Source organism: Curtobacterium sp. GC_Cur_3, from assembly GCF_026544205.1.
GTDB lineage: Bacteria > Actinomycetota > Actinomycetes > Actinomycetales > Microbacteriaceae > Curtobacterium.
On sequence record NZ_JALNUI010000026.1, the window covers coordinates 1 to 57085 of the forward strand.

General features: G+C 72.1%; 52 protein-coding genes, 1 tRNA gene and 1 pseudogene (1 of these 54 cut by a window edge). 33 read left to right on the forward strand and 21 right to left on the reverse strand.

Annotation, left to right across the window (positions count from 1 at the left end; translation table 11 throughout):
• Positions 1–681, reverse strand: a 681-nt coding sequence (locus tag OXR63_RS13795) for an SDR family oxidoreductase (protein ID WP_267424171.1), incomplete at its 3' end; no start/stop codon positions are given.
• A gap of 93 nt (positions 682–774) precedes the next feature.
• Between OXR63_RS13795 and OXR63_RS13800 the strand changes: the two genes are divergently transcribed.
• Complete coding sequence (locus tag OXR63_RS13800; RefSeq protein WP_267424172.1) at positions 775–1362, forward strand: TetR/AcrR family transcriptional regulator; 588 nt, start codon at positions 775–777, stop codon at positions 1360–1362.
• A gap of 200 nt (positions 1363–1562) precedes the next feature.
• Here the strand turns inward: OXR63_RS13800 and OXR63_RS13805 are convergent, their stop codons facing one another.
• The 8 genes from OXR63_RS13805 to OXR63_RS13840 all read right to left on the reverse strand — a co-directional run bounded on the left by OXR63_RS13805 (position 1563) and on the right by OXR63_RS13840 (position 10428).
• Entirely contained in the window at positions 1563–2927 is a 1365-nt protein-coding gene (locus OXR63_RS13805) for an NtaA/DmoA family FMN-dependent monooxygenase (protein WP_267424173.1), read from the reverse strand.
• A gap of 68 nt (positions 2928–2995) precedes the next feature.
• Positions 2996–3508, reverse strand: a complete 513-nt coding sequence (locus OXR63_RS13810; protein WP_267424174.1) for a hypothetical protein — start codon at positions 3506–3508, stop codon at positions 2996–2998.
• Between the two features lie 54 nt (positions 3509–3562).
• A complete protein-coding gene (locus OXR63_RS13815) occupies positions 3563–4306 on the reverse strand; it encodes an ABC transporter ATP-binding protein (protein ID WP_308202165.1) in 744 nt (247 codons plus the stop codon).
• The gene (locus OXR63_RS13820) at positions 4303–5169 is read right to left on the reverse strand and encodes an ABC transporter ATP-binding protein (RefSeq protein WP_267424175.1); all 867 of its coding nucleotides are present in this window, start codon (positions 5167–5169) and stop codon (positions 4303–4305) included. The genes OXR63_RS13815 and OXR63_RS13820 overlap by 4 nt, the downstream gene beginning before the upstream one ends.
• A complete protein-coding gene (locus tag OXR63_RS13825; protein ID WP_267424176.1) occupies positions 5166–8312 on the reverse strand; it encodes an FtsX-like permease family protein in 3147 nt (1048 codons plus the stop codon). The genes OXR63_RS13820 and OXR63_RS13825 overlap by 4 nt, the downstream gene beginning before the upstream one ends.
• A 219-nt stretch (positions 8313–8531) precedes the next feature.
• Positions 8532–9455 carry a phosphotransferase gene (locus OXR63_RS13830; RefSeq protein WP_267424178.1) on the reverse strand — a complete coding sequence of 308 codons (924 nt, stop codon included), beginning with the start codon at positions 9453–9455 and terminating at the stop codon, positions 8532–8534.
• Between the two features lie 284 nt (positions 9456–9739).
• A complete protein-coding gene (locus OXR63_RS13835; RefSeq protein ID WP_194663423.1) occupies positions 9740–10015 on the reverse strand; it encodes a GlsB/YeaQ/YmgE family stress response membrane protein in 276 nt (91 codons plus the stop codon).
• 149 nt (positions 10016–10164) lie between these two features.
• Positions 10165–10428: a glutaredoxin family protein gene (locus OXR63_RS13840; RefSeq protein ID WP_267424179.1), complete on the reverse strand. Its 264-nt coding sequence runs from the start codon at positions 10426–10428 to the stop codon at positions 10165–10167.
• A gap of 72 nt (positions 10429–10500) precedes the next feature.
• Between OXR63_RS13840 and OXR63_RS13845 the strand changes: the two genes are divergently transcribed.
• The 7 genes from OXR63_RS13845 (at position 10501) to OXR63_RS13875 (ending at position 17570) form a co-directional block, all read left to right on the forward strand.
• Positions 10501–11463: a PrsW family glutamic-type intramembrane protease gene (locus OXR63_RS13845; RefSeq protein ID WP_267424180.1), complete on the forward strand. Its 963-nt coding sequence runs from the start codon at positions 10501–10503 to the stop codon at positions 11461–11463.
• 69 nt (positions 11464–11532) lie between these two features.
• Positions 11533–13221 (forward strand): adenosylhomocysteinase, encoded by a 1689-nt coding sequence (locus tag OXR63_RS13850; protein ID WP_267424182.1) that lies wholly within the window; start codon positions 11533–11535, stop codon positions 13219–13221.
• A complete protein-coding gene (locus tag OXR63_RS13855) occupies positions 13218–14549 on the forward strand; it encodes an amidohydrolase family protein (protein ID WP_267424184.1) in 1332 nt (443 codons plus the stop codon). The genes OXR63_RS13850 and OXR63_RS13855 overlap by 4 nt, the downstream gene beginning before the upstream one ends.
• Positions 14546–15025, forward strand: a complete 480-nt coding sequence (locus OXR63_RS13860; protein WP_228506047.1) for a cupin domain-containing protein — start codon at positions 14546–14548, stop codon at positions 15023–15025. The genes OXR63_RS13855 and OXR63_RS13860 overlap by 4 nt, the downstream gene beginning before the upstream one ends.
• 86 nt (positions 15026–15111) lie before the next feature.
• Positions 15112–15933, forward strand: coding sequence for an ABC transporter substrate-binding protein (locus OXR63_RS13865; RefSeq protein ID WP_267424187.1), 822 nt, complete (start codon positions 15112–15114; stop codon positions 15931–15933).
• 3 nt (positions 15934–15936) lie between these two features.
• Positions 15937–16833: an amino acid ABC transporter permease gene (locus tag OXR63_RS13870; protein ID WP_267424189.1), complete on the forward strand. Its 897-nt coding sequence runs from the start codon at positions 15937–15939 to the stop codon at positions 16831–16833.
• Positions 16830–17570 (forward strand): amino acid ABC transporter ATP-binding protein, encoded by a 741-nt coding sequence (locus tag OXR63_RS13875; protein WP_267424190.1) that lies wholly within the window; start codon positions 16830–16832, stop codon positions 17568–17570. The genes OXR63_RS13870 and OXR63_RS13875 overlap by 4 nt, the downstream gene beginning before the upstream one ends.
• Positions 17571–17646: 76 nt before the next feature.
• Here OXR63_RS13875 and OXR63_RS13880 read toward each other — a convergent pair whose 3' ends face one another.
• Positions 17647–18624, reverse strand: a complete 978-nt coding sequence (locus OXR63_RS13880) for an NAD(P)H-quinone oxidoreductase (protein ID WP_267424192.1) — start codon at positions 18622–18624, stop codon at positions 17647–17649.
• Positions 18625–18772: 148 nt separating this feature from the next.
• Here OXR63_RS13880 and OXR63_RS13885 point away from each other — a divergent pair, with 148 nt between their 5' ends.
• On the forward strand, positions 18773–19210 hold the full coding sequence (locus tag OXR63_RS13885; RefSeq protein ID WP_267424194.1) for a hypothetical protein: 438 nt from the start codon (positions 18773–18775) through the stop codon (positions 19208–19210).
• Positions 19211–19311: 101 nt separating this feature from the next.
• Here the strand turns inward: OXR63_RS13885 and OXR63_RS13890 are convergent, their stop codons facing one another.
• The 3 genes and pseudogenes from OXR63_RS13890 to OXR63_RS13900 all read right to left on the reverse strand — a co-directional run bounded on the left by OXR63_RS13890 (position 19312) and on the right by OXR63_RS13900 (position 21955).
• The gene (locus OXR63_RS13890) at positions 19312–20187 is read right to left on the reverse strand and encodes an aldo/keto reductase (RefSeq protein ID WP_267424196.1); all 876 of its coding nucleotides are present in this window, start codon (positions 20185–20187) and stop codon (positions 19312–19314) included.
• A gap of 432 nt (positions 20188–20619) precedes the next feature.
• Positions 20620–21108, reverse strand: a pseudogene (locus OXR63_RS13895) (DUF6264 family protein); the annotation flags it as partial.
• Positions 21083–21955: an HpcH/HpaI aldolase/citrate lyase family protein gene (locus OXR63_RS13900; protein WP_267424198.1), complete on the reverse strand. Its 873-nt coding sequence runs from the start codon at positions 21953–21955 to the stop codon at positions 21083–21085. The pseudogene OXR63_RS13895 and the gene OXR63_RS13900, both read right to left, overlap by 26 nt.
• Before the next feature lie 114 nt (positions 21956–22069).
• On the opposite strand from OXR63_RS13900, the gene OXR63_RS13905 reads away from it, so the two are divergent.
• Entirely contained in the window at positions 22070–25954 is a 3885-nt protein-coding gene (locus tag OXR63_RS13905; protein ID WP_267424199.1) for an AAA family ATPase, read from the forward strand.
• A 373-nt stretch (positions 25955–26327) separates the two neighbouring features.
• The gene (locus OXR63_RS13910; protein ID WP_267424201.1) at positions 26328–26918 is read left to right on the forward strand and encodes a CDP-alcohol phosphatidyltransferase family protein; all 591 of its coding nucleotides are present in this window, start codon (positions 26328–26330) and stop codon (positions 26916–26918) included.
• A 106-nt stretch (positions 26919–27024) separates the two neighbouring features.
• Here OXR63_RS13910 and mscL read toward each other — a convergent pair whose 3' ends face one another.
• From mscL to OXR63_RS13925, 3 genes are all read right to left on the reverse strand, one after another.
• Positions 27025–27525 (reverse strand): large conductance mechanosensitive channel protein MscL, encoded by a 501-nt coding sequence (gene mscL / locus OXR63_RS13915; protein ID WP_267424203.1) that lies wholly within the window; start codon positions 27523–27525, stop codon positions 27025–27027.
• 73 nt (positions 27526–27598) lie between these two features.
• Positions 27599–27949, reverse strand: a complete 351-nt coding sequence (locus tag OXR63_RS13920; protein ID WP_267424205.1) for an FmdB family zinc ribbon protein — start codon at positions 27947–27949, stop codon at positions 27599–27601.
• Between the two features lie 2 nt (positions 27950–27951).
• Entirely contained in the window at positions 27952–28536 is a 585-nt protein-coding gene (locus OXR63_RS13925) for a 5-formyltetrahydrofolate cyclo-ligase (protein ID WP_267424206.1), read from the reverse strand.
• A 198-nt stretch (positions 28537–28734) separates the two neighbouring features.
• Between OXR63_RS13925 and galU the strand changes: the two genes are divergently transcribed.
• The 6 genes from galU to OXR63_RS13955 all read left to right on the forward strand — a co-directional run bounded on the left by galU (position 28735) and on the right by OXR63_RS13955 (position 33452).
• Positions 28735–29625 carry a UTP--glucose-1-phosphate uridylyltransferase GalU gene (gene galU, locus OXR63_RS13930; RefSeq protein ID WP_194663325.1) on the forward strand — a complete coding sequence of 297 codons (891 nt, stop codon included), beginning with the start codon at positions 28735–28737 and terminating at the stop codon, positions 29623–29625.
• 88 nt (positions 29626–29713) lie between these two features.
• Complete coding sequence (locus OXR63_RS13935) at positions 29714–30376, forward strand: GNAT family N-acetyltransferase (RefSeq protein WP_267424210.1); 663 nt, start codon at positions 29714–29716, stop codon at positions 30374–30376.
• 127 nt (positions 30377–30503) lie between these two features.
• Positions 30504–31571 (forward strand): hypothetical protein, encoded by a 1068-nt coding sequence (locus OXR63_RS13940; protein WP_267424212.1) that lies wholly within the window; start codon positions 30504–30506, stop codon positions 31569–31571.
• A 73-nt stretch (positions 31572–31644) separates the two neighbouring features.
• Positions 31645–31720, forward strand: a tRNA-Ala gene (locus OXR63_RS13945).
• Positions 31721–31878: 158 nt separating this feature from the next.
• The gene (locus OXR63_RS13950; RefSeq protein WP_267424214.1) at positions 31879–32325 is read left to right on the forward strand and encodes a VOC family protein; all 447 of its coding nucleotides are present in this window, start codon (positions 31879–31881) and stop codon (positions 32323–32325) included.
• A gap of 53 nt (positions 32326–32378) precedes the next feature.
• Complete coding sequence (locus tag OXR63_RS13955; RefSeq protein WP_267424216.1) at positions 32379–33452, forward strand: amidase domain-containing protein; 1074 nt, start codon at positions 32379–32381, stop codon at positions 33450–33452.
• Positions 33453–33470: 18 nt separating this feature from the next.
• Here OXR63_RS13955 and OXR63_RS13960 read toward each other — a convergent pair whose 3' ends face one another.
• From OXR63_RS13960 to OXR63_RS13975, 4 genes are all read right to left on the reverse strand, one after another.
• Positions 33471–34700 carry a hypothetical protein gene (locus OXR63_RS13960; RefSeq protein ID WP_267424217.1) on the reverse strand — a complete coding sequence of 410 codons (1230 nt, stop codon included), beginning with the start codon at positions 34698–34700 and terminating at the stop codon, positions 33471–33473.
• A gap of 139 nt (positions 34701–34839) precedes the next feature.
• Complete coding sequence (locus tag OXR63_RS13965) at positions 34840–36696, reverse strand: glycoside hydrolase family 2 protein (RefSeq protein WP_267424219.1); 1857 nt, start codon at positions 36694–36696, stop codon at positions 34840–34842.
• Between the two features lie 85 nt (positions 36697–36781).
• Positions 36782–37237 carry a MaoC/PaaZ C-terminal domain-containing protein gene (locus OXR63_RS13970; RefSeq protein ID WP_267424221.1) on the reverse strand — a complete coding sequence of 152 codons (456 nt, stop codon included), beginning with the start codon at positions 37235–37237 and terminating at the stop codon, positions 36782–36784.
• Positions 37238–37241: 4 nt separating this feature from the next.
• Entirely contained in the window at positions 37242–38831 is a 1590-nt protein-coding gene (locus OXR63_RS13975) for a CHAD domain-containing protein (protein ID WP_267424223.1), read from the reverse strand.
• Positions 38832–38960: 129 nt separating this feature from the next.
• Between OXR63_RS13975 and OXR63_RS13980 the strand changes: the two genes are divergently transcribed.
• On the forward strand, positions 38961–40244 hold the full coding sequence (locus tag OXR63_RS13980) for a maltokinase N-terminal cap-like domain-containing protein (RefSeq protein ID WP_267424225.1): 1284 nt from the start codon (positions 38961–38963) through the stop codon (positions 40242–40244).
• 209 nt (positions 40245–40453) lie between these two features.
• Here OXR63_RS13980 and OXR63_RS13985 read toward each other — a convergent pair whose 3' ends face one another.
• Positions 40454–40825: a DUF1844 domain-containing protein gene (locus OXR63_RS13985; RefSeq protein WP_194663307.1), complete on the reverse strand. Its 372-nt coding sequence runs from the start codon at positions 40823–40825 to the stop codon at positions 40454–40456.
• Positions 40826–41099: 274 nt separating this feature from the next.
• Between OXR63_RS13985 and infC the strand changes: the two genes are divergently transcribed.
• From infC to tyrS, 15 genes are all read left to right on the forward strand, one after another.
• On the forward strand, positions 41100–41795 hold the full coding sequence (gene infC, locus OXR63_RS13990) for a translation initiation factor IF-3 (protein ID WP_267424227.1): 696 nt from the start codon (positions 41100–41102) through the stop codon (positions 41793–41795).
• A 66-nt stretch (positions 41796–41861) separates the two neighbouring features.
• Positions 41862–42056 carry a 50S ribosomal protein L35 gene (gene rpmI / locus OXR63_RS13995; RefSeq protein WP_071273122.1) on the forward strand — a complete coding sequence of 65 codons (195 nt, stop codon included), beginning with the start codon at positions 41862–41864 and terminating at the stop codon, positions 42054–42056.
• A 29-nt stretch (positions 42057–42085) separates the two neighbouring features.
• Positions 42086–42472, forward strand: coding sequence for a 50S ribosomal protein L20 (gene rplT, locus OXR63_RS14000; RefSeq protein WP_071273119.1), 387 nt, complete (start codon positions 42086–42088; stop codon positions 42470–42472).
• A 130-nt stretch (positions 42473–42602) separates the two neighbouring features.
• Entirely contained in the window at positions 42603–43445 is an 843-nt protein-coding gene (locus OXR63_RS14005; protein WP_267424234.1) for a TrmH family RNA methyltransferase, read from the forward strand.
• Positions 43446–43535: 90 nt separating this feature from the next.
• Positions 43536–44576, forward strand: coding sequence for a phenylalanine--tRNA ligase subunit alpha (gene pheS / locus OXR63_RS14010; RefSeq protein ID WP_267424236.1), 1041 nt, complete (start codon positions 43536–43538; stop codon positions 44574–44576).
• Positions 44576–47068 (forward strand): phenylalanine--tRNA ligase subunit beta, encoded by a 2493-nt coding sequence (pheT, locus tag OXR63_RS14015; RefSeq protein WP_267424238.1) that lies wholly within the window; start codon positions 44576–44578, stop codon positions 47066–47068. The genes pheS and pheT overlap by 1 nt, the downstream gene beginning before the upstream one ends.
• Positions 47069–47143: 75 nt before the next feature.
• A complete protein-coding gene (locus OXR63_RS14020; RefSeq protein ID WP_267424240.1) occupies positions 47144–48241 on the forward strand; it encodes an N-acetyl-gamma-glutamyl-phosphate reductase in 1098 nt (365 codons plus the stop codon).
• 107 nt (positions 48242–48348) lie between these two features.
• On the forward strand, positions 48349–49455 hold the full coding sequence (argJ, locus tag OXR63_RS14025) for a bifunctional glutamate N-acetyltransferase/amino-acid acetyltransferase ArgJ (RefSeq protein WP_374116139.1): 1107 nt from the start codon (positions 48349–48351) through the stop codon (positions 49453–49455).
• A complete protein-coding gene (argB, locus tag OXR63_RS14030; RefSeq protein ID WP_267424244.1) occupies positions 49455–50465 on the forward strand; it encodes an acetylglutamate kinase in 1011 nt (336 codons plus the stop codon). The genes argJ and argB overlap by 1 nt, the downstream gene beginning before the upstream one ends.
• Positions 50462–51688, forward strand: a complete 1227-nt coding sequence (locus tag OXR63_RS14035; RefSeq protein ID WP_267424246.1) for an acetylornithine transaminase — start codon at positions 50462–50464, stop codon at positions 51686–51688. The genes argB and OXR63_RS14035 overlap by 4 nt, the downstream gene beginning before the upstream one ends.
• A complete protein-coding gene (gene argF, locus OXR63_RS14040; protein WP_267424248.1) occupies positions 51685–52665 on the forward strand; it encodes an ornithine carbamoyltransferase in 981 nt (326 codons plus the stop codon). Before OXR63_RS14035 ends, argF begins: the two co-directional genes overlap by 4 nt.
• 27 nt (positions 52666–52692) lie before the next feature.
• Positions 52693–53889 carry an argininosuccinate synthase gene (locus OXR63_RS14045; RefSeq protein ID WP_267424250.1) on the forward strand — a complete coding sequence of 399 codons (1197 nt, stop codon included), beginning with the start codon at positions 52693–52695 and terminating at the stop codon, positions 53887–53889.
• A gap of 99 nt (positions 53890–53988) precedes the next feature.
• Positions 53989–55458 carry an argininosuccinate lyase gene (argH, locus tag OXR63_RS14050; protein WP_267424252.1) on the forward strand — a complete coding sequence of 490 codons (1470 nt, stop codon included), beginning with the start codon at positions 53989–53991 and terminating at the stop codon, positions 55456–55458.
• On the forward strand, positions 55455–56117 hold the full coding sequence (locus OXR63_RS14055) for a DNA-3-methyladenine glycosylase (RefSeq protein ID WP_267424254.1): 663 nt from the start codon (positions 55455–55457) through the stop codon (positions 56115–56117). Before argH ends, OXR63_RS14055 begins: the two co-directional genes overlap by 4 nt.
• Positions 56118–56192: 75 nt before the next feature.
• Positions 56193–57085, forward strand: the 5' portion of a protein-coding gene (gene tyrS / locus OXR63_RS14060) for a tyrosine--tRNA ligase (protein WP_267424256.1). The gene runs 424 nt beyond the window's last position; 893 of the gene's 1317 nt are visible here — the first part of the coding sequence; it begins with the start codon at positions 56193–56195; its stop codon lies beyond the right edge, outside the window.

The following is a 57085-nucleotide window of genomic DNA, read 5'->3' on the forward strand; positions in this document are numbered from 1 at the left end:
GTAGCGTTCGGCGACCGATGCGCCGAGCGAGGCGCGGACGCTCCGGGTCAGCTCGTCCGCGAGGACCTCGTGCTCGCCGTGCTCGACGCCGTCCCAGACCGCGGCGACGACGGCCTCTGGCGTGTTCTTCGGGGCGTCGACGCCGCTCGCCATGGCCGTGTCGGTGTACCCGAGGTAGGCACCGACGACCTGGACGCCGTCACTCGCCAGCTCGAGCCGGATCGAGTCCGTGGCAGACCACAGCCCCGCCTTCGAGACGCCGTACGCGCCGCTGCCGCCGAGCCAGCTGAGGACCGAGGCGACGTTGACGACGGCTCCGTGCGCCGCGCGGAGTGCCGGGGCGAAGGCGCGGGTGACGAGCAGTGGTCCGACCAGGTTCGTCTCGATCTGCGTGCGGATGTCGCCGAGGTCGCCGTCGACGAGCCCGCCCGGGCGCAGCAGTCCGGCGTTGTTGACGACGACGGTGACGTCCGGTGCCTCGGCGGCTGCGCGGGCGACCGAGGCGGCGTCGCTGGCGTCGAGGACGAGCGGCACGATGCGGGCGTCGTCCCAGTCCTGCGGGCGTCGGGCGGCGGCGTAGACCTTCGTGGCGCCACGCTCGAGGGCCTGGCGCACGAACTCGGTGCCGAGTCCGCCGTTCGCGCCGGTGACGAGCACGGTCTGTCCGGTGAGTCCGGTCATGGTGGGTTCCTTCCGTCGGGCACCGGGCGGTGCCGTGTCCTCTCGACAGCAATATGACCGGTCGTCTCATTCCCGCGGTGAGAGGATCGGTGCATGCCGAAAGCCAGCCTCCGCGATGCGATCGTCGATGCCGCCCTCGTCGAGTTCCACCAGCACGGGTACGCCGCCACCGGTGTCGCCGCGATCACCGGGTCCGCGGGGGCACCGAAGGGGTCGTTCTACAACCACTTCCGGTCCAAGGCGGACCTGGCGATGGAGGTCGCTGACCGCTTCGCCGCTGCGTCGCCGATCGGGGTGCTCGAGGACACGTCGGTGCCGCGCGCGGTCGACCGGATCACGGGGTACTTCGACGTCATGCTCGAGCAGTTGGCCGGCATCGACTTCCGGTACGGCTGTCTGCTCGGCAACCTGGCGGTCGACACCGCGACCGACGAACCCACGGTGGCCGCGCACGTCGACGCGGTGTTCGACGCGTGGATCGCACGACTGGCCACGGCGGTGCGGGCTGCGCAGGACCAGGGCGACGTGGCCGACGCACGCGACGCGGACCTCGTCGCGGCCCAGCTCGTCGACCTGTGGGAGGGCGCTGCGCTCCGGGCCAAGGCCCGCCGTGACGGCGCGCTCACCCGCCGCGTGGTGACGGACGGGGTGCGCCGACTGCTCGGGGTGCCCGTGGTCTGAGCGCGGGTCGTCTCGCGCGTTGCGGGTCGTTCCCCGCCCCCCTCTCCCTCCACAGGAGGTCGTTCCGCGCGTCGGGGGTCACTTCTTCCGACCTCCCACGCGCGATCCGACTTGCCATCGCGAGCGGTGCGGGCGGGAAGAGGCGGACGGGAGGCTCCCCACCGGACCGGTGGGGAGCCTCCAGTCCGTTTCTTGTGGACTCAGGCGGGGACGCCGGTGCGGCGGTGCGCGGCTGCCGGGTGCGACGCCGGGAGCCGGGCGGCGCCTCCGGTGACCCGCTCGCGGAGGGTCTCGCCGGGCGTGTAGCGCTCGGGCAGGCGACCGCGCTCCTGCAGCAGCGGCGTGACGTACCGGCCGAAGTCGCGGACGGTGTCGAACGAGTGGTACTGGCGCAGGTTGATGCCGTCGATCCCGTCGTCGTCGAGCCAGCCCTCGATCTGCTCCGTGACCGCCTCGGGGACGCCCGCGGCCCAGAACGCGCCGTGCCAGGCCTCGTTCACCCGGTCGAGCAGCTCGCCCACGGTGGCGTCGAGCGCGACCCGGCCGACCAGGCGTTCGCCGCCCTCGACCCCCTCGGCCTCGAGGGCGTCGCGCACCGTGCGACTGCGCGGGTGGGAGAGCGCGTCGAAGGGCACGCTGCCGTGCACGAGTGGGCCCTCCTCGCTCGCGAAGGCGCGGTACTGCGCGACCTTGTCGTCGACCTCGCGCTGGGTCGGCGCGGTGATCACGGCGGCCTGTGTGACGAACCGCACGTCGCCGCGGTTCCGGCCGGCCGCCTGTGCTGCGTCGCGGACGGCGTCGGCGGTGCGCTGGACGCCGTGTCCGCCGGTGAAGACGACCTCGGCGTGCTGACCGGCGCGGGCGATGCCGGCGGGGGAGCCGGTCGCCAGGAACAGCGCCGGGGTGCGCTGCAGCGACGGCTCGGACAGGTGCGGGCCCGCGACGCGGAAGTGCTCGCCGACGTGGTCGATCGGGTGCACCTTGTCGGGGTCGGTGTAGATGCCGCGCTCCGCGTCGCGGAGGACGGCGTCGTCCTCCCACGAGCCCTCCCACAGCTGGTAGAGCACGTCGAGGTACTCGTCGGCGATCTCGTAGCGGGTGTCGTGCGGGATCTCCGTCGCCAGGCCGAAGTTCCGCGCCGCGTTCGGCAGGTAGCTCGTGACGACGTTCCAGCCCACCCGGCCGTTCGTCAGGTGGTCGAGCGTGGACATGCGTCGGGCGAACGCGAAGGGCGGCTCGTAGCTGGTGGAGAACGTGATGCCGAAGCCGAGGTGCTCGGTGACGGCTGCCATCGCGGGCACGACGAGCATCGGGTCGTTGTTCGGGATCTGCAGGCCCTCGCGCAGGGCGGGTGCGGCCGATCCGCCGTACACGTCGTAGGCGCCGAGCACATCGGCGATGAAGACGGCGTCGAACTGCCCGGCCTCGGCCGATCGGGCGAGTTCGGTCCAGTAGCGGATGTCCGTGTAGCGGTGCCGGTTGTTCCCGGGCAGGCGCCACAGTCCGTGGGTGATGTGCCCGACGCAGTTCATCTCGAAGACGTTGAGCAGGAGTCGCTTCGGCATGGCTCCGACGGTACGGGGAAGCGCCACGAGGCACGCGTTCGTGACCTCGTGTTTCCCCGGGCGGGTGGCTAGCGCTCGTCCCGGCGCTGTCGGCGGTCGTCGGGCTCGTCGGCGCCGACCCGTCCGTCGTCGCCGGCGTCGCGGCGGGTGTCCTCGCCGGAGCGCTGCCGCTGGTCGTCGGACATGCGTCGCTGTTCCGGCTCTGCCTCGTGCTGTTCGGTGCCGTCGGCGTCCTCGGCAGCCGCACGGTCACGGTCGGCGGACAGACGCTCCTGCCAGATGATGCTGCGCGCGGCACCCTCGAGGACGTCGTCGACCGGCCGACCGGTCTGGGCGGCCAGGGCGCCGCTGAGCCCGGCGGTCAGGGTGCCCCCGGCCGAGGCGAGGCGTTCGACGACCTCCTCCTGCCGTGGGGTCAGGGGTTCGTCGATCAGGTCGTCGATGGTCTCGCGGATGTTCTCGATGCTCGCGTCGAGAGCAGCCTCGTCACCGGACTGCAGCGCTGCTGCCTCGCCGACGACGACGAGTCCCAGCCGCGCGGCGTCCTCTTCGGGGCGGTGGCGTGCGTTCTCGTCAGTCATGTCGCGGACCGTACGCCGAGGACTGCTGCGCCTCCTGGACATCCGGGGGACCTGCTACTCGGGCGCGGCCTCCGCCCGGGCGTGACGGCCCCGTCGACCGACCCGCAGGTGGAGCGTGTGCGGGGGCAGGTCCTCCTGATCCGGCGCTGCGACGAGCACGATCCGGCCGCGCTCCGCGACGGTGGCGACGGCCTCGTGCACGCGCTGCCGCGACGCCGGGTCGAGCTCGCTCGTCGGGTCGTCGAGGACCATGAGGGCGGCGTCCGTCACCAGGGCACGGGCGAGGGCCACGCGCTGTTGCTGACCGCCGGAGAGCTGCTCCGCGAGGTTGTGCCGTACGGCGTCCGGCACCCCGAGGGCGTCGAGCACGGCGCCGATCGTCTCCGGGTCCGGCGCGGCACCCCGGTGCTGGGCGAGGAGCCCGAGCGCGATGTTCTCGGTGGCGGTCAGGGCGCCGATGAGGGCGTGGTCGCGGGGCATCACGGCGACGGAGCCGGTCGTCGGACCCGGCGTCGCGTCGGTCGTCTCGAACCGGACCGTGCCGGACGTGCGCCACGGCACGGGCTCGGTGTCGCCGGTCAGCACGTGCACGACGGCGTCGAGCACCACGGTCGCGTCGTCCCCACCCGGTGCCGAGACCACCACGATCGCGCCGGGATCCACGCGGAGGTCGGCGGCGAACAGGTCGCGGCCGTCGAGCTGCACGGCGAAGCGGTCGAAGCGGAGCGCTGGCTGGTGCTGGGCGCGGGGGTCCGCTGCGGTGCCGGCGCCGCCCGTCGTGCTCTCGGTCTCGGTCACGGGGTCTCCTCGGTCCGTCGGACGACCAGGCCGCCGCTGCCGTCGGGCTCGACCGTGACGAGCGCGCCCGCCGGCCACCCGGCGCGGAGGTGCTCCGGGATCGGCACCGACCCGTCCGCCGTGACGACGGCGCGGCGACCGGAGCCGGAGTCCTCCTCGCCCACGCGCCCGTCGCGCAGGTGCACCATCCGCTGCATGCGCCGCGCGACCCGTTCGTCGTGCGTGACGAGCAGCACGGCGATGCCCTCGCGCTCGGTCTCGGTCACGAGCAGGTCGAGCAGCGCCTCGCGGGCGTGGTCGTCCAGGCGACTCGTCGGTTCGTCGGCCAGGAGCAGCCGCGGCCGGGTCGCCAGGGCCACGGCGAGCGCGGCGGTCTGCCGCTGGGACGGCGAGAGCCGGGCCACGGGGCGGCCGTCGTCCTCCACCCCGCCGGCGGCCAGGACCCGCTCGCCGAGGGACGCGTCGCGGTCGTTCGTCCCCTGCACCGTCCAGGCGACGTTGGCGTGCGCGGACTCGTGCCCGATCAGGTTCACGTCCGCGCCCTGCAGCATCAGCCCGAGCACGTCCCGTCGGAGCCGCTCGAGGTCGGCCGGGCCGGCGGCACCGAGGTCCTGGTCCCAGACGCTGGCGATCCCCGCGCTCGGACGCATCAGGCCGGCAGCGATCGAGAGCAGCGTCGACTTCCCGGAGCCGGACGGACCGAGCAGAGCGACGCGCTGCCCCGGCGGCACGGTGAGGTCGATGCCGCGGAGGGCGGCGACGTCGGTCTCGGCCTCCCGGTAGACGTGCACGAGTCCGGCGGCACGGAAGGCGGCGGCCGGCCGGGTGGTCGGCTCGGACACGGCCGGTCGACGGCGGCTCATCGGACACCCCCGTCACGTTCGGCAGTCCGCGCGCCGGGTGTCGTCGGCCGCGTGGCGAACGTCGCCGTCGCTGCCGACACCGCCGCGACCGCAGCCAGTGCCGCGAGCGTGATCCCGACGACCGTCCACAGGTCCACCGGGTCGCCCATCGGGGGCAGTGCACCGAGTCGCAGGGGGAGTCGTTCCGCGGTCAGCAGCGTCGCCGCGGTGCTCGCGACCGCCCCGGCGACCACGGCCAGGGCCACGGGCAGGAACGTCTCGAGGAACAGGGCCCGGCGGACGGCGCTGTGTCGGAAGCCGGCGGTCCGGAGGGTCGCCGCGTCCTCACGCCGGGCGGCGGCACCGACGACCCCCACGCCCGCGACCACGAGCAGCGTCAGCGCGAGGGCGGCGAACGCGATCGGGACGCCGATGAGCGCTCCCCGCGTCGGGGCAGCCCGTTCCGCCCGGTGCTCGGCGTCGGCGAGCGTGTGTCGTGCCTCGACGGAGATCCCGTGGCGGTGCAGTGCGGCGACGACCCCGGGGTGGTTCCCCGGTGCGAGCCACACCTCGTGGTGGATGTCGGGCGAGGTGGTGTCCGAGACGCGTCCGGCCACCTCGAGGTCGACCAGCGCGCCGTCACCGAGCACGCGGGGCAGCGTCGGTGCCCTGCGGACGACGCCGAGGACGCGGGTGGCACCGGACGGGGCGATCCCGAGCACGCCGTTCTCCACCCCGGCGAACGCGTCGGTCACCGTCCCTCGGCCGACGATCGCCGGCAGCGGTTCGGGGGCGTCGCGCGGTGCGATGCTGGGTGTCCCGGCGCCGGTCGCGTCGGTCCACGAGATGCGCAGCCCGTCGCGGGTCTCCCCGAGCACCGAGGTCGGTCGTCCGTCGGTCAGGGAGCTGTCGCCGATGCGGTCACGCCACCGGTCGCTGGAGAGCCAGCGGTCGTCGACCGGTCGGAGCGCGTCCCCGGTCCCGACGGCGATGCGTGTGACGGTGACGCCGAGGCCGTACGGCGCGCTGTCGACCGAGTGGCTCTCGAGCCCCAGGGACACCAGGCGGCACCCGTCCCCGCACGGCACGGCATCGCCCGTGCTGGTCAGGGTGCCGTCCCGCGGTGCCCCGAGGTCGACGCGACGCCAGGTGTCCCCGGACTGCACGATGGCGACCACGTCGACGTCGTCCGGGTCGGCGGTGGCGAAGTCCTTGGCGGCCTCACCGTCCGGGGCGCCCACGTCCGCGAGCGTGACGGCGAGTCGGTCGCCGCTGAACCGCAGTGCCGGACCGCCTGCGGGGCGCAGGGCCCGTGCTGCACGGTCGAAGTGGTCGCCACCCCACGACGACCGCCACGCGCTGACCGCCGTCAACCGGGTCGAGTCGACGGCGACCAGGCGGCCGACGCCGGCGCCGGTCGTGGTGGTCTCCACGGCCATGGCGACTCGTCCGGAGGGGTCGGCCCGTCGGACGGTGTCGACGAAGGGGACCCCCTCGCGCACGCTGACGTCGAGCACCGTCGCTGCCCCGAGCTCCGCGGCCGCCCGGTCGTCGGCGAGCCGGACCGCGAGCACCGCCGACTGGCTGGACGACACCGCCAGGGCGACGCCCATCACGACCATGACCGCGGTGGTCAGGACCGAGGGCGTGCGGCTGATCCGTCGCAGCGCCAGGAGCTCGACCAGGGAGCGTGCGGGGCGGGCAGCCCGGCGTCGGACCACCGTGACGCCGATGCGCAGCCCGACGACCGCGACGAGGACGGCCACGAGCGTCGGCGCGAGCAGGGCGATCCCGAGCCCGTCGATGCGGCGCTGGGTGACGACCGCCGCCAGCCCGACGACCGCGGCGATGACGGCGACGGCCTGCACGACCGCACCCGTCCGCGACAGCGCACGCGGCTCGGTCGCGCGTCGGAGCAGGTCGACGAGCGGGACCTTGGCGGCACGGCTGCTCGCGACGAGCAGCGCGACGAGCGAGCCGAGCACGGACGCCGCGACGGCGAGCACGACCGGCAGCCGGGACGGTTCGAGCGCGGGGGCGTCCGCGCCGAGCAGGGCTCGGTTGAGGACAGCGGCGAGCAGCACCCCGAGGGCGGTGCCGACCGCGCTGCCGACGAGCGTCGCGACGACGGGCTCGAGCAGCACGGACGTCGACCGGCGGCGTGCGGAGAGCCCTCGGAGCCGGGCGAGCCCCCACTCACCGGCGCGGGCCCGACCGACCCGGGCCGCGAGGACCCCCTGCGCGAACCACGCCACGATCACCGCCTGCAGCGCCGACACCGCGACGATCACGGTCGCCGCGTCGTTGCCGTCGGCCACCCGGTCGATGAGCGCATCGATGCGCTGGGTCACGGACACCGCCGACTGGGCTGCGCCGACCGTGAGCGTGCCGTCCCGCGCTGCCTGCACGTCGTCGATCACCGTGGGCAGGTCGTCGAGCCGGGTGCCGGGCTCGAGCGTCCGGACGGACCACGTCGTCCCGCCGACACCGAGCTCCGCGAAGCCCGCGAGTGACGTCACCAGCGCCGGGTCACCACCACCGCCGCTGCCGAACAGCTGGCCGGGGCTGGCCACGACGTGCCCAGGGCCCGAGGCGGCGTCGTACGTGCCGACGACCCGGACCCGGAACCGCTGCTCCGGGATGTCGAGCAGCGTCAACGGCAGCACCGTGCCGACCGGCAGGTCCGCCCCGGCGGCCGCGAGCACCTCGGTCTCGTCCCTCGGGCAGCGGCCCGCTTCCAGCCCGATCCGGCGGCAGGAGCCCGCGAGCCCGGCGAACGGGGTCAGGCGACGACCGTCCCCTCCGGGCGGCGTGTCGGCCGAGGCCGGCGGCAGGAAGGACACCGGTGCCGACGACTCCGCGGACACGACGTCGTCCTGCCAGAGCCGCTGGTGCTCGGCCGCCCCGGTGGTCGTCACGACCGCACCCTCGGACTCGGTGAGGCTGCCGACCTCGATCTCCGCGGACGCAGCGATGGAGGTGGCCCGGACGCCGCCGCGGGCGAGGGCGTCGTCGAGGGTCGCCTGCTCGACGGCGCGGAGCATGAGCGGCGCGAGGACCGAGACGATCGTGGTGATGACGGCGAGCACCGTGAGGACGACGCTCGCGGCGGGGCGTCGACGGACGCTGCGCACCCAGAACGGTGTTCCGCGGCCGCCCGACATGGTCCCCCTCTGGCGCCGGCTCCCTCGCCGACGATCGCGATTCTGACACACCGGACGGGAGGCTCGTGGCGGGCCCGACACGAGCCTCCCGTCCGCCCCGGTGCCAGCAGTGCGCCGAGACTCGGCCAGGCGGGCACCTCGCGTCGCCACCGGCGCGCAGGACGTCCGCGCAGGCGAGACTCGGCGCACAACGCGCGCGCCCCGCACAGCCCGCTCGGGTCAGACCGAGCCGCGGCGCACCAACCACTCCGCGGCGGCCAGCCCCTCGCTGCGCTGGAAGCCCCGCAGCGTCGGCATGGCCGGCGGTGCCGGACGCGAGGCCTTCTCCAGGAACATCCCCGCGAGACCGGCGAGCACCGCGTCCACCGCCTCCGAGGGCACCCCGGCGAAGACCCGGTGGGCCTGGAGGTGCTGCTCCACGTCGACGTCCTCGCCCCGGACCAGGGTGTCGAGCAGGTACGTCAGCGGGTCGAGCCAGTGCGCGCCGATGCCGGCCCACGGCCAGTCGACGACCCACACGACACCGTCGGCGTCCACGAGCAGGTTGTCCGCCCGGCAGTCGAGGTGCAGCAGGTGCTCGCCGTCGGCCGCCGCAGCGCCGTCGCGTGCCAGCTCGGCGAACGCTGTGGAACGCTCCGCGACGGCGGTCGGCACGACGTCGGGGAATCCGGCCTCGCGCATCCGGTCCCATGCGCCGAACTCCTCGGCGAGGTCCTCGGCAGCACGAGGCAGCGCGGCGAGCGGTCCCGTGGCCATCGGCAGGGTGTCGAGCGCGTCGAGCACCGCGGTCACCTCGGATCCGTCACCGAGCGCACCGGGATGCCGCCCGGGCACGTCGTCGAGCACTAGGGCGATCCAGTCGTCGTGCCGCAGGGTCGCCAGCAGTCGCGGCGCCTGCACGGTCGTGGGCAGCAGCGCCATCACGCGCGACTCCTGCTCGTGGAACGCGAAGCCGTCCGGGTTGCGTGCCCGGGAGAGCGTCTTGACGAAGGCGCGACGGCCCTCGGTCGTGACGACGCGGTCGGCACCGCCGGGGGACCAACCGCCGGCCTGCGAGATCGCGTGCTCGATCGGCCCACCCAGCAGCTCCTCGACCTGCGTGCGCAGTGCGGTCGGTACGTCGGTCCACGTCGTGCGCCCCATGCCGTCCGACGGTAGCGGACGCGGCAGCGCCGACCCGACGCACACCGGACGGGAGGCTCGTGGCGGGCCCGCCACGAGCCTCCCGTCCGCCCCGCCGCCAGCCGCCAGCACGGTGCGCGGTCTTCCGCTCCGTGCGAGCTTGCACTCCCCGTGCGCCACCGCGACCTCGCACCGAGTGCGCAACCGCGCACCAGCCATCACAGGTCACCCCGGAACGGCCGACGGGGGCGTGCCGTGGTCATGTGACCACTGCACGCCCCCGTCGGGCACTGCTCCTGCTGAGATCAGCGGCGCGAGCCCTTGCCCGCGAAGCGGGTGTAGAGGAACAGCACGATGATGGCGCCGATGACGGAGCCGATGATGCCGGCCGGCTGGAAGAAGCCGTCCATCGGGTCGTGCTGGAAGATCAGGAACCCGAGGAACCCGCCGACGAACGAACCGACGATGCCGAGGACGATCGTCATGAGGATCGACAGGTTCTGCTTGCCGGGGATGATCAGGCGCGCGAGCGCACCGGCGATCAGTCCGACGATGATCAAGCTGATGATGAGACCGAGCACGGTGTCCTCCTGGTGGAACGAACGAATCGGCACCGACGGGATCGTCGGTGCCGAGGTCAACCCCAGAGTCAACACGGCGGAGCACATCGGTGCCCATTTCCGCGTCTTCTGGCTGTTTCGTCGTCCCGGAGCAGCCGGGTCGGGCGGTCTCAGACCAGGTTCGAGGCCTCGAGTTCGGCCTGCAGCTCCGCGTCGGAGGGCTCGACGAAGTGCTTGCCGTTCGGCAGCACCACGACGGGGATGCTCTTGCGTCCGCTGATCTCCTCGGCGCGGGCGGCTGCGGACAGGTCGGCCTCGACGTCCACGTACGTGTAGTCCACGCCGAGCCGGTCGAGCAGCGCCTTCGAACGGCGGCAGTCGCGGCACCAGTCCGCGCCGAACATGGTCACCTGGTCGTACGTCACGTCGGTCATGTGGGGGAGAACCACCGCGACGGTCGTGGACATTCCCGGCACCGACCTGCCCCCGCGGAGCACGATGGGCGCATGGCCATGACCCCCGCCGTCCCCGTGGACCACCCGCACCATCGCCGAGGCTGGTGGTGGAAGACCCTGCTCGTCGGCTTCCTGCTCTGGGCGGTGACGATCGTCGTGACGGTGTTCACCAGCAACACGAACCTCGTCCCGACGATCATCCTGCTGGGCAGCTTCCTGGTGCCCTTCACCGTGGTGCTGTTCGTGATCGAACGGGTCACGGGCACGGTCAGCACGATGCAGCTCGTCACGGCGTTCTTCGTCGGCGGGATCCTCGGCGTGCTCGGGGCGTCGCTGCTCGAGTCGGACCTGCGGCAGGGCGCGCTCATCTACGTCGTGGTCGGCTTCGTGGAGGAGTTCGTCAAGGGCGTCCTGCTCGTCGTGGTGGGGTGGCGGGTCCGCCCGAAGACCGCCAGGCAGGGGGCACTCCTCGGCGCGACCGTGGGTGCGGGCTTCGCGGCGTTCGAGTCGGCCGGCTACGCCTTCAACGCGGCGATCACCGCCCGCGGCATCGACCTGGTGTCCCTGCTGCAGACCGAGGTGATCCGCGCGATCCTCTCCCCGGTCGGCCACGTGCTCTGGACGGCGATCCTCGGGGCCGTGCTGTTCGGCGCGTCCCACGGTCGGCCCCGCTTCCGCTGGACCTGGACCGTCCTGGTGACCTACGTCGTGGTGTCGCTGCTGCACGGGCTCTACGACTCGAACGCGACGATCTCGACGCTGCTCGCCTTCGTGTTCACGGGGACGCCGCTCTCCGCCGCGCAGAACGGTGCCGTGCCCCTGGCGATCTCCGGGCTCGCGTCGACGCTCTACGTGGTGGGGCTCGCGCTCGTGTCGGCGATCGGGGTCGCGGTGCTCATCGGCGTGCAGGTGCACTTCCGGAACCGGGCCCGGCGTCAGGGTCTGGACCCGTCCGGGGCCGGAGCGGCGGGGGTCGGCTGGTACGACGCGCCCCACCCGCGCCCGCTCGACTGACCGCGACGGCGGCGGCGGCGAAGTCCGCGGGAACGCCGCCGGCACCCGCCCCCGCCCTACGATTGCCCCATGCCGCCAGGACCCGACGTCGCGACGCGCTCCTGGGCCTCGGCCGCCGTCCGGCGCTTCGCCGCCGCCACGAACCTGCTCGTCGCCGCCCGCCGCTTCCGCCTGGTGGGCGGCGACCCCCGCGACCGCCAGGCCCTGCACGGGCTGTTGACCGGCCTCGGCGCCCGAGCGGCCGCGGACCACGAGCCCGTCGACCAGCTCTGGTGCCTCGGCGACCCGGAGGAGAGCACCGCCGCCGTCGAGCGCGAGGCCGACCGACCCCGCGGCGAGACCCTCGTCGTGATCGACGCCGGACGACACCTCCCCGCGGTCGACGAGGACGCCTTCGGGCCCGTCGCCCCCGCCCGACCCGGGGTGCTCGCCGTGCCGATGCTCTCCGACGACGTGTTCCTCGTCTCCACGGGCCGCGACCCCGAGGACGACCCCGCAGCCGACGCCCGCCTGGGCTGGGCACGACGGGCGATGCCGGTCTCCCGCGCGGTCGCCGCCGAGCTCCGGGACGGCGGCCTGCTCCGCGGCACCCGCATCGGCGTCGCCATGGTCCTCGAGCCGAAGACCGCCGTGCTGAGCCTGCTGCTCCGCGACACCGGCGCCGAGGTCGTCGTCTACGCCCACGCCGACGAGACCGACGACGCCGTGGCTGAGGCGCTCCGACGGGCCGGCCTGCCCGTGTTCGCCGAGTCCACCGCGACGCTCGCGCGGCAGAAGGAGCTCGCCCTGGCGATGCTCGACACCCGCCCGCACGTCCTGCTCGACGACGGCGCACACCTGATCCGTCTGGCCCACCAGGAGCGCCCGGACCTGCTGCCGACGATGCTCGGCGCAGCGGAGGAGACCACGAGCGGACTCCGCCCCCTCCGCGTGATGGCCGCCCGGGGAGCGCTCGGCATCCCCGTGGTCGCCGTGAACGACGCCCGCACCAAGACCTTCTTCGACAACCGGTATGGCACCGGGCAGTCGACGGTCTTCGCGGTCCTCGACCTGGTCGACGGGCTCACCTCCGGTACACATCGGGTCCGACCGGGAGGCTCGGCGGTCGTCGCCGGGTACGGGCACGTCGGCGAGGGGGTCGCGCTGGTGCTCCGCGCGCTCGGGTTCAGCGTCACGGTCGCCGAGACCGACCCCGTCCGCGCCCTGCAGGCCCTGTTCGCCGGCCACACGGTCGCCCCGCTCGTCGACGCGGTCCGCGGGGCCGACCTGGTGATGAGCGCGACCGGGGTCGGCGACACGATCAGCCTCGACGTGCTCCGTGCCTGCGCCCCCGACGCCGTGGTCGCGGTCGCCGGTGGGGTCGAGCACGAGGTCGCGCTCGATGCCGCCCTCGCCTCGGGAGCCGCACTGAGCACCGTCGGGCGGAAGGCCGAGCGCCTGACGTTCCCCGGGGCCGCGTCCGGGCCGGTCGTGCTGGACCGCGGCGGCTGCATCAACATCACCGCGGCCGAAGGCAACCCGGTCGAGATCATGGACCTCTCCTTCGCGGCGCAGCTCGGTGCCGTGCGGATGCTCCTCGAGCACGGCGACGAGCTCGAGCGCGCCGTCGTGCCGATCGACCCCGCGGTGGACGAGGCGACCGCCCGCGCGGCGCTCGCCGCCTTCGGGAGCCGAGTCGAGCCTCCCGTCCGTGTTGCCGAACACCCCGTGGACCGCGAGCCGGACGTCCGGACCAGCCGCTTCGGGGACCCCGCATGAGCGGGGTGACGGCCGCGACCACCGTGCACTCCGCCCGGATCGTCGTGCCGATGACCGCGCCGCCCATCGCCGACGGTGCCGTCGCGGTGCGGGACGGGCGGATCCTGCACGTCGGCGAGCGGTCCTGGGTCGTCGACCAGCTCGACGGCAGCGCGTTCACCGAGCGGCGCTGGCGGGGTGCCCTGCTGCCCGGGCTCGTGAACGCACACTCCCATCTGCAGTACACCGGCATGGCCAGTGTCGGCTCCGGCCAGTACGCCGGTTTCGAGGACTGGGCCGCCGCGTTCAACCGCGACTACGCCGAACCGCACGACTGGCGAGCAGAAGCCGCGGACGGCGCGCGCCGCTCGATCGTCGCGGGGGTGACGAGCATCGCCGACGTCGTGACGGACATCGAGGCCGCGACCGCGCTCGAGGACGCCGGACTCGGCGGGATCGCCTACTGGGAGGTGATGGACTGGGAGAACGCGGCCTGGCAGCAGCACGGCCGCGACCAGGTCCTCGACGAACTCGCCCGGATCCCGACCACGCCGGGGGCCGGACTGTCCCCGCACGCGCCGTACTCGCTCGACGTCGCACCGCTGCTGGAGCTCCCCGACATCGTGCGGCAGCGGGGGCTGCGCCTGCACCTGCACCTCGGCGAGGCCGCCTTCGAGGGGGAGCGGCTCGCGGGGGTCGACGGCACCGACCTGCACGGCACCGACTGGCACCTGGCGAACGCGCCGTCGTTCCGGGCCATGCGCGCGCTCGGGTTCGGCGCGAGCGCGACCGCGTTCGTGGACCGGCTCGGCGTCCTCGGGCCGGACTGCCACATCGCGCACGGCGTGTACATGACGGCCGCCGACCGTGCGCTGCTCCGAGCCCGCGGGACCGCCGTGGCGCTGTGCCCGCGGTCGAACGCGGTCATCGGCCTCGACCCGCCGCCCGTCGCGGACTACCTCCGTGAAGGCAGCCCGATCGCGATCGGCACCGACTCGCTGTCCTCGTCCCCGTCGCTCGACCTGATGGCCGACGTCACCGCGCTGCACCGGATCGCCCGCGCGCAGGGGTACGGCGACCGCGACCTGCACGAACGGCTGCTCGCGGCCGCGACGCTCGGTGGGGCACACGCGATGGGGCTCGCCGTCGGGCAGGACCGGATCGGACACCTCGCCGTCGGGGCCCGCGCGGACCTGGCCGTGTTCGACGTCGACAGCCGGACGGTGCCCGACGCGCTCGCCGAACTCGTGGAGGACGGGGCCGGGCGTGCGGTCGCCACGGTGATCCGCGGGACGGTGCGCGCCGACGGGCGTCCGGACCGGCCGCAGGGCGGGAGGATGGTGGCATGACGAAGCAGATGGCACGACGGACCGTCGACGGTGAGGTCATCGAGTGGCTCGACGTGCCCCAGCGCGCAGCGGCCCTCGGGATGGAGCCCCACCCGGAGGGCGGCTGGTACGTCCGCACGTGGACCTCCCCGGCGACCGTGACGACCTCCGCGGGCGAGCGGCCCGCCGCCACCCTCATCCACTTCCTGCTGCCGCCGGGGGAGTCGTCCGCCTGGCACCGGGTCACGAGCGACGAGATCTGGATGTGGCACGGACCGGACTCGGTCGTGCTCGAGCTCGGCGGGTCCGGCGACCAGCCCGAACCCGGGGCGCAGATCACCCTCGGGCCGGACGCCGGCCGTGACCGCGTGAACGACGCGCAGGCGTTCGTGCGCGGCGGCGTGTGGCAGCGGACCCTGCCCGGCGACGGCGAGGTCCTCGTGAGCTGCCTGGTCTCCCCGGGCTTCTCGTTCGAGGACTTCACGCTCTCGTCCTGACGCCCCATGACGGCGCAGGTCGCGGTGGTGTACCAGTTCCCCGTACGATTCCTCCTGCCCCCACGCCCCCCTGACGAAGGCCCCTCGTGACCCTCACCCGCCGTCTGTCCCTCGCCATCGCGGCCGCTGCCGTCGCCGCCATCGCGCTGTCCGCCTGCTCCGCCGGGGGCTCGGGCAGCTCCGACGGTGCCGTCACCGACGGCAAGCTCACGATCGCGACCGGGCAGCCCGCGTACTCCCCGTGGGTGGAGGACAACAAGCCGCAGTCCGGCAAGGGCTTCGAGTCCGCCGTGGCGTACGCCGTCGCGAAGGAGATGGGCTACGCCAAGTCCGACGTGGTGTGGAAGCGCTCGACCTTCGACAGCGCGGTCGCCCCTGGTCCGAAGGACTGGGACCTGAACATCCAGCAGTTCTCGATCTCGTCGCAGCGCAAGAAGGCCGTCGACATGTCGTCGCCGTACTACACGACGACCCAGGCCGTCGTGACGACGAAGACCTCGAAGGCGGTCGACGACACCACGATCGCGACGCTGAAGCAGGACACGATCGGCGTCGCTGCCGGTTCGACGAGCATCACCAGCGTGAAGGACACCCTCGGCGTCACCCCGCAGGTGTTCAACTCGAACGACGACGCCGTGCTGGCGCTGAAGTCCGGCCAGATCGACGCCATCGTCACCGACCTGCCCACCGCGTTCTACATGTCCTCCGCGCAGCTCGACGACGGCACCGTCTCGGCGCAGTTCCCCGCCGACGGCAAGGGCGACCAGTTCGGGTTCGTGCTGCCCAAGGACTCCGAGCTGACCAAGAAGGTCGACGCGGCCGTCAAGAAGCTCGACGACGACGGCACGCTGCAGGACCTGCAGACCAAGTGGCTGTCATCGAAGACGAACACCCCCGTCCTGAAGTAGCACGTGACCCTCCCAGCAGGAGCCGGCGCGGGCACCCCCGTCGCGGCACCGGGACCGGCGCCGGCACCCAGCCAGATCGAGCTCGAACGCCGGCTCTGGCGCCGCCAGCGCGGCCGCCGCTCCGTCGTGATGTCCGTCGTCTCGACGCTCGTCGTCCTGGCGATCGCGTACTTCGGCGTCGTCAACACCCCGGGCTGGGCCGCCGTCCAGCAGTCGTTCTTCGATCCGGGCGTCGCCGCCTCGACGTTCCCCGACATCCTGCTCGGTCTGTGGCTGAACGTGCGGATCCTGTTCTTCGCGTCGATCGGCGTCGCGGTGTTCGGCACCGTGCTCGCCGTCGTGCGGGGCCTGCGCAGCCCGGTGTTCTTCCCGCTCCGGATGCTCGCGACCGCCTACACCGACCTGTTCCGCGGCCTGCCGCTCATCATCGTGCTCTACCTGGTCGGCTTCGGCCTGCCCGGCCTCGGCGTCTTCCCCCGGCTGCCGCCGGAGTTCTGGGGCACGATCGCGATCGTGCTGACGTACTCGTCCTACGTCGCCGAGGTGCTCCGCGCCGGCATGGAGGCCGTGCACCCGTCCCAGCGCCTGGCCGCGCGGTCGCTCGGCCTGTCCCACACCCAGACGCTGCGGCTGGTCGTGCTGCCGCAGGCGATCCGCAAGGTCACGCCCGCGCTGATGAACGACTTCGTCTCGATGCAGAAGGACGTCGGCCTGGTGTCGATCCTCGGCGCGGTCGACGCCGTGCGGTCGGCGCAGATCGCCCAGGCGGAGACCTACAACTTCACGCCGTACCTGGTCGCCGGCCTGCTCTTCGTCGTGATCAGCCTGCCGCTCATCCGGGTCACGGACGCCATCGCCCGGCGGCAGCAGCGGCGCGAACAGATCGGCGGCACCGTATGACCGGCGCACCCGTCCTCGAGCTCCGCGGGCTCCGGAAGTCGTTCGGCGAGCACGAGGTCCTGCGCGGCATCGACCTGACCGTCGACCAGCACCAGGTCATCTGCGTCATCGGCGCCTCTGGCTCGGGCAAGTCGACGCTGCTCAAGACCGTGAACCTGCTCGAGGGCATCGACGACGGCCAGGTCCTGCTGCAGGGTGCGGACATCTCCGACCCCCGCGTGGACGTCGACGCCACCCGGGCCCGCATCGGTGTGGTGTTCCAGCAGTTCAACCTGTTCCCGCACATCACCGTGCTCGACAACGTCACGCTGGCCTCGCGGAAGGTGCACGGCGTGGACCGGGCGACCGCGGAGCAGACGGCCCGACGGCTCCTCGACCGGATCGGCCTCGCCGACTTCGCGGGGTCGTACCCGGACCGGCTCTCCGGCGGGCAGCAGCAGCGCGTCGCGATCGTCCGCGCCATCGCGTCCGACCCCGAGCTGCTGCTCCTCGACGAGGTCACGAGCGCCCTCGACCCGATGCTCGTCGGGGAGGTGCTCGACCTGGTCACCGAGCTCAAGCAGCAGGGCTCCACGATCCTGATGACCACGCACGAGATGCACTTCGCGCGGAACGTCGCCGACCGCATCGTGTTCCTGCACCGCGGCGAGGTCGTCGAGCAGGGTGCCCCGGCCGCGGTCCTCGACGACCCGCAGCACCCGGCGCTCGTGGAGTTCCTCTCCCGCGTCGGCGCGTAGCGCGCCGGCCAGTCCGCCCGCCCGATGGTGGTGCGGGGCGCGATCGGTCCGCCCGCGCCGCGCGCTGGACCGTGCCTCAGGGCCGGAGCAGCAGCTTCCCGATGACGTCGCCGGACGCGATGCGGCGGTGTGCCTCGGCGGCCTCGGCGAGCGGCAGCACCGCGTCGACGACCGGGCGCACCCGACCGTCGGCCACGAACGGCCAGACGTTGTAGCGGACGGCCTCGACGATCGCGGCCTTCTCGGCGAGGGGCCGGGCGCGCAGGGTCGTGCCGCTGATCGTCGCGCGCTTGCGCATGAGCATGCCGAACGGCAGCGTGGCCTCGGTGCCGCTGCCCGACGCGATCACGGCGATGTGCCCGTTCGGCGCGAGGACGTCGAGGTTCCGCTCCAGGTAGTCCGGGCCGACGACGTCGAGCACGACGTCCACCCCGACACCGCCCGTGAACTCCTTGGCGCAGGCGACGAAGTCCTCGGTGCGGTGGTCGATCACCAGGTCGGCACCGAGCTCCCGCGACGCCGCGACCTTGCGCTCCCCACCGGAGGTCGCGATCACCCGGGCGCCGAGGGCCTTCGCCCAGAGAACCGCGTGCGACCCCATCCCGCCCGTGCCGCCGTGCACCAGGAGCGTCTGCCCCGGGCGGAGTCCGGCGATCATGCCGAGGTTCGAGTACACCGTGCACGCGGCCTCGGGCAGCGCGGCCGCCTCGACGAGGTCGAGCCCGTCCGGCACGGGGAGCAGCTGCGTCGCGGGGACGGCCACGAGCGAGGCGTACCCGCCGCCCGAGAGCAGCGCGCACACGCGGTCGCCGACGGCCCACCCGCTGACGTCGGCGCCGAGGGCGCGGATCGTGCCGGAGACCTCGAGGCCCAGCACGTCCGAGGCTCCGGGCGGCGGCGGGTAGTTCCCCTGGCGTTGCTGCAGGTCGGCGTTGTTGACCCCGGCGGCTGCGACCTCCACCAGGACCTCGCCGGCAGCCGGCGTCGGGTCGGGGAGCTCGGAGAGGGTGAGGACGCGCTCGTCGCCCGGGGCGTCGAAGGTGATGGCCTGCATGTCCTCGACCGTACGCGACCGGTGCACGGACGCGTCGTGGTTGGCCGGAGGACGTCAGACCGTTCCCGTCCGGAGCCGATGTGTACGCTCGGGCACGCTCCGTGGTCCCGCTCGGGTCCTCGGCTCGCCACGCACCCGGGGGACCACGATGAAGAAGACCGCAGCACTCACCACCGCCCTCGTCACGGCCCTGCTGCTCGCCGGCTGCGCCTCGGGCGGCTCCGGCGGCGACGCGACCCCCACGCCGGAGGGGCAGTCCAAGGCGGCCGCGTGCAAGTCGCTCGAGGGCGACATGAAGTCCGTGGCGAGCGAGCTGCAGGAGCAGACGGCGAACCTGCAGAGCGACCCCGACAAGGCCGTCTCCGAGCTGCAGAAGTTCGACGCGAAGCTCAAGTCCGCCACCGACGACGTGTCGAACGAGCAGGTGCACGCCGCGGCGTCCGAGTTCGAGCGGTCGTTCTCGAAGCTCGTCGGCGAGCTCCAGACGTACGCGAAGGACCCGGGCTCGGCCGACGCCGCCAAGCTGCAGTCCGCCATCACGGACGCGCAGTCCTCGACGAAGTCCCTCAGCAAGGTCTGCGGCTGAGCCGAGCGCGGCCGGCCCGCGGCTGACCGCGGCCTGCATGTCGGACGCGCCCCGAGCCTCCCGTCAGGAGGGTTCGGGGCGCGTCGTCGAGCGGTTGCGGACTAGGCGGTCGCGAGCGACCGGTCGAGTCGGTCGACGTCCTCCGGACGGAGGCGGATGGTGGCCGCGGTCACGGAGTCGAGGATCGACTGCGGGCGTGACGCACCGGGGATCGGGATGACGACGTCGCTCTTCGCCAGCTCCCACGCGAGCGCGATGACCTGCGGCGTGACCCCACGGTCCCGCGCCACGGTGGCGAAGTCCTGGTAGGTCGTGCCGAGGTCCGACGCACCGGCGATGCCGCCGAGGGGGCTCCACGGCAGGAACGCGATGCTCATCTCGTCGCAGAGCTCGAGTTCGGCCTCGCTCGACCGGAAGGCCGGCGAGTACTGGTTCTGCACGGAGACGAGCCGCCCGTCGAGGACCTCGTTCGCCTGCCGGATCTGGTCGACGTCCGCGTTCGAGATGCCCGCCATCCGGATGACGCCCTCGTCGAGGAGCTCCGCGAGCGCCCCGATCGAGTCCGCGTACGGCACGGCGGGGTCCGGGCGGTGGAACTGGTACAGGTCGATCGTCTCGACGCCGAGGCGCTTCGCTGAGGCCTTCGCCGCCTCCTTGAGGTACGCCGGGTGGCCGTTCTGCGTCCAGTTGCCGGCCTCGGGGCGCAGGTGGCCGCCCTTCGTGGCGATGAGCACGCTGCCGGCGTCGCCGTGGAACTCGCGGACGGCGCGGCCGATCAGCTCCTCGTTGTGGCCGACCTCGTCGTGGCCGCCCAGGTGGTAGGCGTCCGCGGTGTCGATGAGGGTCACGCCCGCTTCGAGCGCGGCGTGGATGGTGGCGATGGAACGCCGTTCGTCGGGTCGTCCCTCGATGGACATCGGCATGCCGCCGAGTCCGATCGCGCTGACGTCGGTGTCACCGATGGTTCGCTGCTTCATGGGCCCAGCATGCGCTGTGTCGCGCGCCGGGGTTCAGGAACGGGGCGCGGTCCTCATCGTCCTTCCCCCCCCGACTCGGAACGACAGGGTCGACGTCGTACGACATCGACCTTGTCGTTCCGACTCGCGCAGCACCGCCGCCAGGCCAGCGCGCGACATCGTCGATGTCGTACGACATCGACGATGTCGCCCGGCGCGCGGTGCGTGGCCCGCACCCACCGGCCTGGAGGCTCGTGGCGGCCCGGCACCGAGCCTCCCGTCCGGTGGGTGGCCGGGTCCAGGGCCCGCAGCCTGCGTCCGCATCGTGCGACGTGGCACGTGTCGTTCGACGTGCGTCGTGTCGGACCGTGCGTCGCGTGGTGCGACATCGTCGAGGTCGTACGACAGCGACGGTGTCGTTCCGAGTCGGAGTGGGGAACCGGCGCGACCCGCTCAGGCGACGCTGCTGCTCGACCCCGTGGCGGCGCCGGCGCCGTCGTCGGACGCGGCCACGAACACGACCCCGCCGACCGTGATGCACACGATCGCCAGCACGAAGCCGACCGCGGCGATCCACCACGACGTCCGCCGCCGGACCCACGCGCCGATCGCCAGCACGACCGTGGCGACGCCGATCACGAACGCTCCACCGACCGCGATCGCCGCACCGCCGAACCAGCCACCTGGCGTGCATCCGGCAGCCGCGTCGCACGATGCCGTGGCCGAGGCGATCGCGACGACCGCCACGATCGCCGTGACGACCGTCAGCACCGCCCCGAACACCAGGAGCAGCACGGTGGAGATCCGGTCGGCGAGCTTGCCGGGCGGGAAGAGCGTCGAGCCGCCGCGCGCCCAGGCCTCGGCTGCCGGATCGGGACGGTGTGCGGGGTCGGGTGCTGACCAGGTCATCAGTTCCTCAGCGTGCTTCGACGCCGAAGGCCTCGGCGAGTCGTTGGATCTTCTGGGCGCGTCCGAGTCGGGGCAGGTCGGAGCCGTCGCGGATGACGCGGCCGCGGGCCTCGAAGTCGTCGAGGAAGTCCTGCGCCCAGGCCACGTCGGTCGGCGTGGGGGAGATGACCTCGTTGATGACGGGCAGCTGCTCGGTGTCCAGGCAGAGCTTGCCGGTGAGGCCGAGCGAGACCGCCACCTGCGACTGCTCGCGGAGGATCGGGTGCGACGAGCCCACCGTGGGGCCGTCGATCGGGCCGGGCAGGTCGCCGACGCGGGACGCGACCACGAGCCGGGACCGCGGGTACGCCATCGCCAGGGTGTCGGCCGAGGTGCCGGTGTCGCGCCGGTAGTCACCGCTGCCGAACGCCAGACGGAACGCGCCCTGTGCCCTGGCGATCGAGACCGACTCCTCGATGCCCAGGGCGGACTCGACGAGGGCGATCACGGGGGTGTGCCCGCCGAGCCGGTGCCACGTGTCGGTGACCTGCGCCGGGCTCTCGGTCTTCGCGAGCATCACGCCCTGCAGCCCGGGCAGGCCGCGGAGCTCCTCGACGTCGTCCTCCCAGAAGTCGGTCGTGACGTCGTTGATCCGCACCCAGGCGTCACCGCCGCCGGTGAGCCACTCGGCCACGGTGGACCGGGCCGCGGGCTTCGCGGCGGGGTCGACGGCGTCCTCGATGTCGAGGATCACCTGGTCGGCGCGGGACCGGACGGCACCGTCGAAGCGCTCGGACGCGGTGCCGGAGACGAGCAGCCACGAGCGCGAGATCTCGGCGGGGACCGATCGACGCCGGGACGGAGCGGTGGTGGGCGGGGCGGGTCGGTCGTCGATGGCCATGCCACGTTGGTACCACAGACGGCGCCGCCGGAACCTGTCCACGACCCCGCCGATCTTGCCGAAACCACGGTTCATTGCCGGAGTGGTGCCGCGGTTCCGCTTACAGTGGGCGTTGTGTGGCGTGCGGACAGGGTGACCGACGGCGAGGACGACGTGAACGACGTCCCCGCCACGGGTTCCGACGCGCCCGGGGGCCAGGCGCACGACGACCACCGCGACGATCAGGACGACACGACGAGCACTCCGGACGCCACCACCGGCGCAGACACCGAGCACGACGGCGACGACCTGGGCCGGTCCCTCCAGCCCGAACTCCAGGTGACGAGCCCGCACGCGATCTCCCTCGGCGACCCGAGGCTCACCGCGACGAACGCCGCAGAGCCCGTCTGGGACGCCTGGCGCGAGCAGCTCGCGGGCGTCGGCGGCGCCAGCCCCCTCGTGCACTTCGCGGACCACCCCCGCGCCAGGATCGAGCTCTCGACGACCCACCCCGGCGGTCTCGCGCAGTTCATCACCGGCAAGACCACCCTGCTCTCGAGCCTGATCCGCGACGAAGTCGCCCTCCGCGCGGCCCGCATCGCCGCCGGGCACGTCGAAGCCAAGGGCACCGAGCTCGCCACCGTCCGCGGCATCGACGCCGTGAACCTCGGCATCGGCATGGCCGACTGGAAGCACGGCGACGAGCAGTTCCGCGGCCCGGTGCTCCTGCGTCCGCTGGCCATCCGCCGCCACGGCCGCGACTTCGAGGTCCGCCTGCTCGGCGAACCCGTGCTGAACCCGGCGCTCGCCGACGCACTCCGCGAGCAGTACGGCGTGACGCTCGACGCCCAGTCCTTCGTCGCGCTCGCGCAGCAGGACGGCTCCTTCACCCCGAACCCCGTGATCGACCGCCTCCGTGGACTCACGGCGCACATCCCCGGCTTCTCCGTCCACGCCCGCCTCGTCGTGTCGACGTTCGCCGAGGTCGCGGTCGGCCTGGTCGAGGACACGAAGGACCTGTCCCACCCGGTGCTCGACGCCCTCGCCGGCAACCCGAGCGCCAAGTGGCAGGTCGAGCAGTCGTACCACCCGGTCGAGCAGACCCCGTCGGACGAGCGCAGCCCCGACACCGACACGCTCCTGCTCGACGCCGACGACGAGCAGGAGAACGTGATCGCGCAGATCACGGCCGGCAACTCGATCGTCGTGAAGACCCTGCCCGGCACCGGCGGCACGCAGACGATCGTGAACGCGCTCGGCGGTCTCGTCGCCGCGAACAAGCGCGTCCTCGTCGTCAGCCCGCGCCGTGCCACCCTGCGCGGGATCGCCGCCCGCTTCGGCGAGGTCCAGCTGCCCGGCGTCGCGGTCACCCCCGCGACCCTCCGCCGTGACGTGGTCCGCGCGATCGCCCGCAACGAGAAGGCGACCCGGCCGAACCTCCGCGAGGTCGACGACGCCCTCGTCCGGCTCCGCAAGGTCCTCACAGACTACCGCGGCGCACTGTCCCGCACCGACGCCGACTTCGGCGTCAGCGTGCTCGACTGCCTCGTCGAGCTGTCTCGGCTCTCGCTCCTGCCTGTGCCGCCGTCGACGACCGCCCGGCTCTCGAAGCAGTCCGTCAGCGCCATGGTCACCGGCCGGTCCCGCGTCGCCGAGACGATGGTCAGCGCCGCGAACCTCGGTGAGTTCCGCTACGGCCCGGACGACTCGCCCTGGTACGGCGCGAAGTTCTCCTCGAGCGACGGCGCCCAGCGTGCGCACCGGATCGCCAAGGAACTGCACGGCGGGTCCCTGCCGACGCTGCTCCAGCGCGCGCACGAGCTCATCGCGACGACGCGGATGCGCCAGTTCACGACGATCAACGAGCTCGGCATCTACCTCCGCCTGCTCACCGAGATCCGCGACACGCTCGACCGCTTCCTGCCCGTCGTGTTCGACCGCTCCGTGTCCGAGCTCGTCGCCGCCACCGCGCCGCGCGGTGAGGGTGCCCCGATGTCGAGCACCAACCGTCGTCGCCTCAAGAAGCTCGCGCGCGAGTACGTCCGACCGGGCGTCCACGTGTCCGACCTGCACGAGGCGCTGACCCGCGTGCAGCAGCAGCGCGTCCTGTGGCAGCGCTACGTCGCCGCCGGTGTTGCCCCCGAGGTGCCCACGGGCATCGCCGACGTGCAGGTGCTCTACTCGAACGTCACCGAGGACCTCGCGCGCCTCGACGAGCCGCTCGGCCGCAGCAGCCGTGACGAGCAGCTCGCCAACGTGCCCGTCGACCAGCTCCTGCCGTACATCGGCACGCTCGCCGAGGAGTCCGACGTCCTGCACAACCTGCAGGAGCGCACGGAGCTCATGCAGACCCTGCGCGACCTGCAGCTCGAACCCCTCATCACCGACCTCGCGAACCGCCACGTGCCGGACACCCAGGTGCCCGCCGAGCTCGAGCTCGCGTGGTGGCAGTCGGCGCTGGAGACCATGCTCGAGTCCGACCGGGCACTGCTCGGCGCGAACACCGACATGCTCGACCGGGTCGAGGCCGACTTCCGCCTGGTCGACGACGCGCACGCAGCCGGCGTCTCGCAGGGCCTCGCATGGCAGCTCGCCGAGAACTGGAAGGTCGGCCTCGTCGACTGGCCGGAGGAGGCGGCAGCGCTGAAGTCCCAGCTCAAGGACGGCGCGATCACCTCGCGGCTCCTGCAGGACTCCGCCCCGCACCTGTCCCGGTCGATCGCCCCGGTGTGGCTGGCTTCGCCGTACGAGGTCCCGCAGATCGCCGACACGATGCCGTTCGACACGGTCATCCTGGTCGACGCCGGCGCCGTGACCATCGCCGAGACGGTCGACGCCGTCCGCCGCGCCCGCCAGACCGTCGTCTTCGGTGACCCGGTCACGCAGACGCCCTCGCCGTTCCGCATCGCCGTGGACCCCGCGCACCGCGCACTCCAGGTGGACGAGGACACGCTCGACGCCCTGCACGCCGACTCCGCGCTCGCGAAGCTCTCGACGCTCCTGCCCACCCTGTCGCTCACGCGGTCGTACCGCGCCGGCGGCGAGGACCTGGCCGAGCTCGTCAACCGTCGCTTCTACGGCGGCCGGATCGAGTCGCTGCCATGGGCCGGCTCGTTCCTCGGGCACGGGTCCATCGCCCTCGACTACGTCAGCGAGGGCAAGGCCGTGCCGGACCCCGAGTCCGGCGCCGTGGAGAGCGTCGACGCCGAGGTGGACCGCGTGGTCCGGCTCGTCATCGACCACGCCCGCACCCGTCCGACCGAGTCGCTCATGGTCATCACCGCGTCGGCGAAGCACGCCGTGCGCGTCGAGCAGGCCGTGCTCACCGCGGCGCAGGGCCACAAGGACCTGACCGAGTTCGTCATCGGCGACCGCGCCGAACCGTTCATCGTCGCCACGCTCGAGCAGTCCGTCGCCCAGAGCCGCGACCGCGTCGTGTTCTCCATCGGGTACGGCCGCACCCCGCATGGCCGGGTCCTCCGTGACTTCGGCCCGCTCGGCAAGCCGGGCGGCGTGCGCCTGCTCGCGGTCGCCATGACCCGCGCCCGCCGCTCGATGGTCATCGTCACGTGCTTCCAGCCGTCCGACATCGAGGCCGAGCGCATGGGCCACGGCACCGTCGCCCTCGCCGAGATCCTGGCCGAGGTCCGTGCCCGCACCACCGCCGAGTACGTGCCGGACGACTCCGACCCGCTGCTCGTCGACCTGGCACGGCGGCTCGAGATGCGCGGCATCCCCGTCGCACTCGGCCACCGCGGCAAGCTCGGCCTGGTCGCCGCGCACGGCGGGGTCTGCGTCACGATCGAGACCGACGCGTCGCTGGTCAAGGGCTCGCTGCGCGAGTCGCTGCGGCTCCGGCCCGAGGTGCTCCGTCGACTCGGTTGGCACTACGTGCGCGTGCATGCGTTCCAGCTGTTCTCCGACCCGGACCGGGTGGCGAACACCGTCGCGGCCGTGCTCGGTGTCGACCGCGGTGCGACGCAGGAGATCTCCATCCCCCCGATCCCTGCACGCCGATGAGCAGGCGGGCCTCCCGGCCCACCGGTCCGGTCACGCCGGACACGGACCATCTGGTCGGGTCGTGGACGCGAGCCGACGACGCGACGGTGGTCGAGCCTCCAGCCCGTCCTGTGGTCACCACTGACCAGCCTGGGCCCACGCCGCCGGTTCCGGACCGACGCGCCAGCGGCGGGGCGGCCGTGCCGGTGGGGAGAGGCCCGGCTCGGCCGAGCAGACGCGTCACCACCCAGCCGGTGCCGGGTTTCGACCCGGCTCCCGCGCCGGAGCCGGAGCGGCACGCCTCGGGCGAGAACGACGCCCGCCTGCTCGGGGACCGGCCTCCACATTGGTGATGGGTACGCTGGAGATCTCAGAACCCGATCGAAAGCACCCGATGACCGACGCCGCACAGCGGACCCGCCCCGACTGGCAGACCTGGCCGAACCTCATCACGCTCGTGCGGTTCCTGCTCATCCCGGTCTTCGTGACCCTGGTCGTCCAGGACCACCCCGGGTGGGCGCTCGTCTCGCTGGTGGTGCTCGGTGTCTCGGACTGGGCTGACGGCTTCATCGCGCGGAAGTTCAACCAGACGTCCAAGCTCGGCAAGGCACTCGACCCCGTCGCGGACCGCCTGGCGATCATCGCGATCGTGCTGTCGCTCGTGCTCGTCGGGCTGCTGCCGTGGATCGTCGTCGTCGTCATCGTGGTCGTCGACGCCGTGCTCGCCCTGCTGTCGAGCGTGTGGTTCAACGGCGACCCCGACCTCGACGTCTCCTGGACGGGCAAGGTCCGGTCGGCGCTGCTCTTCGTGGGGCTGCCGGTGCTGCTGTTCTCGTCGACGTCGTGGGCGTCGGAGCACTCGTGGATCCGGGTCACCGCGCTCGTCTTCGTGTGGCTCGGCACCGCCGGGCACGTCGTCGCCGGCACCCAGTACGTGATGGCCCTCGTGGCGAAGCGCCGGCGCGAGCGCGCGGTCGCCGCCTAGGGCGCTGCCGGATCGACTTCCGCGTTCGCTGATCCCTGCGAACCACGAAACGGACACCGCACCGCGTTGAAGCGTGGTGCGGTGTCCGTTCTGCGGTGCGGGAGCGCTACAGCTTCGTGGAGCCGCCGATGCCGGGGCCCTGGGGCGCGGTGCTCGGGGCGACGTGGGCGCCCGAGCCCGTGTTCACCGGCTCCCCGTTCTGCGTGCGGAGCAGGTCGCGGATCTCCATCAGCACCTCGACGTCGGTCGGTGGAACGTCCTGCGGGGTCTGCTCGACGTCGTTCTTGACGCGTTCGAACGCGACCTTCTTGAGGTGGTTCACCGGAACGACGAGCGCGAAGTACACGACCGCGGCGACGATGAGGAAGTTGATCACGGCGCCGATGACCGCGCCGAAGAGGATCGACGCGTGCCCGCCGGACACCGTCGGGATCTTCCAGACGAGTGCCTCGTCCAGGCTCGACGCGTTGAACACCGCACCGATCAGCGGGTTGATCAGGGCCTTGACGATGGTGGTGACGATCGCGGTGAACGCGGCACCGATCACCACGGCGACGGCCAGGTCGATCACGTTTCCGCGGAGCAGGAACTCCTTGAAGCCCTTCATGCGGGACTCCTTCCGGGTCGAGGACGGCCGCCGGTCAGCGACACCTCAACCTATCGGCGCGGAGGAGACCCGGTCAGGACGCGGACGAGCCGGAGGACGACGAGCCGGACGACGACGACCCCGACGAGGAGGAACCGGAGGACGACGAGCCGGACGAGGACGCGGGCTTCGCTGCAGCGGGCTTGGCGTCGGACGACCCCGACGACGACCCCGATCCGGACGACCCCGACCCCTCGCCCTTCGGCGTCGGTCGCGAGTCGGTCCGGTAGAAGCCGCCGCCGTTGAACGTCACACCGACGGGGGAGAACACCTTGCGGAGCACACCGCCGCACGTGGGGCACTCGGTGAGCGTGGCGTCGGAGAAGGACTGCTTGATGTCGAACGCGGTGCCGCACTCGGTGCAGCGGTACGAGTAGGTGGGCACGTCTAACTCCGGAACGTGATGATGCGTGACGGCGTGATGATGCCGTCGACGGGTTCGTCGTGGGGCTCGCGCGGGACCTCGTCGAGGTACTCCGCGTCGAAGATCACAGCATAGACGGGCGGCCGGTTCGCCATGGACCCGAGGGTCTTGTCGTAGTAGCCGCGGCCCCATCCCATCCGGACGCCGTCGTGCCCGACCGCAGCGGCCGGGGCGAGGATCGCGTCGACGTCGTTGATCGCGAGCGGGGAGAGCACCTCGCCGACGACCTCCGGCATGCCGAACAGGCCCTCGGTCTCGGAGGACCCGTCGCCGACCGCCCAGTCGAGCAGGCCGTCCTCGCGGGTGACGGGGAGGAGTACCCGGATGCCGTGCTCGAACGCCCAGTTCAGGAACGGTCGGACGTTCGGTTCGTCGGACGCCGACAGGTACAGCGCGACGGAGTGCACCTGCCGCTCCTCGGCGAACCGCTGCAGGGTCGCGGTGAGTGCGGCGGTGTCGGTGTCCCGCTCCGTGGTGGTCCTGGTGCGTCGCCGCTGCCGGAGCTCGGCCCGCAGCGCGCGCTTCTCGTTGCCGAGATCGGGGATCATGCGCAGGAGTCTAACGACCGCGGGCAGACCGCCCCGCGGCGCAGACCGCCCCGCAGCGGCCCGCGACCGCCCCGCGGCGGCCCGCGACCGCCCCGCGACCGCGCCGCAGTGCGGGAACCCGCCAGACCTCCGCGCAAAGCCCGTGTCCTCCGTTCCGGCGACATGACCCCGCAACCCCCATCGGATACGGTCATCGACATGGGCTTCCAGATTTCCAAGGCGGTGATCCCAGCTGCAGGGCTGGGCACTCGCTTCCTCCCCGCGACCAAGGCGATGCCGAAGGAGATGCTCCCCGTCGTCGACAAGCCAGCCATCCAGTACGTGGTGGAAGAGGCAGTCGACGCCGGTCTCACCGACGTGCTGATGATCACCGGGCGCAACAAGAACGCGCTCGAGAACCACTTCGACCACGTGTCGGAGCTCGAGGAGACCCTCCGCAAGAAGGGCGACCACGAGAAGCTCCAGAAGGTCAACCAGTCGACGGACCTCGCCGACATGCACTACGTCCGACAGGGCGACCCGCTCGGCCTCGGCCACGCGGTGCTCCGCGCCAAGATGCACGTCGGTCGCGAACCCTTCGCCGTCCTCCTCGGCGACGACATCATCGACGCCCGTGACCCGCTGCTCAAGCGCATGATCGAGGTCCAGGGCCAGAAGAACGCCACCGTCGTGGCCCTGCTCGAGGTCCCGGAGTCGCAGACCCACCTCTACGGCATCGCCACGGTCGAGCCGACCGACACCGACGACGTCGTGAAGATCACCGGCCTCGTCGAGAAGCCGGCACAGGGCGAGGCGCCCTCGAACCTGGCCATCATCGGCCGCTACGTCATCCGCCCCGAGGTCTTCGACGTCCTCGAGAAGCAGGAGCCCGGCAAGGGCGGCGAGATCCAGCTCACCGACGCGCTCATGAAGATGGCGAGCGCCGAGGAGTGGACCGGCGGCGTGTACGGCGTCGTGTTCCGTGGACGCCGGTACGACACGGGTGACAAACTCGACTACATCAAGGCGATCGTGCAGCTCGCCTCGGACCGCGCGGACCTCGGCCCCGACCTCAAGTCGTGGCTCAAGGAGTTCAACGCGGGCGAATGAGTCGACCCATCCCGTGCGGGCCCGGTGCACCCGGACCCGCACGGGACACCCGTCCCGGTGACCGCCGGGGCACCGGAGGAACCGCCCGATGACGACCATCCCGACCCTGTCCCACGGACGGGTCACCATCCGCCCCCTCCGGCTCCGCGACTCGCGTGACCTCGACGTGGCCCTCGCGACGAACCGCTCCTGGCTGAGCACCTGGGAGGCGACCAACCCGTCCGGGCACGTCTCCACCGACGTCCGCGGCAGCATCCGCGCGCTCCAGGCCAACGCCCGTGCGGGACTCGGACTGCCCTTCGCGATGGAGCTCGACGGCCGCTTCGTCGGTCAGCTCAACGTGTCCGGCGTCAGCTACGGCTCGCTCGCCAGTGCGTCGATCGGCTACTGGGTGGTCGAGGGGGCAGCCGGCCACAACGTCACGCCCATCGCTGTCGCCCTGGCCACCGACCACTGCTTCCGCAACGTCGGCATCCACCGTCTCGAGATCTGCATCCGTCCGGAGAACGCCCCGTCGCTCCGCGTCGTCGAGAAGCTCGGGTTCCGGTACGAGGGGCTCCGCCGCCGCTACATCCACATCAACGGGGACTGGCGCGACCACTTCTGCTTCGCCCTCGTCGCGGAGGAGGTCCGCGAGGGCGTCCTGGAGCGCTGGGTCGGCGGCCGCGTCCCGCCGGGTGTCGGCAGCGTCCCGCTCGCGGCCCGCGACGAGGCTGCCGCTCCGATCGACACGGGGCGCCGCTTCCACTGACGTCCGCCCCGTGGTGCGTGGGTCCGGCCGGGAGGCTCGTCCCGCCTCCCGTGGATCTGCTCGCGACTCGCGCAACACACGTCCCCCAATCACGGATGCGGTGAACGGCCACCCCTAGCCTTCCCCCATGGGATTCGGGTCATGGGGCGGCGGCATCGTCCTGCTGGTCGCGGCGGTGCTGTGGCTCGTGTACCTGATGCCGTCGTGGGCCGCCCGGCGTGAGTACCTCGCCACGGAGCGGAACGCCATCCGACTGCAGCAGACCCTCCGCATCCTCGCGCAGACCGCCGAGCTGCCGGACGAGGTCCGCATCGAGATGAACGCGAAGTCCCTCGCCGAGGCGCAGAAGGTCGCGAAGTCCGAAGAAGCCAAGCGGTCCGCGATCGTCCGCGCGCACGAGGCCGCACGTCAGCGTGAGATCACCCGTCGACTGGCCGAACAGGCCCCTGCGCTCGAGAAGGCGTCCTCCGTGCCAGCACTCACCGCCATGCGCATGCGTCGCTCCCGACTCGGCGCGACCCTGCTCGGCACCCTCGGGCTCGTCGTGGCGCTCGTCGTCCTCGTCGCGGCCCCCTCCGCCTGGCTCGTCGCCGTTGCGGGCATCGTCGCCGCCGGTGGGTCCGCCGCCGTCCTCGCCCAGCTGCACCAGGTGGCCCAGGCGCGGAAGACCCGTGCCGCGGCGTCCGCGCCGGACGCCACCCGAGCCTCCAGGCCGGCCAGTGCGTGGACGGACCCGGCGCCGCCGCTGCGTTCCGAGACCGTCGCCGAGCCGTCCGAGACCGACCGGAGCTGGACGCCGGCACGTGTGCCGAAGCCCCTGTACGTGGAGAAGCCCGCTGCTCCCGCCGCGGCGCCGGAGTCGTCGGCCGAGCTCGCCGCCCGGTTGAAGGAGCGCGTCGCCGCAGCCAAGGCCGAGGCGGACGCCGAGGCTGCCGCGATCCGGGCCGGGCAGACGGACCCGTCGCTCGCGACCGTGTCGCGGATGCGGCCCGACGTCGACGAGGCGGCGACTGCGCTCTCCGCCCACGACCAGGGCACGCTCGCGGAGCGGCTCGGGCTGCGGGCCACGCCGGACCCCACCGCACCCGTCGCCCCGACGCCGCCGAGCAAGTGGGCGGGCATGGGCGTCATCGGGGACGACGCCTACGAACAGGCCGACCTCGACGCGATCATGCGGCGCCGTCGCGCGGTCTGACGGACGGCACGCCCGAGGGCCGCGGACCGATTTCGGTTCCGCTCCGCGACGGTGCTAGTGTGGTCGAGCACTTGGGGCTATGGCGCAGTTGGTAGCGCGTCTCGTTCGCAATGAGAAGGTCAGGGGTTCGAATCCCCTTAGCTCCACCACGTGACAGAACGGCCCGGAACCCCACGGTTCCGGGCCGTTCTGCTGTCCGGCGGTCATGCTGTGTGGTGACGTCACATCGTTGCGCGGGTACTCCCGCCGTGCCACGATGACGCTGAGCACCGGGCAGTGTCGCCCGGGCGGACAGAGGAGTCCCGCCATGACCTCGCACCTGAGCCCCTACCTGGGCTTCCGCGACGACGCCCGCCAGGCGATGGAGTTCTACCAGTCGGTGTTCGGCGGTGAACTGAGCCTCGGGACCTTCGGCGAGATGCACGCTTCCGACGACCCGGCCGAGGTCGACAAGATCATGCACGGACAGCTGGTGACGCCGAACGGGTTCCTCCTCATGGGGTCCGACACCCCGAGCGGCATGGAGCGTTCGTCGACGAGCAACATCTCCCTGTCGGTGTCCGGGGACGACGCCGAGGACCTCCGCCGGTTCTTCGCCGCGCTGTCGGAGGGCGGCACGGTCATCGAGCCGCTGACCGTCGCACCGTGGGGAGACGAGTTCGGCATGCTGACCGACCGGTTCGGCGTGACCTGGCTCGTGAACGTCACCGGAGCCGGGGCCGCTTCCTCGCCCGAGGCAGACGTCCACGCCTGACCGTCCGCGCGTCCCGTCGTGTGTCGGAGGGCGTCCCGTACGATGACGGGGTCATGACTTCCTCGTTCACGCGTCGTTCGCTCCTGTCCCTCGTGGGCGCCGCAGGCGTCGGCCTCGTCGCCGCGGCCTGCTCGTCGGACGCCCCGAAGGGCTCCGGCGCGTCCTCGGCCGCGGCCGGTGGATCACGTGCGGCGGGGCGGGCGTCCGGTGCTGCTTCGGCTCCGGCTGCGGGCTCCGGCTCGGACAAGGCGACCGCGAAGGCCCTCACGCCCGCGCAGGTCCCGCTCACCGGCGGCGTCACGGTCACGGTGACCGGTGCCGGGCTCGCCGCGGTCCGTGGTGTGACCGTCGGCGGTGTCCCCGCCCGCGACGTCAAGGCCACCGCCACGAAGGTGACCTTCACCGCACCGCACCAGGCGATGTACACGGCCGGGGACGCCGACGTCGCGCTCTTCGCCGACGCGATCGCCCCGGTGGCCTCGGCGAACCAGAGCTCGGACGGCAACGGCAGCGCGGCGAACGACGGGCAGAGCGGCGCGACCCAGAGCGACGCGGCGACGACCACGCCGGCAGCACCACCGACACCGGACGCGTCAGCCGCCCTGGCGACGACGACGCTCGCGTACGCCACGCTCACCGCGGTCGACCGCCAGCTCGAGTACGCGATGCGGCACTGGAAGGACTACAACCTCGCCGAGTACGGCACCATGAACCCGATCGGCGGCGACTGCGCGAACTACGTCAACCAGACGCTCGTCGCCCGCGGCTGGAAGCAGCGCGCCGACTGGTACAACCGCTCCGGTGGTGCCGCGCACTCGGCCACGTGGACCTACTGCCCGACGATGGACCCGTGGCTCGACGCCAACGCGGCGACGTTCGGCCTCACTCGGCGCTCCCTCGACGAGCGGGACAAGGTCAAGGTCGGGGACATCGTCTTCTTCGACTGGAACCACAACGACTCACCGGACCACACCACCATCGTGTCCGAGGTCTTCACCGAGCCCGACGGCACCATCCGCATCAAGTCGGCCAGCCACAACCAGGACGGCCCCTACCGTGACCTCGACGAGATGATCACGGTGCAGCACCCGGGCGGCACCGCCTGGTTCCACACGTTCGACGCCTAGCGCTCAGTGCGGGACCCTTCAGGGGAACCCGAGGAACCAGAGCAGCACGACGGCCACGGGCTGCAGACCCACCCCGACGAGCAGCCACGTCGCCGCGCGCCGCCGTGTCCGGACGAACACGTCCGACCCGAGGACCGGCGCCATCGGCATGAGCAACCGCGGCAGGCTCTGCTGCGGCAGGAACACCGCGACGATGTAGAGCGCGTACGCGGCCGTGAACCCCACGACCTCCGGCCCGAGGGCACGGACGTCCCGGCGCCGGAAGAACCACAGCGCCCCGAGCAGCACCGCCACGACGAGCACGATGCCGATCGGCCCGAGCCACCGTCCCGCCATCAGGAACCACGGTGTCAGGGGCGTGAAGTGGGGCCGCCCGACGAACCCCACCCACCACGAGAGCTCCGTCGCCAGGTAGGCGTCCGGTCGACCCGTCACCGCCCCGGCGACCAGCGGCCACGCGAGTCCCGCGGCGGCGACGACGAGCCCCGACACGACGATCGCCACCCGCTCGCGCCAGGGGAAGTCCCCGGCCTCCCGACCGGCACGCACCCAGGCGACCCACCGCACGACCAGGTGCACCGCGAGGGCGACCGCGAGCGCGAGCACCCCGGGTTTCGTGAACGCCGCGACCGTCCCGAGGACCGCGACGAGCCAGTACCGTCGGCGGACCAGGGCGAGCAGCCCGCCGAACAACAGCAGCAGGACGGTGCTCTCCGCGTAGGCGACCTGCAGCAGGAACCCCATCGGCCCGAACGCGAACAGCGCCGTCGCCCAGCGTGCACGGTGCGAGCACCCGATGGCGAGCACCAGGCGGTACAGCAGCACGCACGCACCGGCTCCCGCGATGGTCGCGACGACGACGCCGGCGGTCCAGAACGACGCACCGGTCAGCGCCGTCACCGCGCGCACGAGGGCCGGGAACACCGGCAGGAACGCCCACGGGTTCGGCAGCACGTGGCCGTCGCCGTCCGTCGGCAGCGTCCGCGGGTACCCGTGCTCGGCGATGGTCCGGTAGAAGGACGCGTCCCAGGAGCCGGAGAAGGTGGCGAAGGACGGGTCGCGCCGGTACGACGCGAAGTCCCAGCCGTTCGCCGTCGCGACCACGAACATCGTCACCAGCAGCGCCGTGCTGACGATTCGGGAGCCGAGCCAGATGAGGAGCGGCGCGGTCCACCCGCTGTGTCGTCCCGTCAGCAGTGTCCGCAGGAGCGGCCGGGAGGACCGGGTCGTCTCCGCCACGCTCGTCACCCGCACGATCCTCGCAGACCAGGGCCGCTGTCCGGTGCGCGTCCACCACCAGCGGACACCGAGGCGTCGATGGAGCAGCAGCGGTCGGGTCCGTCTGCCGGACCCGACCGTTCCTGCTCGCTGGGGGCGGGCCTCCTGGCTAGTGCCCGGTGACCGCGCGCCGGATCTGCTCGATCGGGACCTTCGGGGTGCGGTCGGCGTTCAGCAGGCCGTTGGTCTCCTGCATCGTGTCCGTGAGCTGCGTGTAGCAGGACCCGGCGAGGAACGAGCTGGCGCGGATCGCGTCGTAGAGCGCGGTGATGCGGGTGATCCAGTCGTCGCCGTCGGTGGCCGAGGTGTAGCCCCAGGCGTCCTCGCGCTTCGACCCGGGCTGGTAGTTGACGCCCCCGAACTCGGTCAGCATGACCGGCTGGCCGAGGTCCTCGGCGCCGCCGACGAGCACGCGCCGGTCGGCCGGGCCCATGCCGTGGAACAGCTCGGTGCGCGCGGCGTCGTCGGCGTAGGTGGCCGCGAGTCGGGTGCCGTCGCCCTCGTAGTCGTGGACGGTGATGATGTCGGAGTCGGGGTGCTCCCACCCGTCGTTGGAGATGACCGGACGGGTGGGGTCGATCGCTCGTGTCACGTCGGCGAGTGACCGGGCGTAGGCCTGCTGCGCCGGGACCGTGGCGATGTGCTGCACGCCCCAGCTCTCGTTCGCGGGGACCCAGGTGACGATCGAGGGGTGCGAGGCGTCGCGCTCGACGGCGTCCATCCACTCCCGCATCAGCCGCTGGACCGCTCGCGGGGAGAACTCGTAGGCGCCGGGAGCCTCGCCCCAGACGAGCAGCCCGAGGCGGTCCGCCCAGTACAGGAACCGCGGGTCCTCGATCTTCTGGTGGTTCCGGGCTGCGTTGAAGCCGAGCTCCTTGATGAGCTCGACCTCGCGGCGCAGGGCCTGCCGCGACGGTGCGGCGAGGTGGGAGTCGGGCCAGTAGCCCTGGTTGAGGACGCTGCGGACGTCGTGGCTGCGCCCGTTGAGCAGGAACGCGCCGCCGTCGATCCCGACCGTGCGGACGCCGAAGTACGACGCCACGGTGTCGGTCGGCTCGCCGGTGCTCGAGAGCAGGGCGACGGTGGCGTCGACAAGTCGCGGGTGCTCCGGCGACCAGTGCAGTTCGTCCTCGGCCTGCCCGTTCGCCTGACGGGTGAGGGGCACGAGGACGTCGAACTCGGTGGCCGTGTCGCCGACGGTGGACTCGATCGTCGCGAGGTGCTCGTCGTGCTCGTCCCAGCGGGCCTCGACGCGCAGCCGTTCCCGGCCGGCCCGGACCCCGGCGAAGCGGACCGTGAGCCGGAGCGTGGCGTGGTCGACGTTCGTCCAGCGGAGGTACGCGATGGACGCGGTCGGGACGGCCTCGAGCCAGACGGTCTGCCAGATCCCGGTGGTGCGGCGGTACCAGATGGTGTGCGGGTCCTCGTGCCAGTCCTGCTTGCCGCGCGGCTGCGTCAGGTCGTGCGGGTCGTCCTCGGCGCGGACGACCAGGGTGTGCTCGGCGTCGGGGTCCGTGCCGAGGGCGTCGGTGACGTCGAACGCGAACGGCGTGTGACCGCCCTCGTGCTCGCCCATGAACTGACCGTCGATCCAGACCCGGGCGCGGTGGTCGACCGCGCCGAAGTGCAGCACGAGCCGGGGTGCGGCGTCGCCGAGGCCGGCGGCGTCGAGGTCGGCGCGGGTGATCGTCCGCGAGTACCAGACGACGGGGTGGAAGCCGGGCTCGTCGATGCCGGAGGCGACGGACTCGGGCGGGAACGGCACGGTGATGTCCCGAGCGTCGGGGAAGCCCGATCGCCAGGCGGTGTCGTCGCCGTCGTTCCGGAACGACCACGTCCCGTCGAGGTCGGCCCAGTGCTCGCGGAGCATCTGGGGCCGAGGGTACGAGCCGTCCTGCTGGGTGGCGAGGGGGAGGCCTGCTGATGCGCTGGTGGATGCGGCGACGGTGCCGTCGAGCGTGCTCATGCACCCATGCTGACGCATCGGTACATCGTTGTAAACGGTCCGCGAGTCCTGACGGGCACCTGGCCGCACGCGGATCGGCTCCGCGTCAGGCGATCGCGGCGGCGCGGGTCAGCACCATGACGTCCATGCGCCCCTGCTGGACGACCTCGTCGTGCTGGTTCCGGAGCGTGACCAGGCGTTCGACGATGCCGGTCGTGCCCGAGCTGGTCAGACGCGTCGACAGGATCTCGACCTGACAGGTGACGGTGTCGCCGATGAAGACCGGGGCCGTGAAGCGCCACTGGTCGATCCCGAGCAACGCGACCGCGGAGCCCTCGAACACGCCGGTCCTGGCGATGAGCCCCACGCAGAGCGAGGCGCCGAGCATCCCGTGCACGATCCGCTGGCCGTACCGGGTGCGGGCGGCGAACTCCACGTCCGTGTGCACCTGGTTGTTGTCGTTCGTCCACGAGGCGAACGACACCACGTCGGCCTCGGTGATCGTGCGACCAGGGGTCGTGAAGGTCTGTCCGGCGGCGAGGTCCTCGAGGTAGTGCGGCACACCCTCATCCTCGCAGAGCGGCACCGAGCCGGGCGAGCAGTCGGCGACCCTCGGCGACCTGCCGCTCGACCACCAGGCGTTCGGTCGTCGCCAGCACCCCGATCCCGAACGCCCCGGACTCGGACGCCGCACGCGCATCCCCCGTCGCTGCCCGGCGGTGTGCCTCGGCAGCGTGGGCGGCGTCGAGCGCGTCCCCGAGCGTGTCCTGCACCCGCCGCAACCGCCCGAGGCGCCGCTTCCCGAGGTCCGCCGTGTCACCCGCCGCCTGCAGCGCGTACCGCAGGCGGCGCGCTCCCTTCCGCTGTCCGTGCAGCACCTCGAGGTCCTGGTCGCCGGCACCCGAGCCGGCCAAGGGGTCCTCGAGCAGCGCCAGGACCCGCCGTCGCTCCCGCCGGATGCGCTTCGTCACGAACGTGGCGGCGGTGTCGGTGGCGTGCGGCCCCGGGGGAGCGGTCTCGACCAGGTCGTCCAGTGCGTCGAGCGTCTGGAACCACACGGCGGAGCCCATGACCCGCCAGAGCTCGGCCGCCGTCGTCCTGCGGTGGTCCTCGAACCGTGCGCCGAGTCGGTCGAGCGTGCGGGCGTCGACGTAGCCCGCCGGTGCCCGCGACGCCGAGCGGAGCAGTCGGTCGAGGAGCACCTCGGCGTCCCGCGCTGCTCCGGCCACGCCGCCGACCTCGGCCAGCCGACCGCGGAGCTGCTCGGTGGCGTCCCGGTCGAGCGCCCCGCGGAACACCGCCAGCACGCTGCGGAGTCGGCGCAGCACCTTCCGCAGCTCGTGGACGGCCTCCCGTTCGTCCGCCCGCACCCGTGGGTCGATCGTGACGAGCTCAGCGCGGAGGCCCGCCACGACCTCGCGCACGAACGCCGCCGCCGTGCCCCGTCGGGGTCGTCGGCTCGTGTCGACCGCCGGACGACGGACCGGCGCCAGTCGCGGGACGGGGTCGTTCGGTCCGCGACCGGGGTCCTCGGCCGCGTCGAGGAGCGCTCGCTCGACCGCTCGGGAGACGGAGCCCGGGTCCCCGTCGTCCGTCAGCGCCCACCACCGTGCGCTGCGGAGGAGTGCCGTGTCCGGGTCGCCCTCGTCCACGCGCACGTCGGCGACCTCGGCGCGGACCCGGCCGTCCTTGCCGCGCAGGACCACGAGCGTGGTCGAGGTGTCCCGGACCCGGACGACCTGCAGGGGCTGTCCGCGTAGGAACACCTCGACGGCGTCCCGCGGCGGACCCGGTTGCCCAGCACCGTCCAGCGGCAGCGGCAGCGGCACCGGCCCGTCCCCGCGGTCGATCGACCACGCACCGGCTACCCCGTCCCCGTCCGCACCGCCGCCCGCACCCGGACCCGCGCCGACGCCCGGACCCGCACCATCGCCCGCGGGACCCTCCGCCCGAAGAAGCTCGACGCCCGCGAACGCCAGGGTCCGTCCCGCCGTGTCCCACAGGGTCTCGCGGGCCGTGAGCGGTGGCGTCCGCTCGACGGCATGGGCGTAGGGCTCGAGCGCCGGGAGCCGTCGGTCGTCCGGGATGCGCCAGGACCGGCGCGGCTCGGCGAGTGCTCCGGCGGTGGTGTCGCTGGGTGCGTTCGGGGTGTCCATGGCGACAGTGTCGTCCGGCGCGGCTCGGTCGGCACCGGGGGAGACGCAGCCTGTGGAGAGAGGAGCACGGGGCACGCGTTGTGGAGGACCTGTGACGGCCGGTGCCGCCGTCGCGTAGCGTCCTGAGGCATGACCGACGTCGCACAGTGGATGGCTCAGCAGCGCTGGTACGCGGCGAAGGGTGGTGTCCCCGACCTCCGCACGATCGCCGAGATCGACGAGACCACCGACGAAGCACAGGTGACGACACGCTTCGTCATCGACGACGCCGCCACCGGAGCGGTGCTCTACCAGGTGCCCGTCACCGAGCACAGCGCACCTGTCCCCGAGCTCGAGCCCGCCCGGATCGACCCGGAGGGCACGCAGTACGACGGCCCCCACGACCCGGCCTACGCACGCTGGCTCCTCGGGCGCATCGACGCCGGTGAGGAGTCCCTGCGACCGATCGGCCGCGTCACGAGCGCCCGCGTGCTGCGCGGAGAACAGTCCAACACCTCGATCATCTGCGAGACCGAAGACAACGGCACCGTCATCGTCAAGGTGTTCCGCGTGCTGCACCACGGCGACAACCCGGACGTCACGACCCAGCAGGCCCTCTCGGCGGCCGGTTCCGCCCGGGTCCCGCGGGTCTTCGGCGCGCTGCACGGCGAGTGGCCGGACACCGGCCGCGATGACGGCATGGCGAGCGGGCACCTCGCGTTCGCCCAGGAGTTCCTGCCCGGCCTCGACGACGCCTGGCGCGTCGCGCTCGACGACGCCCGCCGTGGCGACTCGTTCGCGGACGGAGCCGACCGGCTCGGTGCCGCGCTCGCCGAGATCCATGTGACCCTCGCGGGCGTGATGCCGACCGTGCCCGCCAGCCCGGACCGCGTCGCCACGGCCATCGAGACCATGCGCAGCCGACTCGACACCGCTGCCGCCGAGGTCCCCGCGATCGCCGAGCACGCCGACGCCGTCCGCGCCGTCTACGAACGCGCAGCAGCGGTCGAGTGGCCGGCGCTCCAGCGCATCCACGGCGACCTGCACCTCGGCCAGGTGCTCTCGGCACCGGAGCCCCGCGGCTGGGTCTTCCTCGACTTCGAGGGCGAGCCCCTCCGCCCGCTCGACGAGCGCTCGCTGCCCGACGTGCCCCTGCGTGACGTCGCCGGCATGCTCCGGTCCTTCGACTACGTCGCCGGCGCACTCGCGCACGACGACGACCCGGTGGACGCGGCCGACTGGGCCCGCGAGGCCCGCGCCGCCTTCCTCGACGGCTACCAGCGCGGGATCGGCGCCGACCTCAGCGCGCACCACGCGGTCCTCGACGCGTTCGAGGTCGACAAGGCCGTCTACGAAGTGGTCTACGAAGCGCGCAACCGGCCGACCTGGGTCGGCATCCCCGTGGCAGCGGTGGAGCGCCTGGTCGCGTCCTGAGGGCCCTGGTCGCGACCACCTGACGGACGGGAGGCCCGGTGCCAGCTGGCACCGGGCCTCCCGTCCGTCCCGTGCGCACGTTCCGACCCATCGCGCGTGCGTCAGACAGCGGAAACGCGCGTAGCGGGTCCGATCTTCCGACCCTGTACGCGCGTTTCGACCTCCGACGCGCGATCGCACCCACGGGTCGGGCGTGCGCATCGCCCCCGTCAGTTGACGGGACCGGTGTACTTCTCCCCGGGGCCGGCGCCCGGTGCGTCGGGGATGGCGGACGCCTCGCGGAACGCGAGCTGCACCGAGCGCAGGCCGTCGCGCAGCGGACGGGCGTGGTGGTCGCCGATCTCGGTCGCCGCCGCGGTGACCAGGCCGGCCAGGGCGGTGATGAGCTTGCGCGCCTCGTCCAGGTCGGTCTGCTGCTGCGGGTCGTCGGCGAGCCCGACCTTCACGGCTGCGGCGCTGAGCAGGTGCACGGCCACGGTGTTGATGAGCTCGACCGCGGGGACCTCTGCGATGTCGCGAGCGGCGTCGATGTCGTCGATGGAGGCCTCGGTGGCGAGGTCGTTGGGCGGGGTGTCGGTCACGGTGCTCCTCTGCTAGACTCTCCGCGGCAGATGCTGTCCGCGTGCCCGGTGTGTTCTCGAACGAACCGGACCTGCAGACCGCATCACGAAGAGGAGTCACTCCCACCCGCGGCCACGAACCACCAGGCTACCGGGTCACCACCGCTCCACCGGAGTCCATGCAGTCACTGCACGGGCACCGGCAGTCCGGATCACTGATCCGGAGTCGGGCGGCTGCCGAACGGGTCGTGTACCCGTGCGTCAGATCTCCTCTCTCGTGCCGTCGTCCAGGCGAATGCCCCGGACGGCCACCACCAGATTGAAGGAGCTCCGCATCACCGATCCCCGTACCAACGACCGCATCCGCGTCCCCGAAGTCCGTCTCGTCGGACCCCAGGGCGAGCAGGTCGGCGTTGTCCCCATCGCCGTTGCACTGCGCCTGGCGCAGGAAGCCGAGCTGGATCTGGTCGAGGTCGCGCCGAACTCGAAGCCGCCCGTGGCCAAGATCATGGACTACGGCAAGTTCAAGTACGAAGCCGCTCAGAAGGCCAAGGAAGCCCGCCGCAACCAGGTCAACACCGACCTGAAAGAGGTCCGCTTCCGCCTGAAGATCGACGTGCACGACTACGAGACGAAGCGCAAGCGCGCCGAGGGCTTCCTCCTCGGTGGCGACAAGGTGAAGGCGATGATCCTCTTCCGTGGCCGCGAGCAGTCGCGGCCGGAGCAGGGTGTCCGACTGCTGCACAAGTTCGCCGAGGAGATCGCCGAGTTCGGCGTCGTCGAGTCGCGGCCCACGCAGGACGGCCGCAACATGACGATGATCATCGCGCCCCTCAAGAACAAGTCCGACGTCAAGGGCGAGCAGAACGCCAAGCGTGCAGCCGAGAAGGCCGAGCGCCGCGCGACGGAGCACGCCACGAAGACCAAGTCGGACGACGAAGCCCCGGCTCCGTCGCAGGAGACGGCCCAGGCCGAGTCCACGACTGAATAGGTCCCCCCCCCCAGACCGACCCCGCAACGACGCGGTCCCCCATCCATCCCACGGAAAGGCACCACCATGCCCAAGCAGAAGACCCACTCCGGGTCGAAGAAGCGCTTCAAGGTCACCGGTACCGGCAAGATCATGAAGCAGCAGGCCGGTATGCGTCACAACCTCGAGGTCAAGTCCTCCAAGCGCAAGGCGCGCCTGAACGAGGACCAGGTCCTCTCGAAGGCCGACGCCAAGAACGTCAAGAAGCTCCTCGGCCACTGAGCCGTCCCGGATCGTAAAGGAACAGACCAATGGCAAGAGTCAAGAGAGCGGTCAACGCCGCCAAGAAGCGCCGCGTCATCCTCGAACGCGCCGAGGGCTACCGCGGCCAGCGTTCGCGCCTGTACCGCAAGGCCAAGGAGCAGGTCACCCACTCCCTCGTCTACGCGTACCGTGACCGTCACGCGAAGAAGGGCGAGTTCCGTCGCCTCTGGATCCAGCGCATCAACGCTGCCTCCCGTGCGAACGGCCTGACCTACAACCGCCTCATCCAGGGCCTCGCCCTGGCCGGCATCGAGGTCGACCGTCGCATCCTCGCGGACCTCGCCGTGAACAACCCGGACACCTTCGCCGCGCTCGTCGAGTCGGCCAAGAAGGCCCTCCCGGCCGACACCTCGGCTCCCAAGGCCGCAGCGTAGTCAGCAGCACTGCGTCAGCAGCACTGCATCAGCAGCTCCCGTGCCCGTGAGGGCCGACGACGCCCCCGTTCCGTCCGCGGAACGGGGGCGTCGTGCATTTGGCGGACCGGGTGCCTGCGAGACTGTGTCCGTGACTGATCTCCTGGAGAACCCCCGTGCCGGACGCGTCAAGGCCGTCGCCGCGCTGACGAAGAAGGACGTGCGCGCCGAGACGGGGCTGTTCCTGCTGGAGGGCCCCCAGGCCGTCCGCGAGGCCCTCGAGTACCGGCCGGAGCTCCTCCGCGAGCTCTACGTGACGCCGACCGCCGCCGAGCGCTACGGCCTCGCCGGCACGCAGGTCGACACCTGGTTCGTGACGGAGCAGGTCCTCGACGCGATGGCCGACACGGTCACGCCGCAGGGCGTCGTCGCGGTCTGCGAGCAGTTCCCGACGTCGGTGCGGCAGGTCTTCCCCGACCGCGCCAGCCAGGAGGCCCCCGACGCGTCCGCCTCGGAGGGTGGGCTCCCGGGACTGGTCGCGATCCTCGAGGAGGTCCGCGACCCGGGCAACGCCGGCACGATCATCCGCGCCGCCGACTCGGCCGGCGCCGACGCGGTGGTCCTGACCGGGCGCAGCGTCGACCCGTACAACCCCAAGGTCGTCCGGTCGACCACGGGTTCGCTGTTCCACGTCCCGGTGTCGGTCGGCGTCGGACTGGCGGACACGATCGAGCGCGCGAAGTCACTCGGGTACACGGTGCTCGCGGCGGACGTGTCCGGTGACGACCTGCCCGACGTCCGCGCTGAGGGCCTGCTCGACGGCCCGACCGTGTGGGTCTTCGGGAACGAGGCCCGCGGGCTCACGTCCGAGGACCTCGCGATGGTCGACCGTGCGGTGAAGGTGCCGATCTACGGCCGCGCGGAGTCGATGAACCTGGCGACCGCAGCCTCGGTGTGCCTCTACGAGTCGGCTTTCGCGCAGCGGTCCGTCTGACTCCTCCCCAGGTGGCGCTTGCCCGGTCGCCTTCCACAGTCCGTTCGGTACAGAACGGCGGTATCCCAGGGGCCGGTAGGCTCTGGTGCTGTGTCAGAACCTCTCGAGATCAGCGAATCGGCCGTCGCCGACGCGGTCGACGCGGCCCTCGCCGCAGTCCGTGCCGCCACGACGGTCGCCGAGCTCAAGCAGGCCAGGGCGGAGCACACGGGCGAGCAGTCGACGCTCGCACGCATGAACGCGTCGATGCGCAGTGTGCCGCCGGAGCAGAAGGCCCAGGCGGGCAAGCTCGTCGGCCAGGCCCGCGGTCGGGTCAACGGTGCGGTCGCTGAGCAGGAGTCCGTGCTCGCCGAGGCCGAGGAGCGCGCACGCCTCGACGCGGAGCGTGTCGACGTCACCGCGCTGCCGTCCACCCGCACCCCGGGCTCCCGGCACCCGCTCTCGCTGCTGAACGAGACCGTGGCCGACATCTTCGTCGGCATGGGGTGGGAAGTGGCGGAGGGCCCCGAGCTCGAGCACGAGTGGTTCAACTTCGACGCGCTGAACTTCGACCAGGACCACCCCGCGCGGGCGATGGCGGACACCGTCTTCGTCGAGCCGGTCGAGCGGCACCTGGTCATGCGCACGCACACGTCGCCGGTCCAGATCCGGTCGCTGCTGTCGCGGGAGCTGCCCCTCTACGTCATCGCGCCCGGCCGGGTCTACCGCGCCGACGAGCTCGACGCCACGCACCTGCCGGTCTTCACCCAGGTCGAGGGCATCGCGATCGACAAGGGCCTGACGATGGCGCACCTGCGCGGGACGCTGGATCACTTCGCGCGGCAGATGTTCGGCGACGAAGCCCAGATCCGGCTGCGCCCGAACTACTTCCCGTTCACCGAGCCCTCCGCAGAGATGGACGTCTGGCAGCCGAACGCCAAGGGCGGCGCGCGCTGGGTCGAGTGGGGCGGGTGCGGCATGGTCAACCAGAACGTCCTGCGGTCGGCCGGCATCGACCCCGACGAGTACCAGGGCTTCGCCTTCGGCATGGGCATCGAGCGGACGCTCCAGTTCCGCAACGGCCTGAACGACATGCGTGACTTCCTCGAGGGCGACATCCGCTTCTCGCAGCAGTTCGGAACGGTGGTCTGATGCGCGTCCCACTCCGCTGGCTCGGTGAGTCGGTCGACCTGCCCGACGACGTCACCCTCGAGCACGTCCACGCGGCGCTCGTGTCGGTCGGCTTCGAGGAAGAAGCGGTCCACGCCAACGACCTGACCGGTCCCGTCGTGGTCGGTCGAGTGCTCGAGCGCGTCCCGGAGCCACAGAAGAACGGCAAGACGATCAACTGGTGCCAGGTGGACGTCGGCGAGGCCGAGCCCCGCGGCATCGTCTGCGGTGCGCACAACTTCGACGTCGGCGACCTCGTCGTGGTGACGCTGCCCGGTGCCGTGCTGCCCGGACCGTTCCCGATCGCCGCGCGCAAGACCTACGGCCACGTGTCGGACGGCATGATCGCCTCGGCGCGGGAGCTCGGACTCGGGGACGAGCACGACGGCATCCTCCGCTTCGCCGACCTCGGCATGGAGCCCACCGTCGGCCAGGACGCCATCGCGCTCCTCGGCCTCGACGACGCCGCGGTGGAGATCAACGTCACCCCGGACCGCGGCTACGCGCTGAGCATGCGCGGCGTCGCCCGCGAGTACTCCCACGCCACCGGTGCCTCGTTCCACGACCCGGTCGACCGCGTCGCTCCCCGGTCCGGTGACGGGTTCTCCGTCACCATCGACGACCGGGCCCCGATCCGCGGTCGGGTCGGCTCGTCCACCTTCGTCACGCGGGTCGTCCGCGGCATCGACGCCTCCCGCCCGACACCGGCCTGGATGGTGTCCCGCCTGTCGCTCGTGGGCGTCCGCTCGATCTCGCTGCCGGTCGACATCACGAACTACGTCATGTTCGAGCTCGGGCAGCCCCTGCACGGCTACGACCTCGGCACGGTGCGGGGCGGACTCGGCGTCCGTCGTGCGGCACTGGGGGAGACCCTCACGACGCTCGACGACGTCACCCGGAAGCTCCACCCCGAGGACCTCGTCATCACCGACGACGACGGCCCCGTGGGTCTCGCCGGCGTGATGGGCGGCGCCCGCACCGAGATCACCCCGAGCACCTCGGACGTCCTGATCGAGGCCGCCGGCTTCGACCAGGTCTCCATCGCCCGGACCGCCCGTCGCCACAAGCTCCCGAGCGAGGCCTCCCGTCGCTTCGAGCGTGGCGTGGACCCCCTCGTGGCCGAGGCCGCCGCCAACCGCGCGGTGGAGCTCCTCGTCGAGCTGGCCGGTGGCACGGCGGACACCCTCGGGTCGACGCTGGTTGACACCACCCCGCGGCCCGTCGTGACCATGCGCCTGTCCCGACCGTCCGAGCTGATCGGCGTCGAGTACTCCGAAGCCGAGGTCATCGACACCCTGCGCGCCCTCGGTGCGTCCGTGGACGTCGACGGCGAGCAGCTCGCGGTCACGCCGCCCACCTGGCGCCCGGACCTGATCGACGACACCACCCTGGTCGAGGAAGTGGCCCGCATCGTCGGCTACGACCGCATCCCGAGTGTCCTGCCCGTCGCTCCGCCCGGACGGGGCCTCACCGCGCACCAGCGGGCACTCCGCCGCGTGGCAGCAGCACTCGCGGCCGACGGCCTGACCGAGGTCGTCACCGCGCCGTTCGTGTCGCCGGCGACCGCTGCGGCGTACCCGGGGATCGACGCCGAGGGCGGCCCGAGCGTCGTGCTCGCGAACGCCCTGGACAGCGCACAGGACCTGCTCCGTCGCAGTGGGCTGCCCGCGCTCGTCGACGTCGCCCGCCGCAACGTCTCCCGTGGCCTGGTCGACCTGGCCGTCTACGAGACCTCGCGGGTCTTCCTCCCCGAGACCGACGCCGAACTCGGCACCACCGAGGTCCCGGTCGGCGCCGAGCACCCCGGCGCCGAGACGCTCCTCGCGCTCGACGCAGCCCTGCCGGCGCAGCCGTTCCACGTGTCGGCGCTCCTGACGGGCAACCGCCTCGTCAAGCAGCCGGGCGTCCTCCCGCAGCCGTTCGGCATCGCGGACGCGCTCGACGTCGCCCGCACCGTGGCCTGGGCCGCCGGGGTCGACCTCACCGTCGCGCAGACCACCCACCCGTCGCTCCACCCCGGCCGCGCCGCGTCGCTGCTGGTCGGCGACACCGTGGTCGGCGTCGCGGGTGAACTGCTGCCCGAGCTGACGGCCGCCGCGGACCTGCCCCGGGTCGTCGCCGTCGTGGAGATCGACCTCGACGCGGTGGTCGCCGCGGTCCCGGACGCCGTGCACGTGGCGCCGATCGTGTCCTACCCGGCGGCGACCCAGGACCTCTCACTCGTGGTCGGCGTCGACGTCCCCGCGGGCGATGTGCTCGAGGTCGTCCGCGCTGGCGCCGGAGAGCTGTTGGAGTATGCTCGCCTCGTGGATGACTACCGGGGCTCCGGCGTGGACGAGGGACAGAAGTCCCTGACGTTCGCGCTGCGCTTCCGCGCCACGGACCGCACCCTGACCGCTGCCGAGGCCTCCGTGGCCCGTGACGGCGCCGTCCGACGTGCCGGCGAGCGATTCGGGGCGACCCTGCGCGACTGATCCCACTGGGACCAGCACCGCCCGGGGCCGCCGCCTCAGATCCTCGACGAACAGTCCGACCGAAGGTGGAATCCCATGTCCGTATCCGTCGCCGTGGCGGGAGCCAGTGGCTACGCGGGTGGTGAGCTGCTGCGCATCCTCTCCGCCCATCCCGAGTTCGACGTCAGGACGGTCACCGCGTTCTCGAACGCCGGGCAGCCGCTCGTCGCGACGCAGCCGCACCTCCGGTCGCTGTCGCACCTGACCCTGGTCGAGACGACGGCGGACACGCTCCGTGGGCACGACGTCGTCTTCCTCGCGCTGCCGCACGGACAGTCCGGAGCCATCACGGCCGAACTCGACGACGACACCCTCGTGGTGGACTGCGGCGCCGACCACCGGCTGACGGACCCGGCAGCGTGGGACACCTTCTACGGTGGCGAGTACCACGGGGCGTGGACCTACGGGCTGCCCGAGCTCCTGCACGCGGCACCGACCCCGGGTTCGGCGGACGAGTGGCGCGACGTCGACGACATCGTCGCGCAGAGCCGGCAGCGGACCGAACTCGCGTCGACCAAGCGCATCGCGGTCCCCGGGTGCAACGTGACGGCGATCACGCTCGGCATCCAGCCGGGCATCCAGGCCGGGCTCGTGCACGGCGACGACATCGTCGCGGTGCTCAGCGTCGGGCCGTCCGGTGCCGGCAAGAAGCTCGAGCCGACCTACCTCGCAGCCGAGATCATGGGCTCCGCCAGCGCGTACGCCGTCGGCGGGAAGCACCGGCACGTCCCGGAGATCCAGCAGAACCTGCGAGTCGCGGGGGCTTCAGACGTCTCGATCTCCTTCACCCCGGTCCTCGTGCCGATGTCGCGCGGCATCCTCGCGACCACCACCGCCAAGCTCGCGCCCGGCGTCAGCGCGCGGGACGTCCGCCTCGCCTGGGAACAGGCCTACGCGGACGAGCCCTTCGTGCACCTGCTGCCAGAGGGCCAGTTCCCCCGGGTCGCGGACACCATCGGCGCGAACACGGCGCTCATCGGCGTGACGGTCGACGAAGCGGCCGGACGCGTCGTCGCGGTGACGGCGCTCGACAACCTCGCCAAGGGCACCGGCGGTGCAGCCGTCCAGTCGGCGAACATCGCACTCGGACTGCCGGAGACCCTCGGCCTCAGCGTGGACGGAGTCGCACCGTGACCGAAGCGAACCAGCAGGACCAGGCCGCACCGAGCCTCCAGGCCCCGACCAACGGCCAGGGCGTCACCGCGGCAGCGGGCTTCCGTGCCGCCGGCGCCACCGCCGGGCTGAAGGCGAGCGGCACGCCCGACGTTGCCCTCGTCGTGAACGACGGCCCCGAGTCCGCGGTCGCCGCCGTCTTCACCAGCAACCGCGCCCAGGCGCACCCCGTCATCTGGTCGCGCCAGGTCGTCGGCGACGGTGTGGCACGGGCGGTCTTCCTGAACTCCGGCGGCGCGAACTGCTTCACCGGGGCGTTCGGGTTCCAGACGACCCACTTGACGGCCGAGGCCGTGGGTGACGCGCTCGGCATCGGTGCCGGTGACGTCGTCGTCTGTTCCACCGGTCTCATCGGCCGCGGTGACCAGACGTTCCGCGACCACGTCCTGCACGGCGTCGCACTCACCACCGACGCGCTGTCCGAGACCGGCGGCCCGGACGCGGCCGCCGCGATCATGACGACGGACACCCGGGCCAAGCAGTCGGTGGTGACCGAGGACGGCTGGACCGTCGGCGGCATGGCCAAGGGCGCCGGCATGCTCGCGCCGGGGCTCGCGACGATGCTCGTCGTGATCACGACCGACGCGCTCCTCACCTCCGACGAGCTCGACCAGGCCCTCCGGGCAGCCACCCGGGTCACGTTCGACCGCGTCGACTCCGACGGCTGCATGTCGACGAACGACACCGTGGTGCTGATGTCCTCCGGCGCGTCCGGCGTGACGCCAGAGGTCGGCGACTTCCAGGAGGCCCTCACCGTCGTCTGCGCCGACCTGGCCCGCCAGCTCCAGCAGGACGCCGAGGGAGCCAGCCACGACATCGCGATCCACGTCGTGAACGCCGCGACCGAGGACGATGCCGTCACGGTCGGCCGCAGCGTCGCCCGGAACAACCTGTTCAAGGCGGCCGTGTTCGGCAACGACCCCAACTGGGGCCGGGTGCTGGCGGCGATCGGCACGACCGACGCCGAGTTCGACCCCTACGCGGTGGACGTCTCGATGAACGGCGTGCGGGTGTGCCACGCGGGTGCGCCCGACCGTCCGATCGACGAGGTCGACCTCACCCCGCGCGACACCGACGTGCTCATCGACCTCGGGGTGGGGCCGTACTCGGCGACCATCCTGACGAACGACCTGACGCACGACTACGTCCACGAGAACAGCGCGTACTCCAGCTGATGGCCGACGACACACGCAGCAAGCAGCACGAGCACGAGCTCGCCGCCGTCAAGGCCGCGACGCTCATCGAGTCCCTGCCCTGGCTGAAGCGCTTCTCCGGCAAGATCGTCGTCGTCAAGTTCGGCGGCAACGCCATGGTGAACGACGACCTCAAGCGCGCCTTCGCCGAGGACATGGTCTACCTCCGCTACGCGGGCCTGCATCCCGTCGTGGTGCACGGCGGCGGCCCGCAGATCTCCGCCGCGCTCAAGGAACAGGGCATCGAGTCCGAGTTCCGCGGCGGCTACCGCGTCACCACGACCGAGGCGATCACCGTCGTCCGCGACGTCCTGGCGGGCGAGGTCAACCGCGAGATCGTCGACCTGATGAACGAGCACGGCGACGGCATCGGTGTCGGCGTGTTCGGTGACGGCGGCTCGCTGTTCACCGGCGAGCAGAAGGGCGTGGTCGTCGACGGCGAACACTTCGACCTCGGCCACGTCGGTGACATCACGCACGTCGACCCGTCCGGCGTCCTCGCGGCCATCCGGGCGAACCAGATCCCGGTCGTGTCGAGCATCGCGATCGACGACGCCGACCACGACCAGGCGCTGAACGTGAACGCCGACGCCGCGGCAGCCGCACTCGCGATCGCCCTGGGCGCGTCGAAGCTGCTGATGCTGACCGACGTCCCCGGGCTGTACCGCAACTGGCCCGACCGCGACTCGCTCATCGACCTCATCGCGGTCGAGGAACTCCGCGAGCTCCTGCCGTCGCTCGAGTCCGGGATGATCCCGAAGATGACCGCGTGCCTCGACGCCGTGGTCGGCGGGGTCGGTGGCGCGACGATCATCGACGGCCGCATCCCGCACTCGATCCTGCTCGAGGTCTTCACCCTGCGCGGCGCGGGCACCGAGGTCATCCCGGACCCGAGCAGGCGCACCGAGAACCAGAACACGCACGCCGAGATCGGCCGACGCGGTCCGGCAGTGACGCACGACATCACGCAGACGAAGGGAACCGCACGGTGAGCACCGAGACGCAGACCGAGACCTGGAACGACCGGTTCGGGGCGTCGCTGATGCGATCCCTGACGCCGCCGAAGATCATGCTCGAGCGCGGTCAGGGCTGCCGTGTCTGGGACGTGGACGGCAACGAGTACCTCGACTTCCTCGCCGGCATCGCCGTGAACTCCCTCGGCCACGCCCACCCGGCCCTGGTCGAGGCCATCAGCGACCAGGCGGCCAAGCTCGTGCACGTCTCGAACTACTTCGCGACCCCGCCGCAGCTCGAGCTCGCCGAACGCCTCAAGCGCATCTCCGGCGCGGGTGACGCCGGCCGCGTGTACTTCGGCAACTCCGGAGCAGAAGCCAACGAGGCCGCCTTCAAGCTCGCGCGCCTGAACCGCGGTGGCGACGGCCGGAAGACCCGCATCCTCGCGTTGAAGCAGGCCTTCCACGGCCGCACGATGGGGTCGCTCGCGCTCACCGGCAAGCCCGCGCTGCAGGAGGACTTCCTGCCGATGATCCCGGGCGTCGAGCACATCGACACCTCGATCGCGGCACTCGAGCACGCCATCGACGACACCGTCGCGGCGCTGTTCATCGAGCCGATCAAGGGCGAGGCCGGCGTGGTCGACCTCCCCGAGGGCTTCCTCGCCGCCGCCCGGCGCCTGACCGAGCAGCACGGTGCGCTCCTCGTCCTCGACGAGATCCAGACCGGAGTCGGCCGCACCGGTTCGTGGTTCGCCTTCCAGAAGCACGGCATCGTCCCGGACGCCATCACGGTCGCCAAGGGCATCGCCGGCGGCTTCCCGATCGGCGCGCTCGTGACCTTCGGGTGGGCGTCCGACCTGTTCTCCGCGGGTCAGCACGGCTCGACCTTCGGCGGCAACCCGCTCGGCACCCGCGTCGCGAACGCCGTGCTGACCGAGATCGAGTCCGCCGGGCTCGTCGAGGGCGCCGTCACCAAGGGCGAGCGGATCCGCAGTGGCATCAGTGCCCTCAGCTCGCCGCTCGTGGAAGAGGTCCGGGGGACCGGACTCCTGATCGGCGTCGGGCTGCACCTGCCCGTCGCAGCCGCGATCGCCGCCGCCGCGCTCGAGCGCGGCCTGATCATCAACGCCCCGAACGAGTCGAGCCTGCGCATCGCGCCGCCGCTCATCGTCACCGACGCCGAGATCGACGAGTTCCTCGCGATCCTCGCCCAGAGCATGGCATCCGTCGAGGGCGCCCACCAGGAGACCCCAGCATGACCCGCCACTTCCTCCGTGACGACGACCTGACCCAGGCCGAACAGTCCGCGATCCTCGACCTCGCCGTCGAGATGAAGCGCGACCGCTGGGGCGCCAAGCCCCTCGCCGGCCCGCAGAGCGTCGCCGTGATCTTCGACAAGTCGTCGACCCGCACCCGGGTGTCCTTCCACGTCGGCATCAGCGACCTCGGCGGCAGCCCGCTCATCATTTCGACCGCCAACAGCCAGCTCGGCGGCAAGGAGACCCCGTCCGACACCGCCCGGGTGCTGGAGCGCATGGTGTCCGCGATCGTCTGGCGCACCTACGGCCAGGCCGGGCTCGAGGAGATGGCCGCGAGCACGTCCGTGCCCGTCGTGAACGCGCTCTCCGACGACTTCCACCCCTGCCAGCTCCTCGCGGACCTGCTCACCATCCGGGAGCACCGCGGCGCCCTCGCCGGCCAGACCATCGCGTTCGTCGGTGACGGTGCGAGCAACATGGCGCACTCGTACCTGCTGGCCTGCGCGACGGCCGGCATGCACGTCCGCGTCGGCTCCCCGAGCGCGTTCTCGCCCACCCCGCAGGTGGTCACGGACGCCGAACACCGCGCCGCCGAGACGGGCGGATCCGTGCTCGTCGTGACCGACCCGGTCGCCGCGGTCGCCGGCGCCGACGTGGTCGTCACCGACACGTGGGTGTCGATGGGCAAGGAGGACGAGAAGCAGCAGCGACTCGACACCTTCAACGGCTACCGCGTCGACGACGCACTGATGGCCCACGCAGCCGACGACGCGGTGTTCATGCACTGCCTGCCGGCCGACCGCGGCTACGAGGTGACCGCCGACGTGATCGACGGCCCGCGCAGCATCATCTGGGACGAGGCGGAGAACCGTCTCCACGCCCAGAAGGCCCTGCTCGCCTGGCTCCTCGCCGCGAACACCGCGAGCGCGGCCACCGCCGCGAACACCGCGAGCGCGGCCACCGCCGCGAACAACTGACCCCCCAACACCCCTAGGAGACATCACATGGCAGACCGCGTCGTACTGGCGTACTCCGGAGGACTCGACACCTCCGTCGGCATCGGCTGGCTCAAGGACGCCACCGGCAAAGAGGTCGTCGCGCTGGCGGTGGACGTCGGCCAGGGTGGCGAGGACATGGAGGCCATCCGGCAGCGCGCGCTCGACTGCGGCGCGGTGGAGTCGGTCGTCATCGACGCGAAGGACGAGTTCGCCGACGACTACCTCGTGCCCGCCCTCAAGGCCAACGCGCTCTACCAGAAGCGCTACCCCCTGGTCTCCGCGCTGAGCCGCCCGCTCATCGCGAAGCACCTGGCCCTGACCGCCAAGCAGCTCGGCGCCGACAGCGTCGCGCACGGCTGCACCGGCAAGGGCAACGACCAGGTCCGCTTCGAGGCCGCCGTGGCCGCGATCGCCCCCGACCTGACCAGCGTCGCCCCGGTCCGTGACCTCGCGCTCACCCGCGACAAGGCGATCGTCTACGCGCAGGAGCACAACCTGCCCATCCTGCAGAGCAAGAAGTCGCCGTACTCGATCGACCAGAACGTCTGGGGTCGCGCGGTGGAGACCGGGTTCCTCGAGGACCCGTGGAACGCCCCGATCGAGGACCTCTACGCCTACACGCAGGACCCGGCGATCGCTCGCGACGCCGACGAGGTCACGATCACGTTCGAGCAGGGCATCCCGGTCGCGCTCGACGGCCAGCGCTTCAGCGTGCTGCGCATCGTGCAGGAGCTCAACGCCCTCGCCGGCAAGCACGGCGTCGGCCGCATCGACGTCGTCGAGGACCGTCTCGTCGGCATCAAGTCGCGTGAGGTCTACGAGGCCCCGGCCGCGATGGCGCTCATCGCCGCGCACGAGGAGCTCGAGAGCCTGACCCTCGAGCGTGACGTGAACCGCTACAAGCGCGGTGTCGAGTCCGAGTGGGCCGACCTGGTCTACGACGGCCTCTGGTTCGGTGGGCTCAAGCGCTCGCTCGACGCCTTCATCAACGACACCCAGCAGTACGTCTCGGGCGACATCCGCATGCAGCTGCACGGCGGCCGCGCGACGGTCACGGGTCGCCGCAGCGAGCAGTCGCTGTACGACTTCGACCTCGCGACCTACGACACCGGCGACACGTTCGACCAGTCGCTGTCGAAAGGCTTCATCGAGATCTGGTCGCTCCCGTCCAAGATCTCCGCCCGCCGCGACCTGGCGAACTGACCCGCTCCGGACGGCGCGACCAGTCGGTCGTGCCGTCCGGACCGCCGGGAGGCCCGACCCGCCTCCGCCAGACCGACCCACGAGACGACGCAGGACGACATGACGGACGCACCCCGGGCCTCCAGGCCGGACGCCGAGCACACCAAGACCGACGGCACCAACGCCGGCGCCCTCTGGGGCGCCCGGTTCGCGGACGGGCCGAGCGCCGAACTGGCCGCTCTGTCCAAGTCGACGCACTTCGACTGGCAGCTCGCGCCCTACGACCTCGCCGGCTCCCGGGCGCACGCCAGGGCCCTGCACACCGCGGGGTACCTGACCGCGGACGAGCTCGAGGCGATGACCGCCGGGCTGGACCGCCTCGACGCCGCCCACGCCGACGGCTCCCTGCAGCCGGACGACTCGGACGAGGACGTCCACGGCGCCCTCGAACGCCTGCTCATCGCGGACCTCGGCCCGGTCCTCGGCGGCAAGCTCCGTGCCGGTCGCAGCCGCAACGACCAGATCGCCACGCTCGGGCGCATGCACATGCTCGACCACGGGCGACGGATCGGCCGGATGGTGATCGACCTCGTCGACGCGATCAGCCAGCAGGCCAGCGAGCACCAGGGCGCGATCATGCCGGGCCGCACGCACCTGCAGCACGCGCAGCCGGTCCTCCTCGCGCACCACCTCCTCGCGCACGCGTGGCCGCTGGTGCGTGACCTCGAACGTCTCCGCGACTGGTCCGGCCGCGCCAGCGTGAGCCCGTACGGCGCCGGGGCACTCGCGGGCAGCTCCCTCGGCCTCGACCCGACGGCGATCGCCCTCGAGCTCGGCTTCGACCGTCCCGCGGAGAACTCGATCGACGCCACCGCTGCCCGGGACACGGTCGCCGAGTTCGCCTACGTCCTCGCGCAGATCGGCATCGACGTCTCGCGCCTGGCCGAAGAGGTGATCCTGTGGAACACGAAGGAGTTCGGCTTCGTCCGGCTCCACGACGCGTTCTCCACCGGGTCGAGCATCATGCCGCAGAAGAAGAACCCCGACATCGCCGAACTGGCGCGGGGCAAGTCCGGCCGGCTCCTCGGCAACCTCACCGGGCTGCTCGCGACCTTCAAGGGCCTGCCGCTGGCCTACAACCGCGACCTACAAGAGGACAAGGAGCCCGTCTTCGACTCCGTCTCGACGCTCGAGGTCCTGCTGCCCGCGTTCACCGGCATGGTCGCGACCCTGTCCTTCGACACCGACCGGATGGCGGAGCTCGCGCCGCAGGGCTTCTCGCTCGCCACCGACGTGGCGGAGTGGCTCGTCCGACAGGGCGTGCCCTTCCGCGACGCCCACGAGGTCTCGGGCGCGCTCGTCCGGTACTGCGAGGAGCGCGGGATCGAACTCGACGACCCGACCGACGAGGAGTACGCCGCCGTCTCGGAGCACCTCACGCCCGACGTCCGCGCCGTCCTCACCATCGAGGGCAGTGTCGCCTCCCGCTCGGGAGTCGGCGGGACCGCGCCCGACCGTGTCGCGGAACAGCTCGCGACGCTCACGCAGCGCGTCCGCGACCTGGCGGCGGGAGCGCCCTTCACCCGATGACGCGTGCTGCGCTCGCGGTCCTCGCGGCGCCGGCCCCGGTGTCGGCGCCCGCCCTGCTCGGTGCCACGCTGTCCGGCAAGGGCGTCACGCTCCGCATCACCGAGGTCGAGGCCTACTTCGGTCCCACCGATCCCGGATCCCACGGACACCGCGGGATGACCGACCGGAACCGCAACCTGTTCGGGCCCGCGGGGACGCTGTACGCCTACCGCTCGTACGGCATCCACACCTGCGTCAACGTGGTCAGCGGTGACACCGGGACGTCCTCCGGGGCACTGCTCCGCGGTGCCGAGGTGGTCGACGGAGTCGACACGGCCCGGGGGCGTCGAGGCCTGACCGTCTCGGACGTCCAGCTCGCTCGGGGTCCCGGCAACCTCGGTGCGGCGCTCGGTGCGGTCCTCGGCACGGACGACGGCACGTCGGTCCTCGACGGTTCCGGTCCGTACGTGCTCGCCCTGGCTCCCGGCCTGGAGGCGCGGATCACCGCCGACGGTCCCGCTGCGGTCCTCGCCGAACTCGCGTCCGACCCCGGCATCCGTCGTGGGCCGCGGACCGGCGTCGCCGGCCGCGCCGGTGGCGCGAGCTTCCCGTGGCGGTTCTGGCTGCCCGGTGAACCGACCGTCTCGACGTACCGACGGCACAAGGGCGCGGTCGACTGACGGGGCCGAGCCGGGCCTCCCGGCTGCGTTCCCTGCCGACCTGACGGCGTCGGTGACCGCCGCTACGATGGACCGGTGTCCAGTGATACCGCTCCCGACGTCCTGACGCGCCAGCAGAACGACCCCACCTTCGCCTCGGTGTGGGACGAACTGCGCTGGCGCGGTCTGGTGCAGGTCTCGACCGACGAGACCGCCCTGCAAGCGGCCCTCGACGGTGACCCGATCACCTACTACTGCGGCTTCGACCCCACGGCACCGTCCCTCCACTGCGGCAACCTCCTGCAGCTCCTGACCATGCGTCGGTTGCAGCTCGCGGGGCACCGACCACTCGCGCTCGTCGGGGGATCGACCGGGTTGATCGGGGATCCGCGACCCACGGCGGAGCGCACGCTGAACACCCGCGAGACGGTCTCGAACTGGGTGAGTCGCCTGCAGGAGCAGGTCTCTCGGTTCCTCAGTCCGGACGGTGACAACGGCGTGCGGCTCGTGAACAACCTCGACTGGACGTCGCCGCTGTCGGCGATCGACTTCCTCCGCGACATCGGCAAGTACTTCCGCGTGAACTCGATGCTGAAGAAGGACGCCGTCGCGGCACGGCTGAACTCGGACGCGGGGATCAGCTACACGGAGTTCAGCTACCAGATCCTGCAGGGGCTCGACTACCGGGAGCTCTTCCTGCAGTACGGGTGCACGCTGCAGACCGGTGGCTCCGACCAGTGGGGCAATCTGACGTCGGGGACGGAGCTGATCCGACGTGCCGAGGGTGCGACCGTGCACGCGCTCGGCACCCCGCTGATCACGAACTCCGATGGCACCAAGTTCGGCAAGAGCGAGGGCAACGCGATCTGGCTCGACGCCGAGATGACGTCGCCCTACGCGCTGTACCAGTTCTGGCTCAACACCGCGGATGCCGACGTCATCGCCCGACTAAGCGAGTTCACCTTCCTGCCCAGGGCGGAGATCGAACG

Excerpts from the sequence above, each read along its gene's own strand:
- OXR63_RS13800 (WP_267424172.1), top strand. The coding sequence starts at position 775 with ATGCCGAAAGCCAGCCTCCGCGATGCGATCGTCGATGCCGCCCTCGTC.
- OXR63_RS13805 (WP_267424173.1), bottom strand. The coding sequence starts at position 2,927 with ATGCCGAAGCGACTCCTGCTCAACGTCTTCGAGATGAACTGCGTCGGG.
- OXR63_RS13810 (WP_267424174.1), bottom strand. The coding sequence starts at position 3,508 with ATGACTGACGAGAACGCACGCCACCGCCCCGAAGAGGACGCCGCGCGG.
- OXR63_RS13820 (WP_267424175.1), bottom strand. The coding sequence starts at position 5,169 with ATGAGCCGCCGTCGACCGGCCGTGTCCGAGCCGACCACCCGGCCGGCC.
- OXR63_RS13825 (WP_267424176.1), bottom strand. The coding sequence starts at position 8,312 with ATGTCGGGCGGCCGCGGAACACCGTTCTGGGTGCGCAGCGTCCGTCGA.
- OXR63_RS13830 (WP_267424178.1), bottom strand. The coding sequence starts at position 9,455 with ATGGGGCGCACGACGTGGACCGACGTACCGACCGCACTGCGCACGCAG.
- OXR63_RS13840 (WP_267424179.1), bottom strand. The coding sequence starts at position 10,428 with ATGACCGACGTGACGTACGACCAGGTGACCATGTTCGGCGCGGACTGG.
- OXR63_RS13845 (WP_267424180.1), top strand. The coding sequence starts at position 10,501 with ATGGCCATGACCCCCGCCGTCCCCGTGGACCACCCGCACCATCGCCGA.
- OXR63_RS13850 (WP_267424182.1), top strand. The coding sequence starts at position 11,533 with ATGCCGCCAGGACCCGACGTCGCGACGCGCTCCTGGGCCTCGGCCGCC.
- OXR63_RS13855 (WP_267424184.1), top strand. The coding sequence starts at position 13,218 with ATGAGCGGGGTGACGGCCGCGACCACCGTGCACTCCGCCCGGATCGTC.
- OXR63_RS13860 (WP_228506047.1), top strand. The coding sequence starts at position 14,546 with ATGACGAAGCAGATGGCACGACGGACCGTCGACGGTGAGGTCATCGAG.
- OXR63_RS13875 (WP_267424190.1), top strand. The coding sequence starts at position 16,830 with ATGACCGGCGCACCCGTCCTCGAGCTCCGCGGGCTCCGGAAGTCGTTC.
- OXR63_RS13880 (WP_267424192.1), bottom strand. The coding sequence starts at position 18,624 with ATGCAGGCCATCACCTTCGACGCCCCGGGCGACGAGCGCGTCCTCACC.
- OXR63_RS13885 (WP_267424194.1), top strand. The coding sequence starts at position 18,773 with ATGAAGAAGACCGCAGCACTCACCACCGCCCTCGTCACGGCCCTGCTG.
- OXR63_RS13890 (WP_267424196.1), bottom strand. The coding sequence starts at position 20,187 with ATGAAGCAGCGAACCATCGGTGACACCGACGTCAGCGCGATCGGACTC.
- OXR63_RS13900 (WP_267424198.1), bottom strand. The coding sequence starts at position 21,955 with ATGGCCATCGACGACCGACCCGCCCCGCCCACCACCGCTCCGTCCCGG.
- OXR63_RS13910 (WP_267424201.1), top strand. The coding sequence starts at position 26,328 with ATGACCGACGCCGCACAGCGGACCCGCCCCGACTGGCAGACCTGGCCG.
- mscL (WP_267424203.1), bottom strand. The coding sequence starts at position 27,525 with ATGAAGGGCTTCAAGGAGTTCCTGCTCCGCGGAAACGTGATCGACCTG.
- OXR63_RS13925 (WP_267424206.1), bottom strand. The coding sequence starts at position 28,536 with ATGATCCCCGATCTCGGCAACGAGAAGCGCGCGCTGCGGGCCGAGCTC.
- galU (WP_194663325.1), top strand. The coding sequence starts at position 28,735 with ATGGGCTTCCAGATTTCCAAGGCGGTGATCCCAGCTGCAGGGCTGGGC.
- OXR63_RS13935 (WP_267424210.1), top strand. The coding sequence starts at position 29,714 with ATGACGACCATCCCGACCCTGTCCCACGGACGGGTCACCATCCGCCCC.
- OXR63_RS13940 (WP_267424212.1), top strand. The coding sequence starts at position 30,504 with ATGGGATTCGGGTCATGGGGCGGCGGCATCGTCCTGCTGGTCGCGGCG.
- OXR63_RS13950 (WP_267424214.1), top strand. The coding sequence starts at position 31,879 with ATGACCTCGCACCTGAGCCCCTACCTGGGCTTCCGCGACGACGCCCGC.
- OXR63_RS13955 (WP_267424216.1), top strand. The coding sequence starts at position 32,379 with ATGACTTCCTCGTTCACGCGTCGTTCGCTCCTGTCCCTCGTGGGCGCC.
- OXR63_RS13965 (WP_267424219.1), bottom strand. The coding sequence starts at position 36,696 with ATGAGCACGCTCGACGGCACCGTCGCCGCATCCACCAGCGCATCAGCA.
- OXR63_RS13975 (WP_267424223.1), bottom strand. The coding sequence starts at position 38,831 with ATGGACACCCCGAACGCACCCAGCGACACCACCGCCGGAGCACTCGCC.
- OXR63_RS13980 (WP_267424225.1), top strand. The coding sequence starts at position 38,961 with ATGACCGACGTCGCACAGTGGATGGCTCAGCAGCGCTGGTACGCGGCG.
- infC (WP_267424227.1), top strand. The coding sequence starts at position 41,100 with ATGCCCCGGACGGCCACCACCAGATTGAAGGAGCTCCGCATCACCGAT.
- rpmI (WP_071273122.1), top strand. The coding sequence starts at position 41,862 with ATGCCCAAGCAGAAGACCCACTCCGGGTCGAAGAAGCGCTTCAAGGTC.
- rplT (WP_071273119.1), top strand. The coding sequence starts at position 42,086 with ATGGCAAGAGTCAAGAGAGCGGTCAACGCCGCCAAGAAGCGCCGCGTC.
- pheT (WP_267424238.1), top strand. The coding sequence starts at position 44,576 with ATGCGCGTCCCACTCCGCTGGCTCGGTGAGTCGGTCGACCTGCCCGAC.
- OXR63_RS14020 (WP_267424240.1), top strand. The coding sequence starts at position 47,144 with ATGTCCGTATCCGTCGCCGTGGCGGGAGCCAGTGGCTACGCGGGTGGT.
- argB (WP_267424244.1), top strand. The coding sequence starts at position 49,455 with ATGGCCGACGACACACGCAGCAAGCAGCACGAGCACGAGCTCGCCGCC.
- argF (WP_267424248.1), top strand. The coding sequence starts at position 51,685 with ATGACCCGCCACTTCCTCCGTGACGACGACCTGACCCAGGCCGAACAG.
- OXR63_RS14045 (WP_267424250.1), top strand. The coding sequence starts at position 52,693 with ATGGCAGACCGCGTCGTACTGGCGTACTCCGGAGGACTCGACACCTCC.
- argH (WP_267424252.1), top strand. The coding sequence starts at position 53,989 with ATGACGGACGCACCCCGGGCCTCCAGGCCGGACGCCGAGCACACCAAG.
- OXR63_RS14055 (WP_267424254.1), top strand. The coding sequence starts at position 55,455 with ATGACGCGTGCTGCGCTCGCGGTCCTCGCGGCGCCGGCCCCGGTGTCG.